This window comes from Bacillus sp. 165 (assembly GCF_017742235.1).
Taxonomy (GTDB): Bacteria; Bacillota; Bacilli; order Bacillales; family Bacillaceae_G; genus JAGHKQ01.
Genome location: NZ_JAGHKQ010000013.1, coordinates 1 through 57671 on the forward strand (window position 1 = coordinate 1; position 57671 = coordinate 57671).

General features: G+C 36.9%; 43 protein-coding genes and 3 pseudogenes. 9 read left to right on the forward strand and 37 right to left on the reverse strand.

Annotated elements, in window-relative coordinates; translation table 11 throughout:
- From J7Q84_RS18770 to J7Q84_RS15210, 4 genes are all read right to left on the reverse strand, one after another.
- Window positions 1–110 (reverse strand): transposase (locus J7Q84_RS18770; RefSeq protein WP_209094546.1); only part of this gene is annotated, 110 nt, incomplete at its 3' end.
- A 565-nt stretch (window positions 111–675) separates the two neighbouring features.
- Entirely contained in the window at window positions 676–2112 is a 1437-nt protein-coding gene (locus tag J7Q84_RS15200) for a glycosyltransferase family 39 protein (protein WP_209095679.1), read from the reverse strand.
- 88 nt (window positions 2113–2200) lie between these two features.
- A complete protein-coding gene (locus J7Q84_RS15205; protein ID WP_209095582.1) occupies window positions 2201–2611 on the reverse strand; it encodes a GtrA family protein in 411 nt (136 codons plus the stop codon).
- An 11-nt stretch (window positions 2612–2622) separates the two neighbouring features.
- Window positions 2623–3609 carry a glycosyltransferase family 2 protein gene (locus J7Q84_RS15210; protein ID WP_247739309.1) on the reverse strand — a complete coding sequence of 329 codons (987 nt, stop codon included), beginning with the start codon at window positions 3607–3609 and terminating at the stop codon, window positions 2623–2625.
- A gap of 938 nt (window positions 3610–4547) precedes the next feature.
- Here J7Q84_RS15210 and J7Q84_RS15215 point away from each other — a divergent pair.
- From J7Q84_RS15215 to J7Q84_RS15225, 3 genes are all read left to right on the forward strand, one after another.
- Window positions 4548–5822: a nucleotide sugar dehydrogenase gene (locus tag J7Q84_RS15215; protein ID WP_209095584.1), complete on the forward strand. Its 1275-nt coding sequence runs from the start codon at window positions 4548–4550 to the stop codon at window positions 5820–5822.
- A gap of 25 nt (window positions 5823–5847) precedes the next feature.
- Window positions 5848–6558, forward strand: coding sequence for a WecB/TagA/CpsF family glycosyltransferase (locus J7Q84_RS15220; protein ID WP_209095586.1), 711 nt, complete (start codon window positions 5848–5850; stop codon window positions 6556–6558).
- A gap of 97 nt (window positions 6559–6655) precedes the next feature.
- A complete protein-coding gene (locus tag J7Q84_RS15225) occupies window positions 6656–7753 on the forward strand; it encodes a glycosyltransferase family 4 protein (protein WP_209095588.1) in 1098 nt (365 codons plus the stop codon).
- Window positions 7754–7886: 133 nt separating this feature from the next.
- On the opposite strand, the gene J7Q84_RS15230 is transcribed toward J7Q84_RS15225, so the two are convergent.
- The 8 genes and pseudogenes from J7Q84_RS15230 to J7Q84_RS15265 all read right to left on the reverse strand — a co-directional run bounded on the left by J7Q84_RS15230 (window position 7887) and on the right by J7Q84_RS15265 (window position 19379).
- The gene (locus tag J7Q84_RS15230) at window positions 7887–10070 is read right to left on the reverse strand and encodes a DNA topoisomerase III (RefSeq protein ID WP_209095590.1); all 2184 of its coding nucleotides are present in this window, start codon (window positions 10068–10070) and stop codon (window positions 7887–7889) included.
- Between the two features lie 106 nt (window positions 10071–10176).
- Window positions 10177–11385 (reverse strand): threonine ammonia-lyase, encoded by a 1209-nt coding sequence (gene ilvA / locus J7Q84_RS15235; RefSeq protein WP_209095592.1) that lies wholly within the window; start codon window positions 11383–11385, stop codon window positions 10177–10179.
- A gap of 222 nt (window positions 11386–11607) precedes the next feature.
- Window positions 11608–12972, reverse strand: a complete 1365-nt coding sequence (gene glnA / locus J7Q84_RS15240) for a type I glutamate--ammonia ligase (protein ID WP_209095593.1) — start codon at window positions 12970–12972, stop codon at window positions 11608–11610.
- Window positions 12973–13292: 320 nt separating this feature from the next.
- The gene (locus J7Q84_RS15245) at window positions 13293–13931 is read right to left on the reverse strand and encodes a trimeric intracellular cation channel family protein (protein WP_209095595.1); all 639 of its coding nucleotides are present in this window, start codon (window positions 13929–13931) and stop codon (window positions 13293–13295) included.
- 194 nt (window positions 13932–14125) lie between these two features.
- Window positions 14126–15058: a D-2-hydroxyacid dehydrogenase gene (locus tag J7Q84_RS15250; protein ID WP_209095597.1), complete on the reverse strand. Its 933-nt coding sequence runs from the start codon at window positions 15056–15058 to the stop codon at window positions 14126–14128.
- 171 nt (window positions 15059–15229) lie between these two features.
- Window positions 15230–16580, reverse strand: a pseudogene (locus J7Q84_RS15255) (amino acid permease); the annotation flags it as partial.
- Between the two features lie 297 nt (window positions 16581–16877).
- Window positions 16878–18149: a Glu/Leu/Phe/Val family dehydrogenase gene (locus tag J7Q84_RS15260; protein WP_280635603.1), complete on the reverse strand. Its 1272-nt coding sequence runs from the start codon at window positions 18147–18149 to the stop codon at window positions 16878–16880.
- Window positions 18150–18173: 24 nt separating this feature from the next.
- Window positions 18174–19379 (reverse strand): ornithine--oxo-acid transaminase, encoded by a 1206-nt coding sequence (locus J7Q84_RS15265; protein WP_209095607.1) that lies wholly within the window; start codon window positions 19377–19379, stop codon window positions 18174–18176.
- 270 nt (window positions 19380–19649) lie between these two features.
- Between J7Q84_RS15265 and J7Q84_RS15270 the strand changes: the two genes are divergently transcribed.
- The 3 genes from J7Q84_RS15270 (at window position 19650) to J7Q84_RS15280 (ending at window position 23120) form a co-directional block, all read left to right on the forward strand.
- Window positions 19650–21071: a sigma-54 interaction domain-containing protein gene (locus J7Q84_RS15270; protein WP_209095609.1), complete on the forward strand. Its 1422-nt coding sequence runs from the start codon at window positions 19650–19652 to the stop codon at window positions 21069–21071.
- A gap of 110 nt (window positions 21072–21181) precedes the next feature.
- A complete protein-coding gene (locus J7Q84_RS15275; protein WP_481747560.1) occupies window positions 21182–21460 on the forward strand; it encodes a hypothetical protein in 279 nt (92 codons plus the stop codon).
- Window positions 21461–21587: 127 nt separating this feature from the next.
- Window positions 21588–23120: an FAD-dependent oxidoreductase gene (locus tag J7Q84_RS15280; protein ID WP_247739305.1), complete on the forward strand. Its 1533-nt coding sequence runs from the start codon at window positions 21588–21590 to the stop codon at window positions 23118–23120.
- Window positions 23121–23177: 57 nt separating this feature from the next.
- Here J7Q84_RS15280 and J7Q84_RS15285 read toward each other — a convergent pair whose 3' ends face one another.
- The gene (locus tag J7Q84_RS15285) at window positions 23178–25460 is read right to left on the reverse strand and encodes an ATP-dependent DNA helicase (protein WP_209095613.1); all 2283 of its coding nucleotides are present in this window, start codon (window positions 25458–25460) and stop codon (window positions 23178–23180) included.
- 373 nt (window positions 25461–25833) lie between these two features.
- On the opposite strand from J7Q84_RS15285, the pseudogene J7Q84_RS15290 reads away from it, so the two are divergent.
- Window positions 25834–26949 (forward strand): annotated as a pseudogene (locus J7Q84_RS15290) (NupC/NupG family nucleoside CNT transporter); the annotation flags it as partial.
- Here the strand turns inward: J7Q84_RS15290 and J7Q84_RS15295 are convergent.
- From J7Q84_RS15295 to J7Q84_RS15360, 14 genes are all read right to left on the reverse strand, one after another.
- Window positions 26920–27267 carry an SDR family NAD(P)-dependent oxidoreductase gene (locus tag J7Q84_RS15295; protein ID WP_209095615.1) on the reverse strand — a complete coding sequence of 116 codons (348 nt, stop codon included), beginning with the start codon at window positions 27265–27267 and terminating at the stop codon, window positions 26920–26922. The pseudogene J7Q84_RS15290 and the gene J7Q84_RS15295 sit on opposite strands and share 30 nt — an antisense overlap.
- 166 nt (window positions 27268–27433) lie before the next feature.
- Window positions 27434–28267 carry a DUF3974 domain-containing protein gene (locus tag J7Q84_RS15300; protein WP_209095617.1) on the reverse strand — a complete coding sequence of 278 codons (834 nt, stop codon included), beginning with the start codon at window positions 28265–28267 and terminating at the stop codon, window positions 27434–27436.
- 23 nt (window positions 28268–28290) lie between these two features.
- Entirely contained in the window at window positions 28291–29394 is a 1104-nt protein-coding gene (locus J7Q84_RS15305; protein WP_209095619.1) for a toxic anion resistance protein, read from the reverse strand.
- Window positions 29395–29635: 241 nt separating this feature from the next.
- The gene (locus tag J7Q84_RS15310; protein WP_247739306.1) at window positions 29636–30130 is read right to left on the reverse strand and encodes a (2Fe-2S)-binding protein; all 495 of its coding nucleotides are present in this window, start codon (window positions 30128–30130) and stop codon (window positions 29636–29638) included.
- Complete coding sequence (gene pucD, locus J7Q84_RS15315) at window positions 30121–32391, reverse strand: xanthine dehydrogenase subunit D (protein WP_209095621.1); 2271 nt, start codon at window positions 32389–32391, stop codon at window positions 30121–30123. Before pucD ends, J7Q84_RS15310 begins: the two co-directional genes overlap by 10 nt.
- Before the next feature lie 14 nt (window positions 32392–32405).
- Window positions 32406–33257, reverse strand: coding sequence for an FAD binding domain-containing protein (locus tag J7Q84_RS15320; RefSeq protein WP_209095623.1), 852 nt, complete (start codon window positions 33255–33257; stop codon window positions 32406–32408).
- A complete protein-coding gene (locus tag J7Q84_RS15325) occupies window positions 33254–33895 on the reverse strand; it encodes an NTP transferase domain-containing protein (protein WP_209095631.1) in 642 nt (213 codons plus the stop codon). The genes J7Q84_RS15320 and J7Q84_RS15325 overlap by 4 nt, the downstream gene beginning before the upstream one ends.
- Window positions 33892–34926, reverse strand: coding sequence for an XdhC family protein (locus J7Q84_RS15330; RefSeq protein WP_209095633.1), 1035 nt, complete (start codon window positions 34924–34926; stop codon window positions 33892–33894). The genes J7Q84_RS15325 and J7Q84_RS15330 overlap by 4 nt, the downstream gene beginning before the upstream one ends.
- A gap of 282 nt (window positions 34927–35208) precedes the next feature.
- Window positions 35209–36291 carry a threonine aldolase family protein gene (locus J7Q84_RS15335; RefSeq protein WP_209095635.1) on the reverse strand — a complete coding sequence of 361 codons (1083 nt, stop codon included), beginning with the start codon at window positions 36289–36291 and terminating at the stop codon, window positions 35209–35211.
- Between the two features lie 193 nt (window positions 36292–36484).
- Window positions 36485–37093, reverse strand: coding sequence for a class I SAM-dependent methyltransferase (locus tag J7Q84_RS15340; RefSeq protein ID WP_209095637.1), 609 nt, complete (start codon window positions 37091–37093; stop codon window positions 36485–36487).
- A gap of 109 nt (window positions 37094–37202) precedes the next feature.
- Window positions 37203–38015: a DegV family protein gene (locus J7Q84_RS15345; RefSeq protein WP_209095639.1), complete on the reverse strand. Its 813-nt coding sequence runs from the start codon at window positions 38013–38015 to the stop codon at window positions 37203–37205.
- A gap of 231 nt (window positions 38016–38246) precedes the next feature.
- The gene (locus tag J7Q84_RS15350) at window positions 38247–39338 is read right to left on the reverse strand and encodes a 2,3-butanediol dehydrogenase (protein WP_247739307.1); all 1092 of its coding nucleotides are present in this window, start codon (window positions 39336–39338) and stop codon (window positions 38247–38249) included.
- 29 nt (window positions 39339–39367) lie between these two features.
- Complete coding sequence (locus J7Q84_RS15355) at window positions 39368–40141, reverse strand: SDR family NAD(P)-dependent oxidoreductase (RefSeq protein ID WP_209095641.1); 774 nt, start codon at window positions 40139–40141, stop codon at window positions 39368–39370.
- Window positions 40142–40212: 71 nt separating this feature from the next.
- The gene (locus J7Q84_RS15360; RefSeq protein WP_209095643.1) at window positions 40213–40683 is read right to left on the reverse strand and encodes a 2,4'-dihydroxyacetophenone dioxygenase family protein; all 471 of its coding nucleotides are present in this window, start codon (window positions 40681–40683) and stop codon (window positions 40213–40215) included.
- Between the two features lie 174 nt (window positions 40684–40857).
- Between J7Q84_RS15360 and J7Q84_RS15365 the strand changes: the two genes are divergently transcribed.
- Window positions 40858–41796 (forward strand): LysR family transcriptional regulator, encoded by a 939-nt coding sequence (locus tag J7Q84_RS15365; RefSeq protein ID WP_209095645.1) that lies wholly within the window; start codon window positions 40858–40860, stop codon window positions 41794–41796.
- A 144-nt stretch (window positions 41797–41940) separates the two neighbouring features.
- Here J7Q84_RS15365 and J7Q84_RS15370 read toward each other — a convergent pair whose 3' ends face one another.
- The 3 genes from J7Q84_RS15370 to J7Q84_RS15380 form a co-directional block, all read right to left on the reverse strand.
- A complete protein-coding gene (locus tag J7Q84_RS15370; protein ID WP_209095647.1) occupies window positions 41941–43653 on the reverse strand; it encodes an ABC transporter ATP-binding protein in 1713 nt (570 codons plus the stop codon).
- Window positions 43654–43957: 304 nt separating this feature from the next.
- Window positions 43958–44665 (reverse strand): M48 family metallopeptidase, encoded by a 708-nt coding sequence (locus J7Q84_RS15375; RefSeq protein WP_209095649.1) that lies wholly within the window; start codon window positions 44663–44665, stop codon window positions 43958–43960.
- A gap of 276 nt (window positions 44666–44941) precedes the next feature.
- Window positions 44942–45454, reverse strand: coding sequence for a YehS family protein (locus J7Q84_RS15380; RefSeq protein ID WP_209095651.1), 513 nt, complete (start codon window positions 45452–45454; stop codon window positions 44942–44944).
- A gap of 896 nt (window positions 45455–46350) precedes the next feature.
- On the opposite strand from J7Q84_RS15380, the gene katG reads away from it, so the two are divergent.
- Entirely contained in the window at window positions 46351–48558 is a 2208-nt protein-coding gene (katG, locus tag J7Q84_RS15385; RefSeq protein WP_209095670.1) for a catalase/peroxidase HPI, read from the forward strand.
- A 64-nt stretch (window positions 48559–48622) separates the two neighbouring features.
- On the opposite strand, the pseudogene J7Q84_RS15390 reads toward katG, so the two are convergent.
- From J7Q84_RS15390 to J7Q84_RS15420, 7 genes and pseudogenes are all read right to left on the reverse strand, one after another.
- Window positions 48623–48715: pseudogene (locus J7Q84_RS15390) on the reverse strand (IS3 family transposase); the annotation flags it as partial.
- A gap of 301 nt (window positions 48716–49016) precedes the next feature.
- Window positions 49017–50192: a sugar ABC transporter permease gene (locus tag J7Q84_RS15395; RefSeq protein ID WP_209095671.1), complete on the reverse strand. Its 1176-nt coding sequence runs from the start codon at window positions 50190–50192 to the stop codon at window positions 49017–49019.
- Between the two features lie 15 nt (window positions 50193–50207).
- Window positions 50208–51722, reverse strand: coding sequence for a sugar ABC transporter ATP-binding protein (locus J7Q84_RS15400; RefSeq protein WP_209095672.1), 1515 nt, complete (start codon window positions 51720–51722; stop codon window positions 50208–50210).
- A 117-nt stretch (window positions 51723–51839) separates the two neighbouring features.
- Window positions 51840–52988 carry a sugar ABC transporter substrate-binding protein gene (locus tag J7Q84_RS15405; protein WP_247739308.1) on the reverse strand — a complete coding sequence of 383 codons (1149 nt, stop codon included), beginning with the start codon at window positions 52986–52988 and terminating at the stop codon, window positions 51840–51842.
- Window positions 52989–53338: 350 nt separating this feature from the next.
- Complete coding sequence (locus J7Q84_RS15410; RefSeq protein ID WP_209095673.1) at window positions 53339–54877, reverse strand: response regulator transcription factor; 1539 nt, start codon at window positions 54875–54877, stop codon at window positions 53339–53341.
- Window positions 54878–54900: 23 nt separating this feature from the next.
- Window positions 54901–56316: a sensor histidine kinase gene (locus J7Q84_RS15415; protein WP_209095674.1), complete on the reverse strand. Its 1416-nt coding sequence runs from the start codon at window positions 56314–56316 to the stop codon at window positions 54901–54903.
- The gene (locus J7Q84_RS15420; protein ID WP_209095675.1) at window positions 56306–57298 is read right to left on the reverse strand and encodes a sugar-binding protein; all 993 of its coding nucleotides are present in this window, start codon (window positions 57296–57298) and stop codon (window positions 56306–56308) included. Before J7Q84_RS15420 ends, J7Q84_RS15415 begins: the two co-directional genes overlap by 11 nt.
- Window positions 57299–57671 lie beyond the last annotated feature (373 nt).

The following is a 57671-nucleotide window of genomic DNA, read 5'->3' on the forward strand; positions in this document are numbered from 1 at the left end:
GTCAGATCATACTCACGAATAATCTCTTTTCTTGGTTTTCCATTTTGGTAAAGCTGCACGATCTGTTGCTTGAAATCTTCAGTAAAGGTTCGGCGTTCTCTTTTGGCCATGTAGATTCTCCTCAAATATTTTATATGTAGTCTACTTGACCTTAAAAATTCTGTCCAACTAAGTGTAGCCTATCCAGGTAATATAGGAGAACTTTTGTTTGAAATAACTTCTTTGATGAGTGGATGTAGTAACCAATTTCTACAATAGCAACACCATCCTAGTATACCTAATATTTGTGACACCTCTCTCTTGCTGTTATTAATATTTCTATTCTTTATTAGTACACCATTCAGGAAAAAAAGTTATTTATTTCCTTTTTTTAGTTATGAATGTAGAATTGAGAGGATTAAACTTAGAATAGCATGCTTTTTAGGTACCTATAGAACTTTTATATCTTCTTGCTTTTGTTATTTCTTTATGTTATATGTTAAGTTTTTCACGAATATTTGATTTTCAACTTTAAAAAGATATATAGCTAATCTTTTTCTCTATGCCTTGTTCATAACAATTTCTTTGGATTTATTGCCATTTATACATAATAAAAAACGGGAGGAGTACAAATTCAGCAGTAATAAGGATTTATACTCTTCCCGTTTTTAAAATAGTATCTTATCGTATTGTAAGTTACTTGTTTAATTTAGACCCTATAGGAAGGAATCTATAAACCAAATAAATACCATAGCTTTGAATAATAGCAAAGCTCGGAATGATGAATGACCGATATCTCGTTTGAACCTCAATTAAGAAATGTACACATACATATCCTATAATTAATAGAAGAAAAAGGGTAAATCGTTTGTTTTCATCCTTTATACATAAAACAATGGCTGCAACAAAGGCAAATGCCATCATAACCATGTAGTATGCACGCTCGAACATGAAAAATAAATTGGATAAGTTTGGCTTGTTTAAGGTCCCTAGACTCCAGGAAATCGAGGCGTCATTTGATCCCCACATGATTTTAAACTTATTTTTGAATAAAACTGCTAACTTTTTCTTATCTGTAATCCTTTCCTTGACCAGCTGTTTTTCCCTTTCATCGCGTTCGTTTCCAATAGGAAATTGGCTTACATACTTCGCATCTTCGTTGGAATATTGTCCCACTGTTCCATGATTAAATCCAAGAACGAATTTCCAATAAGGTTCCCGATTGGATAATGGATAGGAAGTAATTCCAGCAGCCATAAAGGAATAGCTAACCAGATAATGTACCACATAAAAAGCAACGATAAATCCAATAAATTTTGTTATAATACTACTCTTTTCTCCTGTTTTACTTCCAATAAAGGAGAATACAAACACATAAAGGATTACAGCAAGCAAAACAAAGGCACCAAGCGGGCGGGTAATATCTCCTAGTGACAATAAAATTCCAATATATAGCCATGTATATTTATATTGAATCCCTTTACTAACTAATAAGTAGAAACCCAGATAGAATAAGAAAGTTGATAAATGTTCATTCGTCAAAACAGAAGACATAATAATACTTGGAATATAAAACGCGTACACAGTTCCAGCAATTCTTCCACAAAATTCATTAAATACTTTAGATGTGATTCGGTAAATGAAAACAGTTGTCCCGACACTATAGATAACATTTAGAATCTTTAGGATAAAAGGAAATTCTCCTACTACTTTAATAATACATGCCTCGTACATCGTAAAGCCCACTTGATATACCCATGATGAAAAGTAGGGAAGTTTTGAAAAACTAAAATCCCCTTTTGCAGCACTAACTGCACTACCATATATCATAGCGAAATCCGATTGAATTGGAGTATGTATTTTTAATACCCATATCATTCGTATAGAGAAAGAAAGTAGGATTAGAAGTAGAAGAAATAGCTTCTTTGATATGAATACATAAGAAATATATGAAATAACTAGCATCCCCGTAGCAAAGATAAAAAAGATTAACCCAAATTTTATTTTACTAGAGAATGCTTCCTCAATATTCAGACAAGAATACAAAAAAGCAGCCAGGAAAAAGACAGCTGCTAAAAAGCTAAGTCCTTTAGAGCAAAAAGCATGAAAAATTCTAGCAGGTAAATGAAACATCAAAAATATCCTCCATGTCAAAATTTTATTTCAAAATAGTGAAAAAGCACACTTTTGAAATGCTATGGTGCGCTTTTTCACTATTTATTTAATTTCTTTGTTCTATTTGTTCCTTTGTTTTGAAAATCACATACTTACTAGCAAAATAATTGAAGATAACAACAACAACATTTGCTGCAATTTTTGCAAAAACATCATTTATTTTAAGACCACTAACTAAGATAATCATGCTGGCAAAGTCTAATCCGTAGGAAACTATACGAAAAAAGACAAAGGATGAGAATTCCATTATCAACGATTTTTTATCTGTTTCTTTGCTATTGAATACATATAGCTTGTTTGTAATAAAAGCAAAAACAACAGCAAGAACCCATGCAACAGTTGTGGCAATTCGATAATCAACGTTCAGTAGCTTGGTTAATATTACGTAAACAACGATATTAATAACCGTAGTAAGGCCCCCGAATACAAGATAACTTATAATCTCTTTTTTCTTCATAGGCTTAATCCCTATCTCAAAGAGGAATATACATGTTCTTCTTTTTCATGTACAGGACGATTAGAAACCTTTTTATCGTTATATTCATCCACAAAATACAAAGGTCTTTTTTTGGTTTCATTGAAGATTCTGCCCAAGTATTCTCCAATAACTCCAAGAGAAAGGAGTTGAATGCCACCCAAGAATAGAATAACTGTCATCAATGAAGGATACCCTACCACTGATTCTCCAAATACTAATGTCTTAAAAATAATCCAAGTCATATAAATGAATGCAAACAGAGAGAGAATAAATCCACATAAAGCCGAAAAACGTAAAGGAGCAGTTGTAAAGGAGGTTATACCTTCAATAGCCAGATCCATTAATTTAAAGTAATTCCACTTTGTTTCCCCTGCAGCTCTTGAATCCCTATCGAATAAAATTTCCTTTTTATTATATCCAATCCAACTGAACATTCCTTTTGTGTAGCGTTGTGTTTCTCGAATTTGTTTCAGTGCCTCAACACATCTTCGGTCTAATAGACGAAAATCACCAGTGTTTTTCTGAATAGGAATACGTGTTAGTTTTTGAAGGAATTTATAGAAGACTGTAGCTGTCCATTTTTTAAGCCAAGTTTCTCCTGAACGAGTCCTTCTTTTTGCATATACATCATCATATCCTTGCTCCCAGTATTTAATCATTTCTGGAATCAACTCGGGCGGGTCTTGAAGATCTGCATCAATAATTATTAACGCATCACCAAGAGCATGGTCTAAGCCTGCAATCATGGCTGTTTCTTTCCCAAAATTCCGAGATAAATCTACATAAGAAACACGGTTATCTTTTTTTCTTAAAGATTTAATAATATCTACAGTTGCATCTTTACTTCCATCATTTACAAAAAGGATCTCAAATTGGTAAAAAGGAATGGTTTCCGTTACTGTATTTAAACGGTCATATAGTTGATGCAATACTTCTTCTTCATTGTAAGCCGGTATAAGAATAGTGATGGTTTTCAGTATAATACTCTCCTTTTTAAAAATTTAAGCACATTGAATTATTATATCACTGGCTTTTTTATGTATCAATCAAAGAATTTGTTTCTTCTTTATTAAGATCCTAGAATAGAATTTCCTGTTCCTTTATTATTTTCTTCTATATCAATTTCTTATATTTCCATTTATGAATTTTGTTTTTAATTATAGTTTGCATGAAAGATATTAACCCCTATACTCCGTAAAAATTATTACATCTACATGGCAACTTAATGCTATAAGACGTATTTGATTAATTAACAAGCAAACTTACCTTGGCTGTACTCTAATAGAATATGATGTTTGTAATACGTGCAAAATACTATTAGGTCTAAAAACTTTTTATTTTATTATACCCCTCTTTTATTGCTGTATGCGTCATCAAATTATGTTTTAGAATTGAACTTACACATCTGCTTAGAAACACTGTTCGTATGATTTTATGTACCACTTTCTTTTGAAAATGGATTGATGTTCCTACATACTCTATTACATTCTTTACAGGATAGACCATCTGCAAAAATTCACAGTAATATTCTCTTATTAAAGAAAGTGGCGAACCTTTCAGAGAGGATTTGCTAACGATATAAAGAAACCAAAAATACAAACAAGATTCTACATGTTTAATAATGCTTAATCATAATAGCCATTATATCTTTTTGATAGCTGTCTTATTTGACATTCCGATAAATGGAGTTCACAATTAATTTTGATGAACTACTACAAATATTATTCAAGTTATATAACTGAGAGCGATTACTAAATTAAAAAGAAGCTTGTCTAGCATTACATTCCCTTTTCTCAACTTAAATACTTAATGCATCAGTTACATTAATTTGTTATACTATGCTATGTGTAAAAAATAGCTGAATTATGTAGTTTCAACTCGAATTTATTGAGAATAAAAAGTGAGGTTCTTTTACATGAAGAAAATATGTGTAATTGGATTAGGTTATATCGGAATGCCGACGGCCGCTGTATTTGCTTCGGCTGGTTATGATGTTATCGGTGTAGACATAAATGATAAAGTAGTGAATTCTTTAAATAATGGTCAAATTACTATTGAAGAAGTAGGATTGCCAGAGTTAGTAAAAGATGTAGTGGAGAAAGGGAAGCTGCGCGCTTCAAAAACCCCTGAAGCTGCTGATGTCTTTATTATCGCGGTTCCGACGCCAATCCATGCTGACGATACGGCAAATGTAGATTATGTAGTCGATGCAACAAAATCTATTGTGCCATATTTGCAAAAAGGTAATGTAGTAATTGTAGAATCCACAATACCTCCAAGAACAATGGATGATATTGTTGCTCCAATTTTACGAGAACAAGGCTGGGATACTGAACAAGATTTATATCTTGCTCATTGTCCAGAACGTGTATTACCAGGACGTATTTTGATTGAGCTGATTGAAAATACTCGTATTGTAGGCGGAACGACTCCAGAAGCAGCTCGCAAAGCGGCTGATGTGTATCGTTTGGTTGTCACAGGTGACGTGATTGAAACAGAAGCCTTAACCGCTGAAATGGCAAAGCTGATGGAAAATACATTCCGTGATGTTAATATTGCTCTTGCAAATGAGCTGGCGAAAATTTCAAAACGTTTAGGTGTCAATGCCCACGATGTTATTGAACTTGCTAATAAGCATCCTCGCGTGAATATTCACCAGCCGGGACCAGGTGTTGGCGGACATTGCTTGGCTGTTGATCCATATTTTATTGTAGAAAAAGCACCAGAAGAAGCACAGCTTATTGCTCTTTCTCGTAAAGTTAATAACTCTATGCCACGTTTTGTAATCGATCAAGTGAAGTACTTAACATCTGAAATGGATAAAGCGACTATAGCAGTATTCGGATTAACATATAAAGGAAATATTGACGATATCCGTGAAAGTCCTGCTTTAGATATTTATAAAGAATTAACAAAATATGAGAAATTTGAAGTGCGTGCTCATGACCCTCATGTCCATGAATCACAAGTTGATTTCCCTTTATATTCATTTGAGAAAGCCGTTGACGGTGCACACCTTGTCCTGCTTTTAGCGGACCATAATGAATTTAAAAACATGGATAGCGACGAGTTTGCAAAGCTGATGGCGTCACCAGTCGTATTAGATACAAAAAATTGTGCAACTCTTGATAAGGAAAAAGTAGCACTATATCGTCTTGGTGATTTATCTTCCTTACAAGCGATTCAATAAAACAAGCAATAGGAAGTGGTATCCTATGAAGAAAGAAAGTTACCTAGGTGTACAAGTATCACCTTTAAATTATGAAGAAATTTTAGCTGACATTGACAAACGCATAAAAGCTGGAGAGCAGTCAACTCTTATTGCAGTGAATCCAGAGAAAATTATCACCGCTCAAAAAGACTCTACCTTAAGAGAGCTTATTAATAATGCCACGTATCAAATTCCGGATGGAATCGGCGTTGTGCTTGCTTCAAAGCTAAAGGGAGGCTCCATTACAACAAGAGTAACCGGAATTGAAATGATGGAGCGTTTGAACGGACATGCTGCTAAAAAAGGTTATAAAGTATTTTTATATGGTGCAGCAGAAGAAGTTGTTACACAAGCAAAAGAAGCACTAGAAAAGAAATACCCTGGTCTTTCTATTGTCGGTTATGAGAATGGCTATATTCAGGACAATGAGGACCTTGTGCATAAAATAAATCAATCACAAGCAGATATTTTATTTATCGCAATGGGAAGCCCGCGTCAAGAGCTATGGATCCGTAAGCATATGCCTCATTTACAGGTAAAAGTGTTCCAAGGTGTAGGAGGAAGCTTTGATGTGCTGGCTGGAAAAGTAAAACGGGCACCAGAAGTGTTCCAGCAATTCGGATTAGAGTGGTTCTATCGCTTAATCTCAGAGCCAAAACGCTTCAAACGGCAATTAGCATTACCGAAGTTCTTGTTTCAGATTATGTTCAAATAATGTTTGGCTTCTGCCTTAGTTGTAGAAGCCTTTTTTCTATAATCCTTATTTAACTAGGAAATGAACAAACACAAACTATATAGTGGAGGACATATTAATGAAGGTGCTTCATGTTATAAGCGGAGGAGAAACAGGAGGGTCTCGTAAACATTTGATTACACTTCTGTCCAGGTTTCCAAAGCAAGATGTTTCTTTAGTAGTGTTTCAAGAAGGAACGATACTGGAGGAAGCCAGAGAGAACGGAATTGATGTCCACCTCCTGAAGCAAACATCACGTTATGATTTATCTGTTTTAAGCCGTTATACAAATTTTATTAACAACGGTGGGTATGAAATAGTTCACACCCATGGACCGCGTGCAAATCTGTTTACATCTCTTATCAAACATAAAATACATGCGAAATGGGTATGCACCATTCATAGTGATCCTGCTTTAGACTTTGTGAAATCAGGAATCAAAGGTGCAATCTTCACAAAATTGAATCTTTTTTCCATGAAGAAAATTGATTTGTTCTTTGCCGTCTCTAATCGATTCAAGAAAAACTTGATGAGCCTTGGTATACCCGAACATAAAATTGTTGTTATTTATAATGGGCTTGAATTTAATCATCACCCCTATCACAACACGTTGCAAAAAGAAGATTTGAACCTTTCAAGCAGTGACTTTGTATTGACTATGATTGCAAGATTACATCCAATTAAAGGTCACGAAGTTTTATTTGAGGCATTACAAACATTAAAGCAAAAAAATATAAAAGTATTGCTAGTTGGAGATGGTCCGATTGAACAAGAATTAAAGAAAGCAGTTACGGAAAAAGGTCTTTCTTCTACAGTTCAATTTTTAGGATTCCGAAAAGATGTTGATGAGCTTCTCTCCATTACCGATGTGAATTTATTAACCTCCTACAGCGAAAGCTTTCCGCTCGTATTGTTAGAAGCCGCGCAGCACAAGGTCACTTGTATTGCTACCAATGTAGGTGGGGTAGCTGATTTAATTAATAGTCCTGAATTAGGATGGGTCATTCCCCCTAACAATGCAGAAGCATTACGAAACGCGATCATAGAAGCTTATGAATTGTATCAGAAAAATGAGCTGTCAAATAAAGGAGAAAAGCTTTACCAACGAGCAACTTCTCATTTTTCTTTAGAAAGCCTTTATAAAGCTATTCGTGATACGTATGAGGGTTTGGTATAATTCACGAATCCCCTCTTTGAAAAATTTAGCAAATATGGGTCTGTCAAAGCTCGTACATTGACTGCATTCCATATTTACTTCCTTCGCATAAAAAGACAGGAAATACAATTCGTATCCCCTGTCTTTTTTAGTATTAATCCCGCTTCAGCTTGGCCAACGCATCAGCTAACGCGGAGTTGAATGGTCCTTCATCTGCCTTATCTTGATTCTTCATATACTTGGCAACATCTTTTTTGGACACCTTGCTGTTTTTCTCTTTTTGCTTCCGTTCATTAAACGATGATAATTTTTCGCGATGGCCGCAGCTGCAGACAAAGATTTGTCCCGCTCCTTCCCCGCGCATCTCTAATCGTTTATGACAATTTGGGCATCGTGCGTTTGTCAGCCTTGCTACAGTTTTTCGATGGCCACATTCACGATCCTGACAAACGAGCATTTTTCCTTTTTTACCATTCACCTCAAGCATCAGCTTGCCACAATCCGGACACCTTGTACCGGTAATATTATCATGCTTAAATCTTTGCTCACTGTTTTTAATCTCATTTACGACAGCCTTAGCATAGCTTCTCATTTCATTAATATATACTTGCTTGTTAAGGGTACCTTTCGAAATAGAATCCAGCTTCTGCTCCCATTCTGCTGTTAAAGCAGGGGATCTTAACTCATCAGGGACCAAATCAAGCAGCTGCTTCCCTTTGGAAGTAATAAAAATGTCTTTTCCTTTTCTTTCAATTAAAAAAGTATTGAATAGCTTTTCAATAATATCCGCTCTTGTTGCCACTGTTCCTAGCCCACCTGTTTTCCCAATGGTTTGAATTAAAGCTTTGCTTTCGTTAGCCATGTACTTCACAGGGTTCTCCATCGCCGAAAGCAGCGTTCCTTCATTAAACCATGCCGGCGGCTTCGTCTCTCCTTGAGTTTGAATAACTTGTAAAACTTTTAAGCTATCTCCTTTTTTAACAATCGGAAGCGTTTGTTCTCCAGTCTCATCCTCATCTTCAAAATGGTGTTCATACACCTCTTTCCACCCGGATGAAAGAACAGCTCTTCCTTTCGCAGCAAAAATTTCCTTTCCGATTTTTGCTTTTATGCTCGTTTGCTCATACTCAAACGGAGGATATAGCACAGCTAAAAACCGCTTTACAACTAAATCATATACCTTTCTCTCTTTATCACTTAAAGCAGTTAAAACAACAGATTCCTCCGTAGGAATAATTGCATGGTGATCAGATACTTTGCTGTTATCTACAAATGCTTTATTACCTTTAATGGGACTTTTTAAAATTTTAGCTGTGAATTTTGCATATGGCTTTACGCCACATGCCTTCACACGTTCTGGTAATGTCTCTACAATATCAGTCGATAAATATCTGGAGTCTGTGCGCGGATAAGTCAAAACTTTATGCTGTTCGTATAGCTTTTGCATAATGGAAAGCGTTTCTTTTGCTGAATATCCAAATATTTTATGAGCATCCCGCTGCAGCTCTGTCAAATCATACAATTGTGGAGAATATGTTTTCTTGTAAGTCTTCTCCACTTCGATTACTTCAGCAGATAAATTTCTAACCTCCGTCAGAATTTTTGCAGCTTTTTCTTTATCAAACGTCCTTATCTCTTTCGTTTTACTATCCTGCCACACCAGCTTGAGATGTTCAGCTACAGCCGTAACGCCGTAATAAGCTTTTGGTTTAAAGTTCTTTATTTCCTCTTCGCGCTTTGCAATCATCGCAAGCGTAGGAGTTTGTACACGGCCGCATGACAGCTGAGCGTTATATTTAGTTGTTAATGCACGGGTCGCATTAATTCCTACCAACCAATCCGCTTCTGCGCGCGCCACAGCCGAAGCATATAAATTTTCGTACTCTTTTCCGTTTTTTAATTTATTAAATCCATCTTTAATCGCTTTATCTGTAACAGATGAAATCCAAAGGCGCTTAATTGGTTTTTGTACCCGTACTTTCTCAATAATCCATCTCGCCACCAGTTCACCTTCACGGCCAGCATCCGTAGCAATTACAATTTCCTTGATATCCTTTCGCATCATTTGCGCTTTTACTGTTTGGAACTGCTTTCCCGTTTGTTTAATCACAACGAGCTTTAACGATGACGGCAGCATCGGCAAGTCCTCTAAACGCCACGCTTTATATTTTTCGTCGTATGCTTCTGGATCAGCTAATGTCACTAAATGTCCCAGTGCCCACGTAACAATATATTTATCCCCTTCAAAATATCCATTTCCTTTTTTATTACATTGCAACACTCTTGCAATATCTCGTCCAACAGAAGGTTTCTCTGCCAATACAACTGTTTTATTCATATAAACATCCTCTCAACAATTACATCTACACGATAAAAAAATCCCCGCCCTATAGCAGGAATCTTCTATCATCATAGCACCATTCCTTTCTTCCTTACAACCGGCTCTACTCTACAATCTCTATCTCATAGCCCTTCTTTTTTAATCCTTCTAAAACAGCTTCGATATGTGCTTTATCCTTGGTTTCCAAAGATAAATGCAGCTGAGCATATCCAGGAAACACCTTTATCCCAATCCGTTCTAAATAAACATGCAATACATTCGCTTCCATCTCACTGATAATCTGCAGCACCTTCTGAAGATGTCCCGGCTTATCCTTTATGGTCGTTGTAAAATGAACGTAGCGCCCAGACTCTACCATACCGTGTTCAATAATTCTGGAAATAAAATTAACATCTACATTACCGCCGCTTAAGATAGAAACTACCTTTTTATCCTGAAGAGGGGTTTTATGATAAAGAAGAGACGCTAAGGAACTCGCTCCAGATCCTTCCACAAGCAGCTTATTCCGTTCTAACAGCATCAGCATTGTTCTGGCAATTTCCATTTCCTCCACACAAAAAATATCATCAACATAACGCTGAATAATCTCAAAAGTCAATTCACCAGGCCTTTTAACCGCAATTCCATCTGCCATCGTTGGCATTGAATCTACTGTGATAAGCTTTTTTTCCTGAAGGGATTGTTTCATACTTGGACAAGCCAAAGCTTCTACCCCATAAATTCGAACAGAAGGTTTCTGCTCCTTGATCGCCATCGCCACCCCTGCAATAAGTCCACCTCCACCAACCGGACAAAGAACAGCCTCTAAATCCGGCAGCTGTTCTAGTATTTCTAGTCCGACTGTTCCTTGACCGGCAATCACCGCTTCATCATCAAACGCATGAACAAAAGTAGCCCCTGTTTCCTTTTGCATCTCCTTCGCATAGTCTAATGCTTCATCAAATACTGCTCCTTGCAGCTCCACATTAGCTCCATACCCCTTTGTTGCCAACACTTTGCTTAATGGTGCCCCTTTCGGCATGACAATAGTACACGGGATTCCAAGCATACTACTTGAATATGCTACCCCCTGCGCATGATTTCCAGCAGAAGCAGCAATCACTCCTTTTTGCAGCTCCTCATTAGTAAGAGAAATAATTTTATTGTACGATCCTCTCACTTTAAACGAACCCGTCTTCTGCAAATTTTCAAGCTTTAAGTGCACTTCATTACACGAGAGTTCACTCAATGTTCTCGAATAATCCAAAGGCGTAGCATGAACAATCCCCTTCATGTTTTCACGTGCTTTTAAAATACTTTGTAACGAAATCATATACGCTCCCCCTGTAATATAGGAAATATTTTCATACTCTTTAGTTTTTACAGAGGAATCCAAGTTATTCTTTAAAAAGACTAGGTACTGGTCATCTAGAGAGTTATAAATGACCACCTCTAGTTTTGTCTGACAGATAAGAAAGCTACGATAAGCCTTTTATTTTCAATTACTTTTATCAATAACAAAAGCCTCAATCTCATTCAGATTGAGGCTTTTTTATTAAAATTTAGATTGATAGTTCACTAATTCCCAAGTGTGCACAGCTGTTCGATAGTTATCCCACTCAGCTTTTTTCATTGCCACATACTCGTTAAATACATGCTCTCCTAATGTATCACGACCGATAGCTCCATTTTCTAGCGCTTCTACAGCTTTTTCTAAGCTGCCAGGAAGGTTTTCAATACCAAGAGCTTCACGGTCAGCTTCAGACATATGGAAGATATCTTCATTAATCGCTTCTGTAACAAGTAAACCTTGTTCAATTCCATCTAAGCCTGCAGCTGCGGTTACTGCAATTGCTAAATAAGGGTTAGCAGATGGATCTGGACAACGAAGTTCTACACGAGTTGCCAAACCGCGTTTTGCAGGAATACGAATTAATGCTGAACGGTTAGAAGCAGACCAAGCAATATAGCAAGGAGCTTCGTAGCCCGGTACTAGACGTTTGTAAGAGTTTACTAGCGGATTTGTGATAGCTGTAAAGCTCTTAATATGCTTCATTAAACCTGCGATAAATTGATATGCTGCTTCTGAAAGCTGTAATGGACCCTTTTCATCAAAGAACGCATTTTCTCCCTCTTTAAAGAAGGACATATTTATATGCATACCTGATCCGTTAATACCAAATACCGGTTTTGGCATAAACGTTGCATGTAGGCCATATTTGCTCGCAATTGTTTTAACAACCCACTTATAAGTCGTAGAGTTATCAGCAGCAGTAAGTGCATCTGCATACTTGAAGTTAATTTCATGCTGACCCTCTGCTACCTCATGGTGAGAAGCTTCAATTGTAAAGCCCATTGCTTTTAACGCACGATAAATTTCTAAACGCACACGTTCGCCAAGATCTTTTGGAGATGGCTCAAAATAGCCGCCATTATCTTGTAATTCAGTTGTTGGATTTCCATTTTCATCTGCTTTAAAAAGGAAAAATTCTAGTTCAGGACCAACAGAAATAGTATATCCTTCTTCTGCTGCTCTCTCCATTGTTTTCTTTAATACATTACGAGTATCGCCTTCGTATAATGTTCCATCTGGGTTTGTAACACTGCAAAGGAAGCGAGCTTCAGAGTATCCTTCTTCTACAGTCCATGGTAAAACCGTAAACGAATTTAAATCTGGAAGAAGGTATAAATCGGATTTATTAATAGGAGAAAATCCTTTAATAGAAGATCCATCAAACATCATTTTCCCTTCTACTACATCTTCTAATTGCTCAACAGTCACTGTTACATGCTTCAAAATTCCTTCGATATCAACAAATTGTAAATGAAGTAATTCAACACTTTTTTCTTGGATAATTTCTTTAATTTCAGCAAGGATATTCTTTTCTTGTTTCACTTCAGAGACAACTGTTTGACTCATGTCACAAAACCTCTCATTTCCGCGTCATATTTTCTAACATGAATTTATTATAATCTATCTTCTTATCTATTTACAATACATTTTCGTGAATTTTTTAATGAATTTTCGTCTTTTTAAGATATTTCCAATAAAAACCTATTGAAATTGCTTCTGTTAAATAGGGAAATACGAAAAACAAAGTATACCTTTTACCAGTAGAGTCTTTTCTTTCTCTTCTCTTTAGCAGCAAAACAAGGGACTCACGATAAAATACAAAAAAAAGATCTATCTCTATTAAGACAGATCTTCCCTATTTCTTCATAGTTAATGAGGATTATATTTTATTGAACGACTTTCTTCGGCGCTGTTTCTATCTTTGTTTTAAACACTGGAAAATTAAAATTATAAACTACCGATACCACACGAACAACAAAGGTAACAAACAGACAAATATATAGAGAGAGAATATGGGGCACGTGATTATACGTTGTATAAAGACTAATTGAACCTAAAATAGAAGCAATTGCATAAATTTCTTTTCGAAAAACAAAGGGAATCTCCTTCGAAAATACATCCCGTAAGACCCCTCCCCCGATTCCTGTAATAAGCCCCATTGAAATAACAATAAAAGGTTCATCCATATCATGCGTAAGAGCAGTATTAGCTCCTAGCGCTGTAAACACACCAAGACCAATCGCATCAGATACCATAATAATATTTTTAAGTTTATCTGTTTTATTGTAAAAAAGCCAAGTAAACAGAGCGGCTGTTACACTTGCAATAAAATACGAAGGATCCTTGAACGAAACAGGAGGAACATTGCCAATCAATAAATCTCGAACAATCCCTCCTCCTAGCGCTGTAGCTACCGCCAAACAAACAATCCCGAACAAATCCAACTGTTTTTTAATCCCAACTAATGCACCCGAAATCCCTGCCGCAATAATCCCAATAAACACGAACACATTAATAACAGCCATCCCATTACCTCACACATTTTTATTCTCTTTGTATCCTAAGAATAAAATGTACAGCAACTCCTTTGCTGTTGCAATAGATTTTTTGTAATTAATTATTAAAATTTATACAGATAATCCCTTGTCATTACAGGAAATTCAACACCTGTACTATTAATTATCGAAAAACAAAATATAACAGCGCTTACATTTTTATTTTAGTATCCTCTTGCAATATTAACACGATTAGACAGCGGCATATCCCCCTCAATTTTTTCGAGTGTGTGCAAGAAACATTCTACCGCCTCTTCAGGCGAAGTAATTGCCGAAATATGAGGTGTAACAATAATATTCGAATGCTCCCATAAAAGTGATTCACCAGACAACGGCTCTTCCGAAAACACATCAAGTACAGCGTGATGAATATTCCCCTTATGTAACGCTTCTAATAATGCAGATTCATCAATCGTTGCACCTCTGCCAACATTGATAAACGAAGCTCCCTTCACTTGTTCAAAAAAGCGTACATCAAATAACCCGTGCGTTTCCTTTGTAAGAGGAAGAGTAGAAATAATCCAATCCGCTCTTTTCAATACCTCTTCTGCCTCTAAAACTGCGAAAACCTTAAAAAAATGAGACTTAGCTTCTCCGCTTAAAGATACCCCATAAGGAGTCACACCAAAACACGATAATGCTCTAGCAACTTCTTGTCCTATTTCCCCTGTACCATATATGACTATTTTTTGAGAATTGAGCTGTTTCGGTTCTATCGGTTCCCATTTCTTAATTGACTGATTTTGCTGCAAAAGGTGGTGGTTCTGCAGGTTTCGCAATATATGACTTAGGCAATATTCACTGATTTTACTACCAAATGAACAAATAGTACGTGTCAGCAGCACATCATTTTTCCAGTCTCTATTCTGCAGAAAACCATCTACCCCTGCTCCAAGAGAGTGAACCCACTTTATATTTCCAAACTCAAAACCAGCAGTTGGGCGAAAACCGACATATGCATCTGCCCATTGAAAGTCCGCATATGAAATCTCATCTTCGGCCAGAAACCGAAAACATTTATTTATATTTTTTTGCTCTAGTATGTTTTGAAGTTCTTTATAAATACGTCCCGTAATAAGGATATTTTGAACATGCACCGTATACCGCTCCCTGCCTGAAATATTATATTTTCATTTATTGTATATGATACAAAAAAAGAGAGCAAAGACTTCCGTCTTTACTCTCCATCCCTATTAATTAGCTCGCCGCTTGTTTATTCTCTGCTTGAGCAGCAGTTGCTTTTGCCATCTTTTCTTTCACTCCGCCAAGACGATAATACAGCAAGCAAACAATGATAAACGGAATGCCGCAGTATAACGCAATACGTTGGTCGGGAATAAACGCAAGACTAATGATTACAAAAGTATTCATAGCAAATGCAAGAAGTGGAACAACTGGATAGAATGGAGTTTTAAATTTCAACTCTTCTACTCTTCCACCTTGTTTTATATACGCTCTTCTAGCAAGGAAGTTAGACAATGCAATAGTAGCCCAAACAAATACCGCACCAAATCCAGCGATAGAAAGAAGCCATAAATACACTGTATCTTCTGCATAAACACCGCATAATAAAGAAAGGCATCCAACAATCATACTAGCAACTACCGCATAGACAGGAACCCCACGTTTAGACAACTTACCAAATGTCGGGCTGATCATTCCTTGTCGAGACATCGACCAAAGCATACGAGACGTAGCATACAAACCAGAGTTCGCTACCGATAATACAGCAGTAATAATAACAAAATTCATAATATCCGCTGCATACGGAATTCCGATCGAATCAAATACAACAACAAATGGGCTGTCTACTAATCCAGCTTCCTCCCAAGGAAACAGTCCAGCAAGCACGAAAATAGCAAGGATAAAAAAGACTAATATACGCCAAACTGTACTATTGATAGCTTTAGGAATCGCTTTTTCCGGATTTGCACTTTCTCCCGCTGCAACTCCAACAAGTTCTGATCCTTGAAAGGAGAAATTAACACCAATCATTGTAATTAAAATAGCCGCCAATCCATTAGGAAACAATCCGCCATGGTCTGTAAAATTCGAAAACATTGGTGCTGCTTCATTCCCTTTCATATCTAACAATCCAAACATCACTGCTCCGCCTAGTACAATAAACAAAATAATGGTCACTACTTTTATACTCGAAAACCAAAATTCCACTTCAGCAAAGCTTCTAGTAGATAATATATTAATAGAAAAAAGGATAATCCCAAATACAACACACCAAATCCAAGATGGAACATCAGGGAACCAGCGTTTCATCAAAATACTAACAGTGATTAACTCCAGCCCTATTGTTACGGACCAGTTTAGCCATGACACCCAACCTACTACATACCCAGCTGACGGGCTAATAAATTTTGTAGCATACGTTTGATAGGAACCCGCATCCGGCATAGCCACAGCCAATTCCCCTAAGCACAGCATAGTTAAATACATAACAAATCCACCAACGAGATACGCTAATAACGCTCCTCCAGGTCCTGCCTCATGAATCGTGTAACCTGAGCTCATAAACAACCCTGTCCCGATTACTCCGCCAAGTGCAATCATAAACAAATGGCGGCTTTTCAATTCTCGTTTTAACCCTTGGTTTTGATCGATCATAAAAACCCCTCCCTATGTCATCAAACACCCGTGTAAGCGTTTGATTTTTTTATTATTAAAATTTTCAGAAATACAATAATATAGTTATAAATAAGCAAGAAGAAGCCTACATGCTCCCTCCTGCTTAAGAACCACTGTTTCATGTCATTCATTTATAAAGTAAAACTGTTGTCAAGATGGGGAGGCCTCCCCATCTTGACAGTTAGGACAAACTGACTGTATCTTTATCGGCAGTTTGTCCTAACTATACTACTTAACTCGCAGTTTTGAACTACAAGTGAAGAAAAGATTATGCTTTTATACCCAGCCTCGGAAGCGAGAAGCCTCTGCCATTCTGCGAATTCCTACCATATAGGCAGCTAAGCGCATGTCTACTTTACGCATTTGAGATGTTGAGAATACCGATTCAAATGAACGAATTATATTTTGACGAAGCTTTTGCTCCACTTCTTCTTCTGACCAATAGTAGCCTTGATTGTTTTGTACCCATTCAAAATAAGACACTGTTACCCCTCCCGCACTTGCCAACACGTCAGGAACAAGCAACACACCGCGCTCTGTTAAAATTTTTGTCGCTTCTAAAGTAGTCGGTCCATTTGCCGCCTCCACTACAATTTGCGCTTTAATGTTATGAGCATTCTCACGGGTAATTTGATTAGAAATTGCTGCAGGAACAAGAATATCACATTCCTTTTCTAATAGTTCCTTATTAGTGATCGTATTTGTGAATAAGTTTGTAACAGTACCAAAGCTATCGCGTCTCTCAAGAAGATAGTCGATATCAAGTCCATTCGGATCATACAAAGCACCTTGAGCATCCGAAATTCCAATAACTTTCGCTCCTGCATCACTCATGAATTTCGCAAGATAGCTTCCTGCATTTCCAAATCCTTGAATAATAACTCGAGCACCTTTTAGCTCGATCCCTTTTTTCTTCGCGGCTTCTTCAATACAAATGGTTACACCTTGAGCTGTTGCCGTTTCACGCCCTGCGGATCCTCCAAGTACTAAAGGCTTCCCTGTAATAAAACCTGGAGAATCAAACTCTTGAATTCGGCTGTATTCATCCATCATCCACGCCATAATTTGTGGATTTGTGTACACATCTGGAGCAGGAATATCCTTTGTCGGCCCCACAATTTGACTCACAGCACGAACATATCCGCGGCTTAAACGCTCCAGCTCCCCGAATGACATTGTACGAGGGTCACATATGATACCGCCTTTTCCTCCTCCATACGGAAGATCTACGATGCCGCATTTCAAACTCATCCACATTGATAATGCCTTCACTTCCTCTTCGTCTACCTCAGGATGAAAGCGAATGCCTCCTTTAGTAGGACCCACTGCATCATTGTGCTGAGAACGATAGCCCGTAAAAATTTTTACAGACCCGTCATCCATGCGAACTGGGATGCGTACTGTTAAAAGTCGTAACGGTTCTTTCAAAAGATCATACATTTCATCCGAATATCCTAGCATACGAACCGCTTCTTTAATAATAGACTGTGTGGAAGTGAATAAATCCAAATTTTCTTGCTCTTGAGTCTCGGCAACCATTTTTACCATTGTTTACACCTCATCCTAGAATAATTATTGATGATTAAATACTTTATAAATTTTCTCAATCGCCCAATCTAACTCATCTTTTGTAATAACAAGCGGAGGAGCAAAACGAATTACCGTATCATGTGTTTCCTTACATAATAAACCTTCTTCTTTTAACAGCTCACAATACGGACGGGCCTCTCCATGAAGCTCCACACCCACAAATAAACCTTTACCACGTACTTCTTTTATAATAGGGTTTTTGATTTCCTTTAACTTGTTCATAAAATAGTTACCAAGTTCATAAGAGCGTTCAACAAGCTTTTCTTCTTGAAGCACTTCAAGAGAAGCGATCGAAACTGCACATGCAAGCGGATTACCTCCGAATGTAGAACCGTGTGATCCAGGATTGAATACACCTAAAACATCTTCATTTGCTGCAACGCAAGAAATCGGGAACACGCCGCCGCCAAGAGCTTTTCCTAAAATATACATATCAGGAATAACCTCTTCCCAATCAGATGCAAACATTTTTCCTGTACGACCTAAACCTGTTTGAATTTCATCTGAAATAAACAATACATTATTTTCTTTACATACTGTAAACGCTTCCTTCAAGAATCCGTCACGCGGAATAACAATACCCGCTTCTCCTTGAATCGGTTCTAGTAAAAATGCTGCTGTATTCGGTGTAATAGCCGCCTTTAACGCTTCAATATCTCCATATGGAATTAATTTAACGCCTGGAAGAAAAGGACCAAATCCGCGTTGATATTCTTTTTCAGAAGAAAGAGAGACTGCCGCCATCGTTCTGCCATGGAAGTTTCCGACACAAGCAATAATTTCCGCTTGATTGTCAGCTACTCCTTTTATATCGTAAGCCCAGCGTCTTGCAGCTTTGATTGCCGTTTCTACCGCTTCTGCACCTGTATTCATCGGAAGTACCATTTCTTTTCCTGTTACTTCTGCTACTTTTTCATAGAACGGAGCCATTTGGTCGCTGTAAAACGCACGAGATGTCAACGTTACTTTATCCGCTTGATCTTTTAATGCTTGGATAATTTTTGGATGTCTGTGCCCTTGGTTCACTGCAGAGTACGCACTAAGCATATCTAAATAACGCTCTCCCTCAGGACTATATACCCAAATTCCTTCTGCCTCTGAAATTACAACCGGAAGCGGATGATAGTTCTTTGCACCATATTTATTTGTAGTTTCAATGATATTTCCTGAACGAGTAGTTGTACCCATATTTATCTCTCCTTTTTCACGCATTCAAAACATCTATTTTTTCCGAAAAATAAAATTAAATTCACCTGTAACCGTATTAATGCAAATTTCGTGCCAATTTATTTTCTTTCATAAATACAGCGTTTACAATATAGGATACACTACGTTATGCAAAAAATTTTTGCGCATATACCCCATAGCACTGCAAAAAAGCAAAGTATTTTTGCACTCCTCTGTAAATACGTTTACAATAATACATGACATTGCACTATTAAAACAAAGGGGAAAAGCATGTATAAAGAAGAAAATGATTTTCATACACCACTGGATATAAACAAACTGTATCACATTCTTCTAAATGAAATTGATGTAGGCATCCATGTTATAGATGAAGAAGGAAAAACAATCATTTACAACCGAAAAATGATGGAAATTGAATCGATGGACAGCAAAGATGTGCTCTACAAGAACCCATTAGAAGTGTTTGCCTTCCAAAAAAATCAAAGCAGCACCCTTATTGAAGCATTAAAGCTTGGAAAAACAAGAAAAAATATAAAACAAACCTACTTCAATAATAAAGGCAAAGAAATTACCACCATTAACGATACATTTCCCATTATTGATAATGGAAAAATTAAAGGTGCCATTGAAATTGCTAAAGATATTACGCGCCTAAGACAAAGCATAAAAGCCAATGTCCTTCGCAATCAACATACAAGGTTTACATTTCATGATATAACGGGAAATTCCGAAGCTGTCCATATCGTTATTGAAGAAGCAAAGCGAGCAGCGAGAACTTCCTCCTCTATACTGATTGTTGGAGAAACCGGCACAGGAAAAGAGCTGTTTGCTCAAAGCATTCATAATGAAAGCAGCCGCGCAGCTAAAGCATTTATTTCTCAAAACTGTGCAGCAATTCCTGAAACTCTTATGGAAAGCTTATTATTCGGCACGAAAAAAGGCGCCTTTACCGGTGCAATGGACAACCCCGGTCTATTTGAAGAAGCAAATGGAGGAACATTGCTGCTTGATGAAATCAACTCACTAAGCCCTGCCCTTCAAGCAAAGCTCCTTCGTGTTATACAAGAAAAAAAGATGCGAAGAGTAGGAGATATACAAGAAAAGGATGTAGACGTGCGCATCATCGCGACTATTAATGAAGACCCAGTGGAAGCTATCGCAGAGAACCGCTTACGAAAAGACCTATACTACAGGCTAAGTGTTGTCACATTGTTTCTCCCATCCTTACGAGATCGAAAAGAAGACATCCTGCCGCTCGTGCAGCGATTTATCACGAAATACAATATTCAATTTGACTTACAAGTAAAGGATATAGATGAGGAAGTAAAGGAATTGCTTTATAAGCATGATTGGCCTGGAAACGTAAGAGAATTGGAGCACATGGTAGAAGGAGCAATGAATTTAATCGAAGACAAAGAAATTATTACACCTGCACATCTTCCTACACGGTTTTATCGATTAGCTAAAAAGGACTCAACCACCATGGATTTACTAGAATCAGCTTCTTCTATCCATCCTGTAAGTCCTATAGATTTTAGCCCAAAACCTTTAAAAGAAACGATGGAAGATATGGAGAGAAATTATATTCAACAGGTGTTCGAAGCAAATCAAAGAAATGTCTCGCAGACTGCGAAGGTACTTGGAATCAGCAGACAAAACCTGCAATATCGATTGAAAAAATATAATATTTAAAAATAAAAGAACTTCCAGCAACTGTTGGAAGTTCTTTTATTTTAGTTGATCGGTATATATTTTGAGCATACTAAAACAGATTAGCCTGATTCTACAATATACTTGAAAGGGTGGTTTATTTGTCTAAACAAGAAGAAGAAAAGTATACGGATGTTTCACCTGCCGAGAACAGACACCGATATATCGTTCCAGAGGATCTTCCAGAAGGTCCATACGGTTCTCCCATTAATAGAGAGCTAGGAAAATCGACTCCTTGGGAAGAAGATCAAAGAACGTACAGCGCTTTTAACTATAATGATAAAAATGCTCATGAAGAAACCGATCGTAAGTACCCTGGTGCTCATCCACCTCACGATAATCCCGATATACATGAAGAAACACCTTCCTAAAAACTATATTGGAGCTCCAATATAGTTTTTCTCTTTATAGAGGCGGTTTTACTCAAGGCTTATTTACATGAATTCTTCCCTTTTTGGAAAAATTAAACATATATAATGATTGATTGGAGGAAAATTCATGAATCAGGATTCAAATGTACATATGCCTCAATTTCCAGAGCCGTATTGGAGGAGTTCTGCGAAAGTCCCCTCTTTTCCAAAGCTTACCGACAACCTTATGGTGGATGTTGCAATAGTAGGAGGCGGTATATCAGGGATTACTGCTGCGTACTTGCTTGTAAAGGAAGGGCTGAAAGTCGCTCTTATAGATGCTGATAACCTTTTAAATGGAACAACCGGCCATACAACAGCAAAGATTACCGCCCAGCATGATTTGATTTATGATGAGCTTATCCACCATATAGGAGAAGAAAAAGCTAGACTGTACTATGCAGCGAACAACGATGCTTTGCAGTTCATACGAAATATGGTTCATGAGCATAAGATTTCATGCGGATTTACAGAAGAAGATGCTTATTTATATACAAGCTCCGCTCACTCTCTCTACAAGCTGAATAATGAAAGCAAGGCGTATGAAAAGCTCGGTATTAAGGGTGAGCTTACAACAAATTTATCTCTTCCTTTTGATATAAAGGGAGCGCTTATCATGAAGAATCAGGCGCAGTTCCACCCTCTTCAATTCTTATCCTATCTTGTACAGGAAATTACAAACGGAGGTGGAATGATTTTTGAAAACACTACAGCCGTTGATGTAGAAAAGGGTGGAAAGCCGATTGTCCTGACAAGCGGAGGACATAGAATCAGCTGTGATAATCTTATCTGCTGCTCTCACTTCCCGTTCTATGATGGAAAGGGATTTTATTTTACGAGAATGTACGCTGAGCGGTCTTATGTGCTCGGAGTTAAGACAGAAAAAGCATATCCAGGCGGGATGTATTTAAGCATAGATGATCCAAAACGATCGCTTCGATCTGTAAATATGTATGGAGAAAATCTCGTATTAGTTGGCGGGGAAAGCCATAAAGCAGGGCAAGGAATCTGTACCATTAAACATTACGAAGCACTGCAAACCTTTGCTGAAGAAACCTTTGGTGTAAAGGAAATTCCTTATCGCTGGTCCGCCCAAGACTTAATTACGCTAGATAAAATACCGTATATTGGATGCATTACCGATCATAATCCTAATATTTTTGTAGCGACAGGATACCGAAAATGGGGTATGACAAATGGAACTGCGGCAGCCTTATTATTAAAGGATCTCATACTAAAACGGGACAACCCTTACAGCGAGCTGTATACTCCATCAAGATTTCAAACTGACCCGAGTGTAAAGCATTTTATCAGTCAAAATGCTGATGTAGCCAAACATTTAATTGAAGGAAAATTGGAATTTGCCCTCAGAAAACCAGAAGATTTAGCAAATGATGAAGGAGCTGTTGTAAGAGTTAATGGAAAAAGAGCAGGGGCTTACAAAGATTCAGAAGGAACGCTGCACATTGTCGATACCACCTGTACTCATCTTGGTTGTGAGGTAGAGTGGAATGCGGGAGATCGTACATGGGATTGTCCTTGCCACGGCTCTAGATTTTCTATTCAGGGAGATGTTATTGAAGGTCCAGCAGATAAACCATTGGGAAACATTAATTTGTAAATAGAGCCATAAGGGTGTTTTAAAAGGAGATATTTACCTGCTAAAACACTCTTATGTTTATTTAATAACTGTAAATCCCTTCCATTCATCTGGAAGAAGCATTTGATATTTTGGCTGCAGAAAACGATCATCTATTAGGACAATCGTCCCTGTATCGTACTCAGAACGAATCAACCTTCCTCCTGCTTGCAGTACTTTATTGATCCCTGGAAAAACATAGGAATAATCATAACCATTTCTTCCAATATCATTAAAATAATCTTTTATGATATTACGCTCCAAACAGAGCTGCGGCAATCCTACACCAACCACAATAACTCCATTAAGACGATCTCCTTTCAAATCTACTCCCTCTGAAAAAATACCGCCCATTACCGCAAAGCCAATCAAAGATTCATTACTTTCTGCTTGAAAGGATTCTAAAAAGTTTTCTCGTTCTTCCTCAGACATTCCTATATTTTGAATAATGGTTGGGATGTCAGGGTGCCTCTCTGTAAACACTTCATACACATTGTGCAAATAATGATATGAAGGAAAGAACGCAAGGTAATTCCCTGGCTTCTTTTTGATAAGCTCATAAAGCATGGCTGCTATCGGTTCTTTCGTCCGTTCACGATCATGATATCTTGTCGATAATGGCTGAATAAAAACCTCTAGCTGCTCCTTACTAAATGGAGAAGGAATAGCAAGCGTATAATCCTCTTCCTTACCTCCAAGCATATTTTGAAAATAATGCAAAGGCATAAGGGTAGCTGAAAAATAGACCTTTGATCGATAGCCTTTCACCGTCTTCTGCAGAAGATGGGAAGGATCGAGACAAAACAGCTTTATACGGACGTCACTTTTTTCGCACTCAACATAGGTCATATAGCGTTCATCATACAAATTAGTGATTTTCAAAAAGCTTCGGGAAGAAAAATAAGTATCTAACAGCAGCTGGCTTGTATTTCCTGCCATGAGTTCTTTTTCTGCTTCTGTCATAAACATTTCTACTATTTCTGTAAGCTCCTCTTCCATATCTTTCATCACCAACAGCTTCTGCTCACCGCACTTTTTTCTTACAGCAATAAAATAATTGTTGATCAGATTAGCAGCTTTATAAAGCTTCTCATTATAACCTTTGAACTCTCGTTTCAATTGAAGGAAACTCGATTTTTGCAAATCTGCTGAAAACATTTCCCTTGCACGGTCCACTAAATTATGAGCTTCGTCTACCAACAAAACAGTTTGTTTTTTTTGTTCTTCAAAAAAACGCTTAAGAGCAACTTGTGGGTCAAATATATAGTTATAATCACAAATAATCACATCTGCTGCATACGCAAGATCGAGTGAAAATTCAAACGGACACACCGTATGCTTACGAGCGTACGCTTCAATCAGTGGGCGGGTAATATTTGTTTCAGTGGATAAAACATCTAAAACTGCTTCATTTATACGGTCATAATACCCGTTTGCAAATTCGCAATATTCCTTTTGACACCGCGTCTCATCTTTAAAACATACTTTATCCTTCGCTGTAATCGTAACCGTATTCATACATAATCCCTTTTCTTGCATAAGGGAAAACGCCTCTTCTGCGGTTGTTCTTGTAATCGTTTTAGCAGTCAAATAAACGATCCGCTCAAGCATGCCTTCTCCGATTGCTTTTACAGAAGGAAATAGAGTCGAAATAGTCTTTCCGATTCCAGTAGGAGCTTTAGCAAATATGGTTTTTTGTTCTGAAATTGTTTTATATACAGCGCCCGCCAGCTTTCGTTGCCCTTCTCGATACCTATCAAACGGGAATGGCAAACCTTTTATACTTATATTTCTTTTTTCTGCATGACGCTGACGTGCTAAAGCGTATGGACCGTATCCTTTAACTACTTCTAAAACGAAACATTCCAGCTCTTCTATCGAAACAGTTTGTGTAAATATCTTCTGTTCCTCAGTTTCCACATGTACATATGTCAATTGCACATGCATTTCACGTAAATCATGCTCCTTGGCATACATATACGCATAACACTTTGCCTGTGCCCAATGCACCGGGTAGGATTCTGCAGTAATAAAGTCCAAATCCGTTCGTGTTGATTTGATTTCCTCCACTGTGATGCCTTCTTCTGAAGAAAGAAGCCCATCACAACGCCCCTCAATTACAACCATTAACTGTTCATATGGAATTTCTGCCTTTACGTATACTTCCTTTTCATCCGTCTCTCCATATGTTGCTTGTATTTTTTGATGCGCTCTTGTTCCTTCTATCAGGCTGCTTCCTGTTTGAAATCCGGCTTCAATGCTACCGCTTCGAAAGACATACTCGACCAATGACCTTACTGAAATTTTCACTTGAGTAAACATAGCATCACCTTTTAATGGCTATTATTCAACACCGACAACCAAAGTCTTTTTTCTCTAATTATACCAGTATCCTGAAGAATGTCTTCTATATCAATAATACTGTTTTATAGCAACATTCCATTTTGTAAAATTTAACAAAATAATACTTCTGTTGGTTAATTTCTTACTGCTCGTATGCTTCAGAAAAACTTAGTTCATTTAAAGCATACTGTACCTTTTGAAATCGTTATCATTTTTTCATTGACTTATGAAATCGTATATTATATATCCTTATATTCAGATGTCATACATCTTACCGTTGTATATTCAATTATAATTGGAGGCATATATGAAATACTTAAAATTGTAGGGTTGGCTGCAATTCTTCGATTAGAGCAATAACAAAAAGAAAATTAATTATAAACCAATTGGTATCATGATTGTTGTCCAACTTGTGTTATCTTACTTATTATTGAATACCCAGTTTGGTTTAATATTAATTACAGCAATAGCAGATGTTTTTAGTAAATTACTAGAATATGCAAACGAAGGAGTAATATTTGTATTTGGAGGACTAACTAACGAAGGACAGTTTCCTTTCTTCCTGAATGTGCTGCTTCCTATCGTGTTTATATCCGTATTAATCGGGATTTTACAGCATTTTAAAATTCTGCCGTTCATTATGAAAGGAATCGGCTTATTGTTAAGTAAAATTAACGGAATGGGTAAATTAGAGTCCTATAATGCAGCCGCTTCTGCAATGGTTGGACAGTCTGAAGTATTTATCACGGTTAAGAAACAACTCGATAAATTGCCGGCTCATCGCCTGTATACACTATGTGCTTCAGCTATGTCTACTGTTTCTATGTCTATTGTCAGGGCATACATGACAATGATTGAGCCTAAATATGTAGTGACTGCCCTTGTCCTAAATTTATTTGGCGGATTTATTATCTCTTCTATTATTAATCCTTATACTGTAACAGATGACGAAGATATTTTAGAAATTCAAGAAGATGAAAAGCAAGCCTTCTTTGAAATGCTTGGAGAATACATTCTGGATGGATTCAAAGTTGCCGTTATCGTTGGTGCAATGTTAATCGGATTTGTTTCTTTAATAGCTGCTATAAACAATATTTTGGATTTAGCATTCGGAATTACATTCCAAGAAATTTTAGGATATATCTTTGCACCGCTTGCATTTATTATGGGAGTTCCGTTTGCTGAAATTATTCCAGCCGGCGGTATTATGGCTACTAAACTCGTAACAAATGAATTTGTGGCCATGATGGACTTAGCAAAGCTTGCTCCTGATATGAGTGAGCGTACATTAGGAATTATTTCAGTATTTCTAGTATCATTCGCAAACTTCTCTTCTATCGGAATTATTGCCGGAGCTGTAAAAGGACTAAGCGAAAAGCAAGAAAATACAGTAGCTCGCTTTGGATTAAAGCTGTTATACGGTGCTACATTAGTAAGCTTATTGTCTCCTGTAATTGTAAGCTTCATTAAAATCATGATCTGGATAATCTGTCAGCAGCATTGGTCCCGGTCCAAACATAGAAGCGTTATTAATCAGAATATCTATTTGGCCGAATGCCCCCTCTGCAAGAGAAACAAAACGGTTTACATCTTTTACATCCGATACATCGGCACATACTGCAATTACTTCAGCTCCGATACTTTTTATTTCCTTCTCTACGTTTCGTAGCTGTTCTTCTCCCCTTGCACAAATAGCAAGCTTTGCACCTTTCTTAGCAAACGATAACGTTAACGCTCTTCCCAATCCCTTCGATGCTCCTGTAATCATTACAACCTTTCCATTCATAAGAATCTCTCGCTTTCTGAAATGTTCTTACTAATAGTATAGAAAGAGCACAGTTCTACGGCATCAGAAGATAGAATGAGGGGGATTACACAAATAGGATGATATAGATATACTACTTTTGTATGAGGAAATGAAAAAGCCCTCAGTATAACTGAAAGCTTTCCTTTTAATTTTTATAAAACTTTTCTTTCGTCGCACGTAATTTCACATTAAGCGCATTCTCTACTGAAGAATACATACTATTTTTCGCTTGTTCGGCCTCTTGCTGAAATTCTTTTAAAAACACACCTAGCTCAGCTTCTTTTTCGTGACGCTGCGATGGCGGCAGCTGTGAGATTAACGATAGCATATCTGGTAAATCCTTAGTCAGAAACATTTCAAATTTATGTTTCTCTTCATACATTCGGCGCTCACGGTAATACGGAATACTATGCAGTGCCGATACTACGATGTTATCAATTGTCTCCCTTAACGCTGGATTAATGGATTTTGTATAGTTTTGGATATACGTTAACGCCGCAGCATAATCCTCATAGAAGTATAGAGTATAAAAAGAAAAATCTAATTGCTTCGTCGGATGCTTGTACTCTTCTTCCATATAACTTTGGACACTTGCCGTCACTTTTTCTATGTCCTCATTCGTAATACTCTTTTTTTGCTTCAGAGCAACGTGCAATTTACGTTGTTCCTGCTTCGGCAGCAATAAAAATATACGCTCTCTTGTTCTTTCTTCACTTAAACAAAATAACACTGGTAAAACATCTTGATGCTGCTTCCTTTCCTTTCGAAGCCATTCGTAAAACAAAGAATGATTTGTAAATTCCTTCAAAAAAGGAACTGAACTATGAGACAAACGCTCCAAGGAATCTATCGCTTTTCTATATGGTTTTTTCCAAGACAGGAAGAGCTTTCGCCCAAAGAAGAACATGGCAACCATAACAGCAAGCCCTGAAAGCAAGAAAAAGCCAAGTACAACCAATATTAAAGACAAAAAATCCATATAGTCACCTCTGAAAACTTCGTTTACTTCACATTATACTGAATTAGCTTTTTCTTCATTTCATCATTGAAGGTATCTAATTCTTTTACAAATGTTTTGCTTGATTGAATGATGCGCTCTGTTGACTCTTCAGACGCTTGAATAGCTGCGAACACATTTTGAAACGATTCACGCAGCTTCTCCATCCCAATAGCTGGATTTTCCAATAAACGTGTCGTCTCTTCTGTGTTTTGCTTCAATGCTCGTGAATTACTGAGAATCATCGTTTCAATTGCTTCGTTTGTAGCATTAACCGCATCGATGCTCTTGCGTTGATTATTTAATGCCAGTTGAATGGAGGCTGAAACAGTGACCACATTCTGGGTCATTGTAATTGCATTTCGAATCGCTTCTACCAGCTTTTCATTATTTTTCTTAATAATATCAACCGATGCGATGGACTGCAGTAAAATGCTTTTCGCTTGCTGCATATTGCGTGTACGTACTAAAATTTTTTCCAGTGCATCATTAATTAACGGTACATCCTTTTGACGCTCTGACTTTTGCCGTTCCACCTCTAACATGTCAGCTAGCCTTCTGCCCAAGTATACTTGTTTATCGAGTGCTTCAATTTTCTTTAAAGACTGCTCTTTTAGCACAGTTAAACCCACACTGTCCTCTTGCAGGTTATCTCTTCCTATAAGTAAAGATTTAATGATAGCTTCAATTTGTTTATCAATAGATTGATACTTATGAAGATAGGTTTCCATAGGGTTTTTACGAAACATTTTATAAACAACCCGTTTGAAGCCAGATGCGTTAACAGTACTTGGATCCAATTGTCCTACAACTTTACGGAGCTCAAGCAGCGTTTTCGGAACCTCATCGTGCTTACCGTTCATCATAGCTGCAACAGGATTCTTTAATGCATTAAGCGTTTCACCTGCTTCGCGCTGTTCTTTATCACCTAAGGCCGCGAGTTGATTCAATACATTAGAGAGATCTGCATTGTGCTCACTATTTAATTTTTGAACATATAAATCTGCTTCTTTGTTCATTTGTACTAATTCTTCATCTTTAATAATTGTATCTGCCATAGTTTCCACATGTTCCTCCAAAGATGGAGACAGAATATCTTTTTGCTGCATATAATCCCTCCTTAATACGATAGGGGCAATCAATCTTTCTACTACATTTTCTCATAATATTGGATAGAATAAACGAGATAAGTATGATATTTTTCTAAAAATACACATTAAAATCAAATTTTCTTATTATGATTTTCTGCTACAGCAGTAAGATATCCTATCTCTTGCTTAAAATCTAAAAATATATGGATTAACCGCAACTATTGAATTCATCCTCTTTATTCTCCTCATTTGAATGCTGCTACTTTTGCGAACATGCACGCCCTACTGCCCGTATAATCCCGCCATAACCTGTACAACGGCATAGATTCCCTGAAAGTGCCTCCTGAATTTGCTCGTCACTTGGATTCGGAATTCTATCAATAAGTGCTTTTACAGCTACAATCATACCAGGGGTACAATAGCCGCATTGAAAGCCGCCTTCTTCTAAAAATGCAGTTTGAGCAGGAGCAAGACTTTCCTTTCCTATTCCTTCAATAGTAAGAATGGAAGCATTTTGTGCTTGATACGCCATGACCAAACAAGAATTAACCAATTTCCCATCCATTATAACTGAACACGCTCCACAGCGGCCAATACCGCAGGAAATTTTTGTCCCTGTTAACTTCAAATGTTCACGCAAAATATTGACAAGCCGAGCCCCTGGCTGCACTTGCACCTGTACATTCTCATCGTTAACATTTAGACAAAGCTGCATATTCTTACATGCGGCATGCTCTTCTTTCTTCATAGCCATTCCTTCATCTCCTTTAACGTGACAGCTTGTAATATTTCCTCAGGCGATATCGGTAATGTGCGAATCCAATGACCGGTTGCTTCATGAATAGCTGCAGCTATTGCCGGAGCAACAGCAATTGTTCCTATCTCTCCTACTCCTCTTGGACCATGGGAATCTCCCTCACATAGCTCTTCGATTGCCTGCACTTCTATCGGAAAATAGGCATCACAAATCGTCGGTATAAGATAAGAATCTAAATTGGCAGTAACGTACTCCCCTTTATCCATTAATGCGTTCTCGAGTAATGTATAACCTAGAGCCATAACACTTCCGCCTTCTATTTGTCCAAGGTACCCCATTGGACTGATGATAGGTCCTGCTGCTACAGTTTGTTTTAATTGTGAAATTCGTATCTTTCCTGTTAAGCAATCTATTTCCACTTGCACAGATACAGCACCAAATGTATATAGATAATGTCCGCGCGCATCATCAGGTGTAGTCGGAAAATGAAAATCTGTATGAACAGTGTTAGAACTTTCATTTGATATGTGTTGTGCCAGTTCAGCATAAGTAATGCATAAAAGACTGGATGATTTGTCCCAAATGCCTCCAGTGCCAAACTGTAATTGATCAGCAGCAATTCCTGTAACCTTGACTGCTTTTTCCATAATTTTTTGTTGAAACGGGCTCTTCATTTTTTTGATGGCTTTCCATACCATAGTCGTTGCTCTAGAAGCTGTGGATGAACCCGCTGGAGGAACAAGTGCAGTATCCCCAATAAGGATTCTAATGTCTTCTGGACTACATTTAAACTCCTCAAGCAATATATTTTCAATAACGGATACTACCCCTTGCCCAATTTCCTCAAATCCAAATGCTGCTTCAATTTTCCCGTCATTGCTTAACGAAAGGCGACCGCCTCCCGGATCCAATATTCCAAATCCGAGGCCTACCCCGAGCATTGAAATAGCGGTCCCTGAACCGGTCACTTTCCATTTTGTGAGAGATTCTTTCCTAGTCTTTGTTGTACGCGGAGTACAACTGATGGCTTCGAGGATCTCTAATGCACCATTAGTAGGAGCAATTCTTTGCCCTAATGGCCCTAGACTATCTGCTTTTCTTATATTCCTCCGGCGTAAATCCAAAGCATCTATGTGCAGTCTCTCTGCTAATCTCTCAATTTGTCCTTCCAGAGCAAATACCATTTGATTTGCTCCAAATCCTCGAAACTCTCCTGCAACTCCGTTATTTGTATAAACGGATAAGCCTTCGATATCAACATTAGGAATAAGATAGGGACCGCTTGCTTGTTCTACAGTACAATCCAAGACGGCAGGACCTAATGTCGCATATGCACCTGTATCTGCAACAATTCGGACTTGATGTGCAAGGATATTTCCGCATTCGTCAACCCCTGTCTTCATCGTGACCTTCATAGGATGCCGCTTGATTCCGGTCCGAACCGATTCTCGTCTGCTTTGATGAATTTTTACAGGGCGCCCTGTCGCTAGAGCTAATAAAGCTCCATAAGGCTGAACGTTCAATTCATCCTTACCGCCAAAAGATCCTCCCATCGGACTGGATACAACTCGAATATGTTCTTCAGGCATAGCAAGAATACGTGATAATTGAAACCGGTCCTTATACCCATGCTGTGTACCCATATAAACGGTGATATGCCCATTTTCTTCCGGTAAGACGATGCCACCTTCTGTTTCCATATAAGTATGCATTTGCCGAGGGAGTTCATAGGTTTCTTCTATAATAATAGAGCATTTTTTAAAGCCTTCCTCTATGTCCCCCTTTTTATATTCAGATTGATGAAGAATATTTCCGTCCAGATGAAGCTTCTCTGCATTAGGAGAAAGTGCTTTCTGCGGACAATCTATCACTTCTAAAGGCTTATATACTACTTCTATTAAGCTCAAAGCTTGCTCAGCAATCTCCTCTGTATCTGCTGCAACTGCTGCCACAGCATCGCCAATAAACCTTACTTTATCTACACAAAATACCGGTTGATTCGGTATAATAATGCCAAATCCATTGAGACCTGGTATATCTTTATAGGTAATCACGGCTCGTACTCCAGGAAGCTTCTTAGCATGATCTGTACAAATGGAAACTATATTGGCATGAGGATACTGGCTTCTTAGTACTTTGCCATAAAGCATATTAGGAAACGAAAGATCCGTCAGATATTGTAAGCCTCCAGTCACTTTAGAGACTCCATCTGGTCTGATTCTATCTTTTTTTCCTAAAAATTCAGGTTGTAAGGACATGCATATTCCTCCATTCATGTCATTAATGCAGAAGCAAGTATATTAGCTGCTACAAGTCTTCGATAATCTGCCGAAGCAAATTCATCTGAAACAGGTGTAAATTCCTTTAGTATATTTGAGTAGAACTTCTTCCAAATTTCTGTATTAGGAATCGTTCCTTGTAATAGCAGCTCACATTCAACCAATCGTCTTGGAAGACTTTCTCCTCCTCCCGCAGCAAGACGAATATGCTGGATTTTCCCTTCTTCATCCTTATTACAGCATACTGCCACTGTAACAAGAGAAGGACAAAAAGCATCTCGGCGTCCAACTTTTCTGTATACATTTATCGATTGTGAAGTCTGTGTTTGCGCAGGAAGATAAATAGATGTAAGGAGCATAGAATCTATAGCTTTTGTATTTCGCTTACTGAACCACTCTCCTAGTTCTTCCATTCTGTAGCCTATTCCATCAAAATAACGTACCTTTGCTTCCATTGCTAGAAGAGCAGGAATAGTGTCTCCATATCCATTTACTATATTTCCTCCAATGGTTGCTCGGCTCCTTACAGCTGGTGCTGCAATATGCCGGGCCGCTTCTGCTAATAGAGTGGGACTTAATACGGAGTCATTTCTACAAATCTCTAATGTCGTTAAAGCCCCTATATACGTGCCATAAAGCATTTGTTCTATTCCTCGCATCGAATCGATTTTCTCCAAGCTGATTAAGTATAAGGGACCCGCATTAGTTTTTTCCCACTGCGTTTGCAACAGCGTTCCTCCTGCCACAAAACAAGCATCAGGCCCAAGCTGTCGTTGTAAGCTCCATGCTTCTTCTACACTGTTAGGAATCCAAACCTGCATACACTCTTCTCCGACAAACCTCAACTGATGTTCCCTCCCTCTATCCGTTCATAATCTTCTTTTGTATCAATATCTAAAAATATTTTTTCATCATTAAATTCCAGCATGGCAGCAACTACGGAGTGATCCTGATGCCAGAGCTGCCTTGCTCCTGCATCGCCCTGCAGCTGCATAAGCACTGGAAATATCTCTCGTGAAAATATAATTGGAGGTCTAAAAACACCTTGGTAACTGGCTGCTGCAGCTTGCAGTTCAGGCTTCTTCTTTTTTTCTTGGTGATAGTAGCAAATAAGAGTATTTATAGACTCTACGGAAATAAACGGCTGATCAGCAAGTAAGATCATAACCGCATCCGCTTTTATTTTTTCTGCATATCGCAGCCCGCATTTTAATGAATAGGATTGTCCCTTATTGGATTCAGAACAGGCAATATGAGTCCAGCGTTCTCTCCAAGGATTAGCAAACGCACGAGGAGACACCCACTCCAACCCATCTGATTCTTTCGTTACAAGGATGATGTGATCCAGCTGGGATTTTAGAGCTGCTTCTAACGCGAAACAGCCGAGTGGTTTATGGTGTAAAGGAAGAGACAGCTTATCTGTTCCCATTCGTCGGCTGCTGCCTGCCGCAAGATAAATTCCTGTAACTCCTGGTATTTTCATTTGGAAAACCTCACTTCTATACTAGGCTTTCTTAGTATTTGAATGAGCTGGGCAAGAATGCTAACTGCAATTTCCTCCGGTCCTTCAGCCCCGATAGGCAATCCTACGGGAGTTTTGATAAAACTGGGTACCTCTTTCCCTTTAAATAAACGGTTCATTCGTAATTTTGAACCTAATATACCTAAATACCGTAATTGTTTATTCAATAGTAATTCCAATAATTCTTGATCTCGTTGGAAATGATGAGTGAGGATAACAACAAAGTCACGAGGAGTTAATTTTACAGACGTTATAGCGTCTTTGGGAAAGCCTACTATACATTGATCGGCTTCTGGGAATTTATTTTTATTACAAAGTGCTTCTCTCCAATCAGAAACCGTTACATAAAACCCTGTTTTTGATGCCAATGAAGCTAATGGCATTGCATCATATCCTGCTCCAAAAATAATTAAGCGAGGTTTAGGTAAAAATGTATGCAGATATACGTATGCAGATAGTTCCGCTATAAATACTAGACCGCTTCTCTTCTCTTGTCTGAATGTATGCTGCATTTCATTATCTAAAATACCCGTCCACTCACCAAAGACTGCTCCATCCTCTGTTAAAAACAGATAATCAGAAACCGACCATGTGTTTGTGAGTTTTTTTACTACCATCACTTCTTTTCCATCTTCCAGACAAGTCTTTACTTTATTTAGATGCTGAAGCATATTACCATCAATGGGTTCAAGCAGCACATGTACTACACCGTTGCAGCCCGCACCTTGCCCCCATGATAAATCGTCTTCATCTCTCATGTCGTATATCAAAGTACGGGACAGTCCTTTATCTAAAACTTCCTTAACTTGAAGAGCAAGATCTGTCTCCAAGCATCCCCCGCTCAGTATCCCTACCTGTGTTCCATCTTCCTTTATTAACATAGAAGTACCTTCTTTTCGATAGGCTGAGCCTTCTATGTGAATAATGGTGGCAAATACTTCTCTGCGGGATGAACAATCAATAGAATGTAAGATTTTATGAATATTATCCATCGCCTTACCTCCTCAATATCAGGCAGCCAAGATAGTACAATATATGTAGACAAGCTGATATTCATACAATGTATTTGTAAATGCAAATAAAAAACAGGCAATGTACAATAAACCTTTAGAAGATTTTGTACTGCCTGTTGAATTATTGATTTGGGTTTTAAATTTAATAGTGCGTCTCCAAAATAAGAAAGTTCATATCTAATATTGAGAAAGTAACCTCAATCAGATGTATCCTAAGCAAAAAAGCACTCTTAGAGGAGAGTGCTTTCAGTATTACGCCTATCATTTCCTGCATTTTTCATCGAGTATTTGAAATACTTTCTTTAATTCTTCTTTTGGTATATGAGCATACCTATCTCCAATACTTACTTCATAATAACAGCATTCCTCTGTTATTTCTCTTAAGTGACTGGTTAAACCAATGCCTGTTTCCTCATAAACTTCAGCTAGAATCGATTCGGCCTTCTCTTTTGGCATCTCAAAATGTACATGGAACATATTAGACACAGGTTCTAAAGGCTTTGTTGAAACAGCATGACATTGATTAAACAATCCCGCAAGCTCTTTTGCTTCTTCATAATACTGTGCCATCTTATGTACTCTTTGATCAAAATAAAAATCTGAACTTATAATATATGGATACAGGCTTATTAAATCACCGCCATGTCGTCTTTTCCATACTTTTGATTCCTTTATAAATGCTTTATCACCTGCAAGAACGGCTCCTGCAATCCCGCCTATCCCCTTATAAAAAGATACATACACGCTATCAAAAAGCGCACAAATTTCTGCAGCTGACTTTTGATAATACGGCAAAATTTCAAAAAGCCGTGCACCGTCCAGATGTAACCTGATTCCTTTTTCACGACAATATGCGGAAATAGATTCGAGAGTTTGGTAATCCGGTAATTGACCGCCTATTTCACGCTGAGGCAGCTCAAGCAATAAACAAGCAATATCTTCATCCATGTTCACAACATCTTCTAATTGAATTAATCTGTCTTTATCTGCCAGCAACACAGGATATATACGATGCAATTCCTTTAGCCCGTCTTCTTCATGAATCTCTAAATGACATAATGGATGATATGCTACTCTTTTTAGTCCTTTTTTATCACACCATATTCTTAATGCGATTTGCTGTGCCATAGTCCCGCTAGGAAAAAATACTGTATCTTCTTTCCCTAAATACTCCGCCATTTTATTTTGAAAATCTTCTATAATCTTACCATTTCCATAAATATCGCTTTCCTGCTGTCCATCCATATCCTGAAATGCCTCTTTCAACACTTGAATATTTCTAGAACCATGGCCAACTACTTGATACTTTGTTTGTTTAAATGCCTCTAATAACGGATTATTCAATGTATGTTGCCCCTTTCAGTGGATAATCATAAAAATTTCTGCTCAAATGCACTGCACTTTATCTCCTCGTTACAATTATACAGCCATATTATAAGTATGAGCTTCTGTTCTGTAAATCTGCGTCAATATTTTGGAAGCAACAAGCTCGACTAGTCATCAAACTAGTCGAATACAACATATTTATACAATCCTTCTAAGGTGATAAGCGGTATATTAAAAATCTCTCAAAAGGATTGTGTTCATACAAGCCCGGCAATCTAATTTCCTCTTTCAATTCAAAGGAGGTATGGTTTTCTAGAAAGTAAATATAATCGTCTGATCCATAATACAAAATCAAATCTATTTCACGCTTTTTCTTTTCAACCGAAAGCAATATATTCTTTACGATATTCATAAAAATTTGTACAGAAAATGGATTAAAGAAATAAAATCGATTGTCTAATGGAGCAATCTCATATTCTTCTGCTAAGCAGCAATGGAAATGAATTTCACCTCTCCTATTTTTCATTTTCTGTACATATCTGTTTCTATTCTCAAGTGCTTCCTGATAGAAAGCCTGGTTCATTTCTACCCCTACCACAGAAGCATTACATACAGAATTAACGTAAAAGTTCAATCTCCCTTTTCCACATCCAAAATCTACAATACGATCACTGCTTTTTAATTCATAGTGATTCAATAATGTTTCTAGCGCACTATACGGTGTCGGCTCATAACGGTGATAATGTAAAGATTTATTAAAGTCTTTTTGCTCTCCTCCGGTTTTTATATGTAACAATTTATCATATAGATGCTCTTCCATTAATTCGCTCCTGTATATCAACTGTGCCTATTTCTCGTTTCATACACATTCTCCTAACTTTACCTTCATTAAAAAAGTACTTACTTCATTTAAAGTAAGCACTGCAGCATCATTCATAAAACCAACTAAAAATCATCGTTCCACGGCCATTATGCACGCCTATCGAAACAGGCACTTCGCTAAACGTAATGACTAAATGAGGAAATTTTTCTAAAATCAACTGCTTCCACATTGCGCCTTTTTGCTCCTCACAAGTATGCATAATATGGAGGTGATTGTTTTCTATAGTCCCTTTTCCCAACTCTTGAAGGACATACTGTTCTACTTGCTTTTGCTTACGTACTTTTTCTTGTAATAATACCTCTCCATTCTTCATTTCAAGAATGGGCTGGATTTTTAATAAATTACCTAAAATAAAAGATAAGCCGCTAACACGTCCCGATTTATGCAATTGCTTCAAATCTTGTGGTACCACAAGGAACTTGCTTCTTGCTAAATGATTAGTGCGTTGTTCCTCGTCCTCTCCATTTTCGATATACCTTTGTAGCAGTGTAGATGTTACATAAGAAGCACCTAACGTATCAATCACTTCTACTTCAATATCTACCATATCCTTTACCATGCAATATGTCGCATAGGCACCAGAGCCTTTAGAAGAAAGAGAAAATACAACAATCTTTTCATATCCTTCGCGTTGTAATTGTTCAAATTTATCAATTACTTTTCCAATAGCTGGTTGTGATGTTTTTAAATCCTGGTAAGCAGCAATATTTTCGTAAAACTCTTTTGGTGTTATATCTACATTTTCCTCATAGCTTGTACCATCCAAAATAACTTCTAGAGGCATAATATAAATATGATGTTTCTTTCGATATTCACAATCCAATGTTGTCATAGAATCTATAATATATGCTATTTTCACACGATGTTCTCCTATAGTTTGATTACTACAATACTATTTTAACATAGATTTTATTGAAAAAATGCTGTAGCTCATCCATTACTTTTCCACTACGAGCTAGATTCTAAACCATTGCCTCTTCATTCTCGTTTCAAAATAAACCACTCCTACAAGAAATAACAAAGCAAAAATACAAACGCCTGCATCTCGTTACGGAGAGTGAAACCGTAGCGAGACGCAGGCGTACATTTTTTATAAATTTGAACGTTTTGGTGTAACTAAGATTTTAACTTGAGAACGATCGTTTAATACTTCCTCAAATCCTTCTTCCACCACATCGTCTAAGTGAATTTTTTTAGTGATAATTAAATCTTCTTTTAAAATCCCTTGGTTAATAAGGTCGATCACTTCTGGATAAATGTTGTTATAGGTCATTGTAGTAGAGATTCTTTTGTTTGTCATCATCGCGACATTTGGATTAAATGTTACAGGTTTTTCCCATAAACTAATAATTTTCAATTCCCCGTTATTTCTCACGCTGTTAAGGGAAGCTTCGAAAGTAGGTTGAACGCCAGCACAATCAAAGGCTACGTCTACACCTCTACCGTTTGTTAAACCGAAAATAGTTTCAACCGCATTTGTGTCGATAGGGTTGATAGCATGAGTAGCACCTGATTTCAAAGCAACTTCTCTACGATGGTCAACTACTTCTACAGCGATGATTTTAGAAGCTCCTGCTGCTTTTAACGATTGGATAAGCAGTAATCCGATTGGACCTGTGCCAAATACAGCAACAGTATCACCGAATTTAAATTGGCTGGAACGGATAGCTTGTGTTACCACTGCAACAGGTTCAACTAATGCCGCTTGCTCGTAGCTCATTGTATCAGGAATTTTATAAACACGGTCAACAGAAGATACAATGTATTCTCCAAAACCACCATCATTTACGATAAGACCATAGAATTGTGGCTTTTCACAAACTTGGTAATTACCTGTTCTACAAGAGTTACAAGTCCAACAAGGAACGATTGGTTCGATAACAACACGGTCTCCAATCGCAAATGTTGTTACATTTTCCCCAATTTCTACAATTCTACCTGAAAATTCGTGTCCCATTGTTACGTTAGAACCTGATGGAATGACCATTGGTCCTGCTACATATTCATGCATATCGCTTCCACAAATCCCACACCACTCGATTTCTACTTTCACGCTATTTGCATCTACCGTTGGAATTGGTGCATCTACAACTCGAATATCTTTCGCTCCAAAAAATTTAGCAGCCTTCATATTTTCTACTACTATACTATCTTTTGTAGCTTGAATTTCTGTAGCTTTCATCTTTTCCACTCCAATCACAGATAGGTTTTTTAAACGAATAATCTTGCTTTAAATGAACTATAACCATCATCTAAATTTACGCAGGTTCCATTGATACAATTTGCTTCCTCAGACGCCAAAAATGCTACAGCATTCGCAATTTCCATCGGCTCTGTCAATGTACCTCTCATTTGTTCACTCACCATTTGGTCCCAAACACCAAAGTCTTTATACGGAGATAAAATAGGTGTATTCACACGTCCTGGTGCGATTGCAACAACTCGTATTCCATTTGGAGCCAGTTCCATTGCTGCAGAGGAAGTCATATTGATGACTGCAGCTTTTGTTGCATTATAAGTGAACGTTAGCTCACCTGGTAAAATACCAAAAACGGATGCTGTATTGATAATGGTCCCTTTTATACCAAGTTCAACCATTTTCCGAGCTGCAGCTAGAATTCCATAATAGACTCCATTTTGATTGACAGCGACAATGGGATCGAAATCTTCAACTGGATTATGCTGCAGTAACGGAGCTGCTTTGGCGAATCCAGCATTATTGAACATAATATCCAGTCTACCAAATTCTTCTACCGTTCTCTCCACTAAATGAACAACAGCCTCATAGCTTGCAACATTTGTCTTAATGAATAAAACTTCTGACCCTAGTTCACGACTCACTTCTTCAACAGCCTTTTGACCACCTTCTTCATTAATATCAGCGATCACAACCTTTGCACCTTCAGATGCGAGCCTTTTAACAGTAGCTAGGCCAATACCTCCACTGCCGCCTGTAACGATTGCAACTTTATTTTGTAAACGCATGTACATCCCCCTTTTTTGTATTTCACATGAATAAGTACTCACCAAAATTTGGTAAGTACTTTTATGGATGATTAGAATTTTGTGATATCTACTGGATTTTCAATTCCAAGCTTTTCACAATGATCTTTGTACATTTGAAGAGCTCCAGCAGAGTTTAAGATAAGGAATGTATTGCCGTTTTCATCCTTAAATTCAAGTGCTCCTTGGATGATATTAAAAGCAAGAGTGTCTTCTTCACAATCTGCAGGAGTATAAAAAGTATGCAGAGAAGCTGCCGGTTCATAGACAACATCGTTTGCTTTTGCAACCCAATCATGCTCAAGATAACCCCATTGTCCAGAGATCGTATACAAAATAACTGTTCCGTGATGTACATGAATAGGTAATTGAATACCTGGCTTCGCCTTTAACGTAACAACAACTTCCCCTGTTACCATGTTAATTTTATGAAACTTTACTTCTGTGTTAAAAAACGGAACCCAAGGAATACTTTCGTCAGCTACATAATTTGCATCTAATACTTGTCCTGCTTTAGTTGTCATTGAACTTTCTCCCCTTTAAATAAAATTGTTGATAACCCAAGTAAAAGCCTCTACTTTGGAAACGCTTTTATTCAGAATTATTTGAATTTATTATAAAATCATTTTATACTTTAAATAAAGTTAATTCTTTTAATGCTTATCATTAATAAATTTCATATAAAGAGATGTGATTCGATGAATATTGAACGTTTGAACTATATCTTTGAAGTTTCTAAAGCAAAGTCTATTTCCATCGCTGCATACAACCTTCATGTTACCCAGTCTACTATCAGTCAAGCGATTACAAGCGTAGAGAAAGAACTAGGAGTTACGCTCTTTACTAGATCCAAACAAGGGACTGTACTCACTTTTGAAGGAAAGCAATTAATTGTTGTCATAAAAGAGCTGGTGGAAAAGGCCCAAGATTTGAAGGAAAAAGCACAATATTATCAAGATGAGCTAAGCGGGGTCTTACGAATCGCAGCCATTCCAGGTTTAATGGCAATCATATTAAGAGTATATTCCACTTTTAAAAAAGACTATCCAAATGTCCAACTAATTATTGCTGAAAAAGACTCAAAAGAAATTTTAGAAGATGTCCTCAACCAAAAGCTCGATATCGGCCTTATAAATTTTTACAATAATTTTCCATATTATACAAACGACATATCTTCTGAGTTTCTATTCAACAGTGAAGTACATCTATGCGTCAGCAAAAACTCCCACCTAGCATTAAAAGAATCTATCTTGCCTGAAGATTTACAGAATGAAACGATTGTCCTGTATAACGATGAATTCATCCTCTCATTTGCTAAAAACTTAATGGAAAAAGTCCCTTTAAACCTTCTATTTGTAACGGACAACGTAGATGCTATTCGAGCTGCTGTCACTGAAGGAATTGCTATTACATTTGCAACCGATAGCTCTCTCAAAGATGAAGTAACAATATTGAATGGTCAAACTGTGCCTATTCCAATTGTAAATACAACTTATTCATCCGTTCCATTTGGATTGATTCGGTCAAAAAATAAACAAGTTGCTTTGATGAACGATAAATTTATTAGTTATTTGAAGAAAGCATTAGTTTTGTTTGAGAAATCCTACATCCGAAAAGATAAAAGGAGGATGTCTTAAAAGCAGTGCCAAGCACTCCTTCTAAGACATCCTCCTTTTTTTAAAATACTCCCTCTCTTATTGTGTATATTCAAATTAAATACAGCAATACAATAAGAGACTACTGATACAATTAATATATTACTTTCTCTGTTGCCAGCATGCTCAATGCTGGTGTGCGTGAAGCTTAGCAAAAATCCCATTTTCTTGTGAAAGAAGCTCCTTATGGGTGCCATCTTCAGCTATACCTTCTTCTGTTATAACAAGAATACGATCCGCTTTTCTAATCGTTCCCAATCGATGTGCAATGATAAGGGTTGTTCGATCTTTTGCAAGATCATTCAACGCATCCTGTATAATCGCTTCCGTTTCAGTATCCAATGCTGAAGTAGCCTCATCCAAGATTAAGATTGGGGGATTTTTCAAAAACATTCTAGCAATAGCCAACCGCTGTTTCTGGCCTCCCGAAAGCTTTAATCCTCTTTCACCAACCTGCGTATCAAATCCATCTGGAAGGGAAGCTATTAATTCCATCAAGTGCGCTTTTCTAGCTGCTTCTTCAATTTCAGCCTGTGTAGCATCCAACTTGCCATACGCAATGTTTTCTCTTAAGGTACCTGTAAATAAAAAGACATCCTGTTGAACAATTCCAATATTTGAACGCAAGGATTCTTTTGTCATGTTGCGGATATCTATTCCATCTATTGTTATCGCGCCTTCTATAACGTCATAAAAACGAGGAATCAAGGAGCAAATTGTCGTTTTTCCGGCACCAGAAGGTCCTACAAAAGCTACAGTGTTTCCCGCTTCAATAGAAAACGTTAAATCGTTCAAAATAGTACGCTTATTTTCGTATCCGAAAGTAACATTCCGAAAACTGATATCCCCTTTTAAAAACGGCACATCAATAGCATGAGGAATATCTGTAATGTCTGGTTCGGTGTCTATCAGTTCAATAAAACGCTTAAAGCCTGCCATTCCTTTTGGATAAAGCTCAAGTAAGGCACTAATCTTTTCAATGGGCTTAAATAAAATGTTCAGATACAGAATAAAGGCCACTAGCTCTCCATAGGATAAGGCCCCAGAGAAACTGAGCCAAGCTCCGTATACTAAAATACTCAAAGTCATGAGTCGTGTTGTAATATAAATACCTGATAAATTCCAGCTCATAACCTTGTAGGCTCTTAATTTTGTTTTACGGAAAAATTGATTATTCTTGTTAAATCGATTAATTTCATACTGCTCATTAGTAAAGGACTGTACAACCCGAACACCTGAAACACTATCCTCTACCCGTGCATTGACATCAGCAATATTGCCATACATTTGAGTCCATGATGCATTCATTTTCATATTTGAATAGGAAATTAGCCATACAAGAAACGGTACAATAATAATAGCAACAAGAGCTAGTTTCACATTGATGGTAAGCATGATCCAAAATGCACCAATGAATGTCATAATTGCTATAAAGAAATCCTCAGGACCATGATGTGCTAATTCTCCAATATCCATGAGGTCATTAGTAATACGACTCATAATATGACCTGTTTTCGTATTATCAAAGAAACGGAACGATTGACGCTGAACATGGTTGAACAGCTCACGGCGCATGTCAGTCTCAATATTAATGCCCAGCTTGTGCCCCCAATAGTTCACCACAAATTGCATTCCAGAGCTTATTAAATAAAGTGCTAAAAGACCGATGCTCACTGAAATAATAGTGCTCCAATTCCCTTCTGGAAGCAGCTTGTCAATAAACCATGAAACAGCAAGCGGAAATCCAAGCTCCAATAATCCGACTAGCACTGCACAAAAAAAGTCTATGTAGAACAGCCTTTTGTGAGGGCGATAATAGCTAAAGAAACGCTTAATCATAGGAATACAGTACCTCATTTCTATTAAAATATCATTCTTGGGCAGATGACTCTACCTTACCATATGTAAAATAAATGCGCTATCTATTCCAATGTAGAGTCGTTGATATAAAAGCAGCAGTTTCAAACCAAATGATTAAGAGATTTTATTGATAGAAAGACTCTTTTCTTATAAGTAGTACACAGCTCTCCGCATGGCCAGAGTACAATCTGCTTCACATAAGGTGCTGATAAGTTCATCTACTGAATAAAAAAAGATTGATTAGTACTGCGATATACAAAAAATTCGCCAAAAATATCTTCTCCTAAACCGTCATTTTCCAATTTGACAGCGCTAACCAGTTTTCCGCTTCCTTATAATCAGGCATTATTTTTCCAACCAGACGCCAAAAGGAACGATCATGATTCATGTGAACCATATGGCACATTTCATGAACGACTACGTATTCGATTACCTTCATCGGTGCCATGGCCAACTTCCAGTTAAACGTTAACTGCATTTTTGAATCACAAGTTCCCCAATTACGGTTACTATCAGAAATACGGATAGAACGCGGTTTAGTTTTAAAGTAGCTTTGATAAGACTGAATACTCTTCTCCACTAACGCTTTACATTGCTGATAATAAAATCGTTTCAAGGCTTGTTTAATCTTTTCCTCATCCAACTGCTTCACATATATATGTAATTTATCCCCTTCAAACACTACATGGTCTTGCTTGACATTCATATCTTGAACAATCTGTATAGGGTATTCGTTCCCTAAATAAAGAAAGCTCTCACCATGATCATAAGCCTTCTCCTTCGGTCCACGTTTTCTCTCTTTCATTTCTTTTGAGTTTTGCTGAATCCAATCCCATTTTTCCTCTAGTAATTGGCGCACACTTTCAACAGAGGTCCCTTTAGGAGCCTGGACTTCAATATTGCCATGAATATCTATATAAATCCCCATATTTCTTTGTTTTTTATAATTTATATAAAAATCAATTGTTTCACCTAAGTATGTATGTATCATGTTATCACCTGGATTATCCATTCATGTTATTTTTACATTACAACTATATGCGGTGCTTGTTGTGAAAAATGCAGCTAGAACCTACAGATAATAAGAAAGTAGAGCAGGATCAAAATCCCTGCTCCTCCATTATATCTATTAATTTCTTAACATAAGTATCCCTGCGCTAAGTGTTTATGACGACAGAGACTAGTTATAATACTTATCCATTTAGAAATTATACCTTCTTCGCTATAGATGTATCCTAATTACCTGAAAGAGTTAGTGGATAAGTTCTTACCCTCTATATTTTACAGCTAACCCTTTTAAGAAATTCCTTGCATATCTATCACCGCACTCTTTATAGTTCTTATGGTCTTTTTTTCTTAATAAGGCACTTAACTCTCCTTTTGTCACCTTAATTCCTGCCCCTTCGAACATATCGATCATATCCTCACTTGTTAATGCCAGTGCTATTTTCAATTTCTTTAAAAGAAGATTATTTACACTTTCATTCGTCTTTAAAGGCGCTGCTTGTCTGCCAGCATCCCCTGGTTTCGGATCTTGTTTTCCCCTTTTAAAAGTAATAAAGCCATTTAAAAATGACTCTAACATACTATTATTGCATTTTATTACATCCTCATTTTCAACTTCATCATGGTAACTGTTTTTTGACTTGATAAGCATCTTTAGCACTTCTTCTTTGGTTACTTCAATGCCACCAAGCTCAAAAATCTCTACCATATCTATATCTTTTATATCCAAAGCATATCTTAATCTGATTAAGATATCGTTGTTGCTCATACTCATTATGAAATCCTCCTAACAAATTGACTATTTTCAAGTGCATTCTCTTGAATGCTTTCATGTTAACCCTTATAATATTAATCAAGATTATTATCTGAATATTCACAAAAAGCACCATCTTCAAATGAATATCCACTAAATTAATACTTTAACATATTTGATAGTTTTACCAAAATAAATATTTACGAAACTTACATCAAGACTCTTTTCAATCCTTTACCATCCTGCTCCCAAAAGCTGAAAAGACCATGAAATATCAGACTACATACCTAACCATTTCTCAGTCTCATATTTGCTTTTTATAATATTTCATATAAATTTAGATTTTGATATTTCCAAATAATATTTTCCAAAAAAATCACTACTTCACTTGTATCTTGCTCCTTAATATTAGTAGTCACACTTCTAATTAATAAGTTATTTGTTCAACTGACGAATATTGTAGCCAACCATGAATCGCAACATTTTATTCCTCACCGCAATGAAAGAAAATGCATTGAATCAAACCATACTGGCTCTAAGGCTAGTCATGTTTCAATGACCGCAGTGTACCACTTACTGCTACTCAAGAAGCACTTATAGTAAATTCTGATTGCTGCACTACCCTTTAATTTCCAAGCCTAGGAAGGAATTTTGTTTTCAATGGATAATAATCATTGAAAGAGCGTGTAGTCTAGATGATGACGCGAAGAATATCACCGCTTGTATTACAATACCAATCAAACACATTTTTAAAACCCGCTTTATACCATTGTAACAGTGGATAAAAAGGATTATTTTGGAAAAAGTAACAAATATGTTTTGTTACTTTCATGCTAACAGTATTACTTCAACAGGCTTCTCGCTTTAAATTTCGGAATATGTGTTAATTCTATGATTTATAAAAGGGGGAATTGGAAATGAACAATAACCGCGATCAAAAAGAACACACAGCTGCAGGACAGTGTCCTGTAACGCATCACAAAGATACTGCGATTACAACGAAGCCAGGTCTTGGTCGTACGACAAACAAAGACTGGTGGCCAAACCAATTAAATTTAAGTATTCTTCATCAGCATGACAAAAAATCTAACCCAATGGATGAAAACTTCAACTATAAGGAAGAATTCTCTAAGCTAGATTATACAGCCTTGAAAAAAGATCTTCATGACTTAATGACAGACAGCCAGGATTGGTGGCCAGCTGACTATGGTCACTACGGCCCATTCTTTATTCGTATGTCTTGGCATGCAGCAGGTACATATCGTGCGACTGACGGACGCGGAGGCGGCGTAACAGGAGCACAGCGCTTTGCACCATTGAACAGCTGGCCGGATAATGTAAATCTTGATAAAGCTCGCCGTCTATTATGGCCAATAAAACAAAAGTATGGAAATAAGATTTCTTGGGCGGACTTACTTGTATTAACAGGTAACGTTGCACTGGAATCCATGGGTTTAAAAGCATTTGGTTTTGGTGCAGGACGTGAAGACATTTGGAATCCGGAAGAAGATGTCTATTGGGGTTCTGAGAAAGAATGGTTAGCGGACAACCGTTATTCAGGTGACCGTGAGCTTGAAAATCCACTTGCTGCTGTACAGATGGGGCTTATCTACGTAAACCCTGAAGGTCCAAATGGAAAGCCGGATCCACTAGCTAGCGCCCATGATATTCGTGATACATTCGGACGTATGGGGATGAATGACGACGAAACTGTTGCCCTTATAGCTGGCGGCCACACATTTGGTAAGTCACACGGTGCAGGCGACCCTTCTCATGTTGGTGATGATCCAGAAGCCGCAACACTCGATACACAAGGTTTTGGTTGGTTAAGCACGTATGGAAGCGGAAAAGGCCGCGACACGATTTCAAGCGGTATCGAAGGCGCTTGGACTACGAACCCCACTCAATGGGATAACGGCTACTTCGATCTATTATTCGGGTACGAATGGGAGTTAACAAAGAGTCCTGCAGGGGCTTTCCAATGGGAGCCGGTCAACGTGAAAGAAGAGCATATGGCTCCAGACGCTGAAGATCCATCTATCCGTGTTAAGACTATGATGACAACAGCTGATATGGCATTACGTATGGATCCAGATTATGAAAAGATTTCTCGTCGTTACTACGAAAACCCAGAAGAGTTTGCCGATGCATTCGCCCGTGCATGGTTCAAATTGCTCCACCGTGACATGGGTCCTAAAATCAGATACTGGGGTCCAGAGGTTCCAGAGGAAGAGTTACTCTGGCAAGACCCAATTCCAATGGTTGATTATGAATTATCTGATGCTGAAATTGCAAATCTAAAAGAGAAAATCCTGAACTCAGGATTAACAGTGAGCGAACTTGTGAAAACAGCTTGGGCTTCAGCAAGCTCATACCGCGTTTCTGATATGCGCGGAGGTGCGAACGGTGCACGCATCCGTCTAGCTCCGCAAAAAGATTGGGAAGCAAACGAACCAGAACAGCTCGCTAAAGTTCTTAGTGTTTACGAAGACATCCAAAACCAGCTTGATAAGAAAGTCAGCCTTGCTGATTTAATCGTCCTAGGTGGAAGTGCAGCAATTGAAAAAGCAGCAAAAGATGGAGGCTTTGATATAACGGTTCCATTTACTCCTGGTCGCGGCGACGCAACAGCCGAGCAAACAGATGCTGAAAGCTTCGACGTATTAGAGTCGGTATCTGATGGATTCCGTAACTACCAGAAGAAAGAATACTCTACTAGCCCAGAAGAAATGCTAGTCGACAAAGCACAGCTATTAGGCCTGACTGCTCCTGAAATGACAGTCCTTCTCGGCGGTATGCGTGTTCTCGGCACAAACCATGGCGGTACAAATCACGGAGTATTTACTGACCGTGTTGGCACACTAACAAATGATTTCTTCGTAAACTTACTTGACATGGGCATTGAGTGGAAACCAGCAGGCTTCAATCAATATGAAGGCCGCGACCGCAAAACAGGTGAAGTTGTACGTACTGCATCACGCTTTGACCTAGTGTTCGGTTCAAACTCGATTCTTCGTGCTCTAGTGGAAGTGTATGCACAAGATGATAACAAAGAGAAATTTGTACGTGACTTTGTAGCAGCTTGGGTAAAAGTAATGGACGCAGATCGTTTTGATGTGAAATAAAAGACATAGGAAATACGCCTAATTCCTGAACTGAACCCGTAAAATAGGACACTGATCAAAACACCTAGGCTACCTGTCCCCTGTATTCTACAGGGGACAGGTAGTTTAATTTCTCTTGCATTCGCACACAATTGCAGTAATGAATGTATTCTAGCACTGGATTTAGTATAATCATGTGGACACAACTAAGTTAAGTTCCTACGATGGGTTTCAGGAACGAAGTGTCGGATAACACTCCATGCTAGCAAGAAGTACAATGAAGAATTTCGCAAGATGATGATTGAGTTGTATCGCTCAAGGCAACCAGTCAAAGAACTAACAGCGAATATGACATATCAGAGGTAACGATTTGTAACTTCTTTAGAGATTCTTATGAAGCCCAAGAATTTCATAATTTACGACCAAAACTAAAAAACAGAAACAAGCCAATAAAAATTGACTGTTTCTGTTTTTTAATATTATTTCCCTTTATTACGTGTCATTACATCGAACACTACTGCAAGAACAAGAACAGCACCACGAATGACGTATTGATATGAAATATCTATACCCATCAAATTCATACCACTTGTTAATGAAGCCATTACAAACGCACCAATAATTGTACCTGTTACTTTACCAGCACCACCTGCAGCAGAAACACCACCCACATAAGCTGCAGCAATGGCATCTAACTCAAACATTGTACCAGCTTGTGGTGACGCTGATGCAAGTCTAGCTGTAAACAATACTCCTGATAGAGCTGCAAGCATACTCATTGATCCAAAAACAATGTAAGTGATTTTCTTTACACTAATTCCACTTAGCTGTGCAGCTTCAGGATTTCCACCAACTGCATAAATGTGACGCCCTAAAGGAGTTCTTGTTGTAATGAAATGGTAAACTGCTACAACAATAAACATGATTACAGCAGTCCAAGATATTCCTTGATATCCCGCAAGAATATAGCAAATATAACCAATGATTCCGCCAATAAATAATAGTTTTAATATTTGCATCGGCATAGAAAGTACTTCAAATCCATAAGTTAAGTTTACTTTTCTCTTTTTTAAGTCACTCCATACAAAAAGAACAATTGAGATCGCACCAATTAATAATGTTGATACGTGTAAACCATTCCATTCTCCTAAACTTGGAATATATCCATTTCCAATAGCCTTGAAGCTTTCGTTAGAAACGATAATTGTACCAGTGTCAACAAGAGACATAAGTAATAATCCCTTAAATATTAGCATTCCTGCTAATGAAACAACGAATGAAGGTATTCCTAAATTAGCAACAAAAAAGCCATTAATTAAACCAATGATAGTCCCCAATACTAGAACTGCAATGATTGAAATCCAGACTGGCAAACCATTTTGTGTTAATAATATAGCAACTACTGCTCCCAGAAACCCAGCAACAAAACCAACTGATAAATCAATGTGTCTAATGACAATAACCAGTGTCATCCCAACCGCAAGAACAGCAACATAGCCTGTCATATTGATTAAATCACTTAAATTACGAGATGACATAAATAATCCATCTGTATTTAATGTAAAAACAATCATTATTATTGCAAGAGCAATATACATTCCGTATTCACGAATATTTTTCTTTAATAACATGCCTGCTTCCTGAAAAAAGTTCATATTATTCAACCTCTCCTAAACCGTAGCAAGAGCCATAACGCTCTCTTGCGTTGCTTCTTCTCGTGATAATTCCCCAGTTATTTTACCTTCTGCCATAACATAAATTCGGTCACTCATACCAAGGACTTCTGGAAGTTCAGAGGAAATCATGATAATGCTCATGCCTTGTTCAACCAAAAGATTCATAAAACTATAAATTTCAAACTTTGCACCTACGTCAATTCCACGTGTTGGTTCATCCAGAATAAGTACATTGGGATTTGTAAACAACCATTTACTCAATGACACTTTTTGCTGATTACCACCACTCAATTTTCCAACAATTGAAGTAATTGAAGGAGCCTTAATGTTTAACTTATTTAAATAATTATTTGCAACAACAATTTCTTCATGTTGATTGATCACACTTGTTTTGGAAATCTCGAATAAGTTCGTAATGGAAATATTGTTTTTAATATCCTGCTCGAGGATTAATCCATCACCTTTACGATCTTCTGTTACATATGCTATACCAGCTTTTATTGCATCTTTCGGATGTTTAAAACGCTTTGCTTCACCTTGTACAAAAATGGAACCATTGAGTTTGAAATTTGTCGGATTACCAAAAATACTTTTCGCGAGTTCTGTTCGACCTGATCCCATCAATCCAGCAATACCAATAATTTCACCTTTTCGAACATTTAGATTAATATTATGAAGAAGCTTTCGTCCTAATTTTGGATCGTACACATTCCAATTTTGTAATTCTAACGCAACTTCACCAAATTTTTGCTTTGGACGCTTCGGATATATATCATCAATCTCACGACCAACCATATGTTTGATGATTGTATTTTCTGTAATTTCATCTTTATTTAAAGAGCAGATTGTCTTCCCGTCTCGAAGTACAGTAACAGTATCTGCAACAGCAATAACCTCTTTTAGCTTGTGCGAAATCATGATACAAGAGATCCCTTGATTCTTTAATTCTTCCATTAAGAAAAGAAGATTTTCACTATCATCTTCATTTAATGCAGCTGTAGGCTCATCAAGAATTAATAATTTAACATCTTTACTCAGTGCTTTAGCTATTTCAACAAGCTGCTGTTTACCTACACCTAACTCTTTAATTTGTACATCTGGATTTACATCTAATTTTACTTTTTTTAGCATTTCAATTGCTTTCACAATTGTTTCATTGAAATCAACGGTCATTCCCTTTTTAATTTCATGCCCAATAAAAATATTTTCATATACGGAAAGTTCAGGAAAAAGGGACAGTTCCTGATATATGATACCGATACCTTTTTTTTCACTATCACTTATTTTTGAAAATTGTTGAATTTCATCCCCAAAAACAATATCCCCGGTATATGTCCCAAACGGATAAATACCACTTAAAACCTTCATTAAGGTCGATTTTCCAGCACCATTTTCCCCTACTAAGCAATGTATTTCACCTTTTCTAACCTTAAAGTTAACATCGCTTAATGCTTTAACACCGGGAAACTCTTTTGAGATATTTCTCATCTCCAATATAAATTCACTCATATGATCCGTCTCCTGAATTTGCACATATTGTCAGTAATTGAACAAACAAAGTAACTAACAAAATAGTGACAGTTAGACCATCACTATTTTGCAAGTTTAAAATATTTATTGTGTTAATTATTTCAATCCAGTAAATTCTGAAGCTTTATAGTATCCAGAATCCACTAACTCTTTCTTCACTACACTTTGATCCACAACGATAATATTCGTTTGTTTTGTTTGGATATCCGCTTTACCATTGTTTGTAATTCCTGAAGCATCAGGTGTTTCATCTTTTAAGATTGACGTAGCAGTAGCGATTGCATCTTTAACTAACGTACGAACATCTTTAAAAACAGTCATAGATTGTTTTCCATCAATAATGTATTGTACAGAAGCTTTTTCAGCATCTTGACCAGTTATTACATACGAAGATACATCTTTGTCTGCTTTAAAAGTATCAGCGATTGAACGAGCTGTTCCATCATTTGGAGCAAGAACTAATACATCGCCTTTATCAGCTTTTGTAGCTTTTGTTAAGTTAGATGCCACTAAGTTCTTTGCTACGTTGAAATCCCAGTTAGTTGTTACTTGACCGATAATTTTTGCTTGTTCATCACGAGTTAACTCAGCCTTATCTTTTAAATCAACTGCAGCCGATGAATTCTCAACTTTAAATGTACCATCAGCAATTTTAGGTTGAAGAACTTCCCAAGCACCTTGGAAGAATAAGAATGCATTATTATCAGATGCAGCACCTGCATATAAGTATAAAGGTTGACCTGTTTTACCTGAAGCATGATCTACAAGGTATTGTGCTTGTGCAGCACCTACAGCAACGCTATCAAATGATACATAATAATCAACTGCGTCAGTACCTGTAATTAATCGATCGTACGAGATTACTTTAATTCCAGCAGCTTTTGCAGCTTCAGCTGAAGCTGCAGCTGCAGCGCCATCTTGAGGACAAATAATTAAAACTTTGATGCCTTTTGCAATTAAAGAATCAACATTTGCTTTTTCTTTAGCAGAGTCACCTTGTGAGAATAAAATCTCAACTGAATAGTCTGTATCTTTTAAAGCATTTTTAAAACGAGTTTCGTCTTGCGTCCAACGCGGCTCATCTTTTGTAGGTAAAACAATACCGATATCAACTTTACCATCTTTGCTTTTTTTACCCACAGAAGAGCTATCACTAGATGTCGACGAAGAGCCGCATCCAGTTGCAAGAACAGTCATTACTAAAAATACTGAAATTATTGCAAAAATCTTTGTTAACTTTTTCAAAATGTTTCCCCCTTTTTCTCTGGTTACGCTTTCATATTAAGGTTAACACGAATATCATTGGAAGCGTTTTCTCTTTTCCTTCACTCATTTGTCTATTACCTGTACTAATTTACCTTATCTAAGAAAACGTTTACATTATCGTTTATAAAACTAGCATTATTTTGACATCGGATTATATTAATACAGTAAAATTACATTGCAATAAAAAAAGAGTTAAACCAAAAACTCAATATATAAATGCACATAAATAAATGAACATGGGCAAATAACGCCCATGTTCACTTATTTGATATGATCGTTCTTTGGTCATATCGATTTATATAAATTAAAGTCATTTCACTTCTTATTCTTTAAAGATTCCTTAATAGTGTTTTCCTATATTCTTTAGGAGATTCGTTTGTACATTTTTTAAAAACTCGGCTAAAATAGTTGGGATCATTATAGCCCACTTGATAACAAATTTCTTTTAAACTCAATTCACTTTTTTCCATTAATTGTTTTGCTTTATTTATTCTCATATTCGTTAAATAATCACTGAAAGTCTCTCCCGTTTGTTTTTTAAATAATTTGCTAAAATAAAATGGATTCAACTTTAAATAATTGGCCACCTGCTCTAATGAAATATCCTCAATAAAATGATGAGCAATATATTCCCTAGCCAATATCATCATATGATTCATCTTAATTTCTTTTTCTCGATCAATCTTTGTAATCAAATTGACTATTTGTTGCTCCACTGCCTTCTTCAATTGACTAATATCATCTAAGTCAGGGATATGAAATTTCTCAACTTCAATCGATGAATTACGAAGAAATTGAACACTTTGATTCAATAGAGAATGTAATTCCGTTCTAACTTGTTTAACATCATATTTCATAAATCTTTCAAATAGATTATTGAATTGGTTCAAAACATCTTCTAAATCAGCTTTTCGAAATGAATCTATTAGAATTTGCTTTTCTTCATCTGAAATACTCAAAGTAAATTTCTCTGAAAAAAGACAAACTCGTGTTAATTCCTCACACTCTAAGCTTGCATATAAAGCTTCCTTATAAGATTGTCTTAACCCCTCAACTCCTAGCTTTAAAGAACCAATTCCAATCATCGTTTTATAACCTGTTTGATTTTCTATATATTCAATCGTCTTCAAAGCGTCCTGATATAATACAGGCTTTTGAAGATCTTCTTGCTTAAGCTGTACTGGAATAAATGTGGCTAATTGACCATCTACTATTGGGCTAACTAAACAAACTCTCGAGGATTTCATAAAATGCTTAACACATTCATATATTCTCCGTTGTTCCTTTTCATTTTGAACAATTTCTTTTGGCAATTTAATGACACTTGCATAACCTAAATTGATCTCAAAACCAAGAATTTCAGACAGTTGACTCACATTTAGTTCTTGAACTGTATTGAACATTAACATTAACGTACATTCATTTTCCGTTAAAGGGCGAATGAGGGATAAATTTTCAATCGATTTTAATTCTTGTAATCTCTTCTTATGATCATCTTCAATTTCAGAGATCATCTTTTGAAGTAAAGAAATGATTTGATCCTTTTTAGCAGGCTTTAAAATGTATTCCTTTACACCTAAGGAAATCGCTTCTTGTGCATATGTAAAATAATCATATGCTGTTACAATGATGGTTTTCGTATCAGGTAGTTTTTGCTTTATAACAGAAACTGCTTCAAGTCCCTGAATACCAGGCATTTTGATATCCATAAAGATAATATGAGGTTGATATTCGATTGATTTTTCAATCGCAATTCGTCCATTTTCAGCTTGTTCAATTTGGAATTGATTAGGCATAGAACGCTTAATCATTAATTCAAGCCCCTCACGCTCTAATGGTTCGTCATCTACAATTAATAATCTGTACATAGCTACCTCCTTTAATTATAAAATTATGATGAGACAGGAAGTTTTAAAATAATGGTTGTCCCTTTATTTACTTCACTTTCGATATCCACAATATCTTCTGTGCCGTAAAAGAGGCGCCAGCGTTTAAAAACGTTTGTTGTACCCAATCCGGTCGAGCTTTTTTGAGATATGATCGGCATAAACGATGTCAAAAGAGCCTCTTTAGTCTCTTCATTCATACCAGCACCATTATCATAAATTTCAATGTAAATATATTTTTCGCGATTTTTTATATTAAGACCTATTACTGCTCCTTTTTCCATCCCTTCAATACCGTGTATAAACGCATTTTCAAGAAGGGGTTGTAAAGTTAAACAGGGGACTTTATATCCTAAGCAAGACTCTTCTATATTTAATTCAAAACGTACGCGATCTCTAAACCTTGCCTTTTGAATCGAAAAATATTCTTCAGCATTTCGAACTTCCTCTAAAAGACATACAGGTTCATCTAGTTTTCGTAAATTATATCGTAACAAGTTCGAAGTGGATACGGTAAGATCACTCGTTTGTTCGGCTCCTTCTATATAAGCTAACTTAGATATAACATTTAACGTATTGAACAGGAAATGTGGGTTTATCTGACTTTGTAAAGCTTTTAATTCAAGCTCCTTTACAAGTCGGTCCTTCTCCACTATTTCAATATTTTTAGTCATTAGATTACTTAAGTTCTTTGACATTTCACTGAGAATCTTACCAAGAATACCAATTTCATTATTTTGATACAATGTAGGAGGAGCTACATTGAAATTCCCCTTTCCGATTTGCTTCGCCATATAAACTAAACGATTAATCGGAATGACGATGCTCCTTGATAGCCATATTGCAAAAACGATGCTAATAACTGTCGTAATAACAAACAACTGTACACCTAATCGATTCATAGACTGATTATTTGCAATAATTTTCAGAAAAATAGGTTGATAATTACTTAGCTCCAAATCAACTAAATTCTGACTATCTTCTCTAATAAAGCCTGATATTTTCTCTATATCGCGATATTGTTCAGTATAACTTGAAAAATTTTGGGAAATAAGATTATTTGTAATCGATGCTTCTAATTCTAAAAACGAATCAATCATATGAGTAAAGTTTTCTAATACAAGTTGATTATTTTGGGTGGCATTATGTGTTAACAATTCCTTTTTTAAATTTTGGAGATTACTTCTATGCTCTAAAATCGATTGATAGTTTTTGGGCTGCGGATTAATAATATAACTACTTAATAATCGTAAATTCTCTTGTGTTTCAAAAGAAATTTGCTTATATAAAAAAATTTCATTAATCATTAAATTATAACTCTCTTGCACTTTCTTGCTGTTTTCAAAAATAAAAAACGAAACTAGATTTGACAAAATAACAAGAATAGGTATGAAAATAAATAGCTTAGTTCTAATTTTCAACGTTTCTCCTCCTGGCCAACGTTTCTTTCGTCACCACCTCGGTTGGTGTAAAATTTTCTTTCTCAATAACTTTTCCTTGCAGTGAGTCTATCAATAATCGAACAGATTGCAAGCCCATTTCATATGGCTTTTGAATAACAGTTGCTCTAATTGATTCGTTCCGAACTGCTTGAAGTGTACCTTCAATATCATCAAATCCAAATATTTCAATTTTATTCAACTTCAAATTTTTTGACGCATTCAAAATCCCAATTGCATCTAAAGCACTTGTACCAACCATAATTGAAACATCTGTATTATTGCGTAACATATTCTCGGCTTGGAGTTTTGCTTGAATAATTGAGATATTAGAGGTTTCAATAGCTTTTACTTGTAATTTTGGATATTTCTTAACAACATTTAAAAAACCATTTAGTCTCATCTGTTGACTTTCTGATTTTTCACTTCCTATAATAATCCCAATTTTTCCGACACCATTCGTTTTTGCTGCAACGATTTTACCAAGCTGCTCTCCTGCACTAAAATTATTCGTACCAACATACGCTATACGCTTACTTTTTGGTGCATCTGTATCAATTGTAATAACCGGAATATGTTGCGAAACCGCTTTATCAATTACAGGTGCAAAAGTTTTCTCATCAAGACTTTGTACGATAATCCCGTCAACCTGAGAAGCAATTGCCTTTTCTAATAATTTAATTTGTTCTTCCGGACTTGTACGTAAAGGACCAATATATTCAACATTCACGTTAGAATTTTTTGCAGCAACATTCGCTCCTTGCTGTACTTTTCTCCAATACGGATTATCAAACTCTTGTGAAATAAGTACGAAATGAAGTTTTTTCTTCGAGTCTACTTCTCGACCCTGTAATTTTTGAACTGCATTTTCAATATTGTTCGCATTTATTTCAAAGTGAATAAGTACATATACAAACAATAAAAAAAGTAAGCTTAAACTAATCGACCATTTTTTTTCTTCCATAACGCCCTCCAGTCCTATACTAAAATAGTACCTATTGAGTAGAAAGTTTACAACTTACAATTTTCCCCACTCCTTAAAGTGAAAATAAGATAAATTAGTAACATAGTAACTAATTTTTTAATCAATAGATTTTTACGCTATCAACATTTTTCATCCTACCATTTAAGCTACTCCTGTTAACATTCAAATCATTATATTGAAATTGTTTCTAAAAAAAAGATGCCCCGTGTTCAACACCAAAGATCATCTTCTTAAAGTTCCATAAACTTTTTTAATGTTCTTTACAAACTTTAAAACGAGTTGCGCCATACACTCCACGTGTGTAGAGTATATGGCGCAACACATGAAGTGTTAATGAGTTTCCATTGTTTTA

What these genes read in the sequence shown, in the direction of transcription:
- J7Q84_RS15380 (WP_209095651.1), bottom strand. Translation starts at nt 45,454, where the DNA reads ATGAGTATGAGCAACAACGATATCTTAATCAGATTAAGATATGCTTTG.
- J7Q84_RS15395 (WP_209095671.1), bottom strand. Translation starts at nt 50,192, where the DNA reads ATGAACTTTTTTCAGGAAGCAGGCATGTTATTAAAGAAAAATATTCGT.
- J7Q84_RS15300 (WP_209095617.1), bottom strand. Translation starts at nt 28,267, where the DNA reads ATGGATTTTTTGTCTTTAATATTGGTTGTACTTGGCTTTTTCTTGCTT.
- J7Q84_RS15325 (WP_209095631.1), bottom strand. Translation starts at nt 33,895, where the DNA reads ATGAAAATACCAGGAGTTACAGGAATTTATCTTGCGGCAGGCAGCAGC.
- J7Q84_RS15370 (WP_209095647.1), bottom strand. Translation starts at nt 43,653, where the DNA reads ATGATTAAGCGTTTCTTTAGCTATTATCGCCCTCACAAAAGGCTGTTC.
- J7Q84_RS15305 (WP_209095619.1), bottom strand. Translation starts at nt 29,394, where the DNA reads ATGCAGCAAAAAGATATTCTGTCTCCATCTTTGGAGGAACATGTGGAA.
- J7Q84_RS15410 (WP_209095673.1), bottom strand. Translation starts at nt 54,877, where the DNA reads ATGTACAGATTATTAATTGTAGATGACGAACCATTAGAGCGTGAGGGG.
- J7Q84_RS15360 (WP_209095643.1), bottom strand. Translation starts at nt 40,683, where the DNA reads ATGACAACTAAAGCAGGACAAGTATTAGATGCAAATTATGTAGCTGAC.
- J7Q84_RS15285 (WP_209095613.1), bottom strand. Translation starts at nt 25,460, where the DNA reads ATGTTTACTCAAGTGAAAATTTCAGTAAGGTCATTGGTCGAGTATGTC.
- J7Q84_RS15375 (WP_209095649.1), bottom strand. Translation starts at nt 44,665, where the DNA reads ATGATACATACATACTTAGGTGAAACAATTGATTTTTATATAAATTAT.
- J7Q84_RS15350 (WP_247739307.1), bottom strand. Translation starts at nt 39,338, where the DNA reads ATGAAAGCTACAGAAATTCAAGCTACAAAAGATAGTATAGTAGTAGAA.
- J7Q84_RS15220 (WP_209095586.1), top strand. Translation starts at nt 5,848, where the DNA reads ATGAAGAAAGAAAGTTACCTAGGTGTACAAGTATCACCTTTAAATTAT.
- ilvA (WP_209095592.1), bottom strand. Translation starts at nt 11,385, where the DNA reads ATGATTTCGTTACAAAGTATTTTAAAAGCACGTGAAAACATGAAGGGG.
- glnA (WP_209095593.1), bottom strand. Translation starts at nt 12,972, where the DNA reads ATGAGTCAAACAGTTGTCTCTGAAGTGAAACAAGAAAAGAATATCCTT.
- J7Q84_RS15400 (WP_209095672.1), bottom strand. Translation starts at nt 51,722, where the DNA reads ATGAGTGAATTTATATTGGAGATGAGAAATATCTCAAAAGAGTTTCCC.
- J7Q84_RS15280 (WP_247739305.1), top strand. Translation starts at nt 21,588, where the DNA reads ATGAATCAGGATTCAAATGTACATATGCCTCAATTTCCAGAGCCGTAT.
- J7Q84_RS15355 (WP_209095641.1), bottom strand. Translation starts at nt 40,141, where the DNA reads ATGCGTTTACAAAATAAAGTTGCAATCGTTACAGGCGGCAGTGGAGGT.
- J7Q84_RS15225 (WP_209095588.1), top strand. Translation starts at nt 6,656, where the DNA reads ATGAAGGTGCTTCATGTTATAAGCGGAGGAGAAACAGGAGGGTCTCGT.
- pucD (WP_209095621.1), bottom strand. Translation starts at nt 32,391, where the DNA reads ATGTCCTTACAACCTGAATTTTTAGGAAAAAAAGATAGAATCAGACCA.
- J7Q84_RS15365 (WP_209095645.1), top strand. Translation starts at nt 40,858, where the DNA reads ATGAATATTGAACGTTTGAACTATATCTTTGAAGTTTCTAAAGCAAAG.
- J7Q84_RS15215 (WP_209095584.1), top strand. Translation starts at nt 4,548, where the DNA reads ATGAAGAAAATATGTGTAATTGGATTAGGTTATATCGGAATGCCGACG.
- J7Q84_RS15340 (WP_209095637.1), bottom strand. Translation starts at nt 37,093, where the DNA reads ATGGAAGAGCATCTATATGATAAATTGTTACATATAAAAACCGGAGGA.
- J7Q84_RS15245 (WP_209095595.1), bottom strand. Translation starts at nt 13,931, where the DNA reads ATGGCTGTTATTAATGTGTTCGTGTTTATTGGGATTATTGCGGCAGGG.
- J7Q84_RS15200 (WP_209095679.1), bottom strand. Translation starts at nt 2,112, where the DNA reads ATGTTTCATTTACCTGCTAGAATTTTTCATGCTTTTTGCTCTAAAGGA.
- J7Q84_RS15310 (WP_247739306.1), bottom strand. Translation starts at nt 30,130, where the DNA reads ATGGCTATGAAGAAAGAAGAGCATGCCGCATGTAAGAATATGCAGCTT.
- J7Q84_RS15330 (WP_209095633.1), bottom strand. Translation starts at nt 34,926, where the DNA reads ATGGATAATATTCATAAAATCTTACATTCTATTGATTGTTCATCCCGC.
- katG (WP_209095670.1), top strand. Translation starts at nt 46,351, where the DNA reads ATGAACAATAACCGCGATCAAAAAGAACACACAGCTGCAGGACAGTGT.
- J7Q84_RS15420 (WP_209095675.1), bottom strand. Translation starts at nt 57,298, where the DNA reads ATGGAAGAAAAAAAATGGTCGATTAGTTTAAGCTTACTTTTTTTATTG.
- J7Q84_RS15205 (WP_209095582.1), bottom strand. Translation starts at nt 2,611, where the DNA reads ATGAAGAAAAAAGAGATTATAAGTTATCTTGTATTCGGGGGCCTTACT.
- J7Q84_RS15230 (WP_209095590.1), bottom strand. Translation starts at nt 10,070, where the DNA reads ATGAATAAAACAGTTGTATTGGCAGAGAAACCTTCTGTTGGACGAGAT.
- J7Q84_RS15260 (WP_280635603.1), bottom strand. Translation starts at nt 18,149, where the DNA reads ATGGTAAAAATGGTTGCCGAGACTCAAGAGCAAGAAAATTTGGATTTA.
- J7Q84_RS15265 (WP_209095607.1), bottom strand. Translation starts at nt 19,379, where the DNA reads ATGGGTACAACTACTCGTTCAGGAAATATCATTGAAACTACAAATAAA.
- J7Q84_RS15270 (WP_209095609.1), top strand. Translation starts at nt 19,650, where the DNA reads ATGTATAAAGAAGAAAATGATTTTCATACACCACTGGATATAAACAAA.
- J7Q84_RS15295 (WP_209095615.1), bottom strand. Translation starts at nt 27,267, where the DNA reads ATGAATGGAAAGGTTGTAATGATTACAGGAGCATCGAAGGGATTGGGA.